Below are 40,691 nucleotides of genomic sequence, written 5' to 3'. Positions count from 1 at the left end.
TGAATCCAAACTCACTGCTACCGTCATGTCACGAATCGATCCCGGATACACGTGGCGCCAGAACACCATCACCTCTCCCTGCGGGCCGAAGTTGAGAGTGGGACGGCAACAGGGGCAGATTCCGGAGGCAACCCGCACGTTTTTGCCAAAATTGGCCCCTTTATCGGTCGAGCGTGCCAAATAAATCGAGTAGCTGTATCCGTCGCCCTGCTGATCGCGGCCGTCGATCCAGACGGCATACACGTCGCCGTTTGGCGCAACTCCCAGCGAAGGATATCCGGCAAAGGCGGTTTTTTCGTTCAGAGGGATCGGCTTCTCGAAGCTTCCACCCCACGTCATGGAGCGTGCGAAGCGAAGTTCCTGGCCCTCGCTCCAAGCCGCGTACATCGGGCCTGGTGTAACCACAAATGCAGGGCTGTTCTCACCTCCCGAGGTCACATCCCCTCCGGGTTCACTGGCCCAGACAGGTTGGCCGAAGGTATCGCCACCATCTTCGGAGTTGAGCAGTGCCACACGCGTCAGGTTGCCTTCGCCCAGCAGTGCGAGCATGTGCACTGATACTGATGAGACATTCGTGACCCCCACCTGTGCATTCCGGGAGGGAGAAATCCCAGATTGCGCAATCACCGGACGTGGCGCTGGTTCGAAGGCCAGCGCATCGTCCGCATTTTTTCGACATCCCACCGAGAGTACAAATGGCAATGTCAGTGCTACAACGCTGAGCGTCCATGTTCGATCCAACATTAGAACTCCCATCGGATGGAGCCCGTCACCGCGAACGGCTGGCCCGGCATGATACCCAGACGCGGATAAGCGTCATAGACATTGGTGTTAATGAAGTAGCGTTTATCAAGCAGGTTGCTGAAGTTCACCTGCGGCGTGACACGGTGCCGCTCCCGCCGGAAGGTGTATGCGAGATAGGCATCGACCGTCGCATAGCCTGGAAGCGTGAACGTGTTTTCGTTGTCGCCCTGGCGCGGTCCACGCAGGAAGGCGCCAGCGCCTACGGCCAGCCTGTCTCGTAAGAGGTCGGAACGCAGCCACACACTCCCGGAATGCCGGGGGACATTGGCAATCCGCAATCCTTGTAGCCCGCTGTTGTCTTTGCTGAACTCTGCATTGGTGTAGGCGTAGCTGCCAATCAAGCTCAATCGCTTCGTCAGCGCTCCGCTGATATCCACCTCGACGCCCGAGCTGTGCGCCTCGCCGATGGCGCGCAGGGCAGTGGGATCCGGAGACGACAGGTCGCGTGTGGCGATGTTGGTCTTTGTGAGATCAAAGATGGCCAGCGTCGAAGTCAGCTTTCCTCCCATAGCTTCCAACTTGATGCCGCCTTCGTACGAGTGGCTGCGCTGCGCTGGAAGCGGGTGGCCGTTGATATCGACGGCGATCACGTTCGACGTCCCCCATGTTCCCAGCGAGCTGACGTAGTTGGCATAGAACGAGACTCCATGCACAGGCTGGAAGATGAACCCCACCACTGGGCTGAATCGGTCCTCGCTGATCGGCGTTGTAACCACGTCGCTCAGTGTGCTGCCTGGGTTGGCGTACTCCAGCGTGATGCTTCCGGCGGTCACGTGCGTCCAGTCGTATCGCCCACCAACCAGCACGTGGAAGTACCTTCCCAGTCCGATCCGGTCCTGCACGTAGAGGCCGTGCCACGCCGTGGTGCCGATACTGGTCCAGTCCGGCGCCGTGGCTGCTAACTGGTCGTGAATTCCGAAGGCAGTGGGACGGCGGAACTCCGGATGGAAGACGTTCATCGTGTCTACCGGAGCCCAGCCATTCACAAATCCGCGATCACTGAAATCGAGGTAATAATAATCGGTACCCACCAGCAGGTTGTGGTTCATGCCCGGCGTGCGGAAGTGGCCCGTCAAGTCAAGCGCAGTATTCACACCCTTGGACCGCCGCTTGTCGAACCAGGGAATGTTGGTGAAATCGCCGAAGGTTGGCCCGGGGCTCTCGTCGAGACTTCCGCCGAAGAACTGTTCGAAATCGATATCGTCGAACGTGCCCGCGACCAGCCCGTGCAGTTTCCAGTTGGAACTGAGCTCGTAAGACCCGTTGAAGTCGAGCACCTTCCGCCGCACATTGGCACGATCGCCCACATCGCCGCCGAGATAGAGATTCGTGGGGATGTCCGCCGGTCGGTTTCCGATCGCGGGGATTCCATTGGCGATCAGCGGGTCGGCGTCGCGCCATTCAACATTCAAGTTGAGCGTGAGCTTCTTCGTAGGCCGCCAACTCAGGCTCGGCGCGACAAAAATCGTCTGGCCATGCGGTGCGTACGTAATGAAATCATCTGAGTTGAAATAGGTGAACACCGTGCGATAGAGCAGCGAACCATCGTGGAGAATTGGCCCTGTCGCATCGAACGTCGTGCGAAACATGTCAAACGAACCGAACTGTTGCTGCAGCGAGTAGTGCGGAGTCTCCAGCGGCTTCTTTGTCACCACATTGATCATGCCGCCCGGCTCCAGTCGCCCGTAGAGCATCGCGGCCGGTCCTTTCAGTACTTCGACGCTCTCCAGGTCGGCAACCTCGACCTCGCTGCGGCCAATTCCTCCCGAAACGCGCTCGCCGTTGCGGAGCGTGACATTTGTCTCGAAGCCGCGCAACGCAAACGCCTGGTACAAGTCCCCGTAGCCGAAGTTGGTCTGCACCCCGCTCACGTTGCGCGTGATGTCCTGCAGCCGGATCGCCTGTTGATCTTCGATGACCGAGTTGGGAACCACCTGCACCGCAAACGGTGTCTCGAGTAGCGGGGTATCCATCTTGGTCGCGGTCGTCGCGGTCGGAACCGAGTAATCGTCCTCCGTAACCACAGTCACAACTTCCTGCCGCTTCTCCACTTTAAGATCCAACACCAGGTTCACGGCAGTCCCATTACTCACCGTGACGTTCCGAATCAATTTCTGGAATCCCTTTGCCTCGACCGCAATTGCATAGTTGCCATCTGGCAGTTGTTCGAAAACATACGAGCCGTCACTGCCGGCCATGGTTTCTTTCGCTGCACCGGAATCAGAGTTGCGAAGGTTAACGCCGGCTCCGACAATCGCCGCGCCGCTCGGGTCTCTGACGATGCCGGAGACCCGCCCACCTGTCTGCCCTTGTGCAGACAAGCACGTGATCAGCGAAACGAGGCCGATCACCAATGCTGCGAAAATTTTGCTTGCAGAACGCATAAGCCATCCTCATTCGGGTAAAGCCCGGTAAGAAACCACGGCCGTGAAGTTGCCAATCAGCCGCAGATCAGATCCGAGCCAACCCAAGCAGTTGGGGGATTTGGGGCGTCTGTCTGGCGGTTTCTAGTGGCCTAGGCGAGTGTGGGCGGGCCGCGCTTGAGGTGGCTGCGAGCTTCGGAGACGCGCGCGTCCACCAGGACTTGAACAATTCGGTCCGACTGGCCGACGGTTTCGGTGAAAAAGGCAAACCGGATGGGTAGACCTGCGATGCCGCGCCCCATAGGTGTCCCTAAAACGCTGCGATACGGACACTGCGGCGAGGAAGCACGAAGCGAAGGAGCGTTCTCCTGCGGTTCCCCCATCGCCATCATCGCGCAATGATGTTTGCCGTCACGGCGGCAGCAGGATGGTAGTGCGGAGTGCGGGTCCGGCATGGCCAACCACACAAACGATGGCGCCAACAAAAATAACAGCACCGTGTTGGCAGTCAGCTTTTGCAAAATCCCCACACTTTGCCCCAAAGTCTAGCATTCCGCAGAGACCTGCACAAACGGACAATCCCATCAGTAACACAAAAGCCATTTAAGGTTCGGCAGGTCTGCGGAGAAGTCACCGAACATGTCAGTGGTCCGGCATCTGCTCTTCGACCCACCATCGCTTTGACCGCTTGCCGTCACATTTGGCCGGCCATTGCGGGTGCCCATGTGTAACAACTCTACCGATTGGTGTTTCCGTGCGAATTACGAGTGATAACGGCTGCTATCGACAGCTATCAAAAAAAGCCGCCCCGAAGAGCGGCTGGTAGCGAAGTATTTGTCGAGCCGAGTTGGGGAAGGGCCAGACAGCATGTCAGACGGCAGAGCTTCTACTGTATCGTCAGCACGTAGGTGAAATTCTGAATCGAACCTGCTGCCAACCCGCCTACCATGCTCACGTAGACATGGATCACATGCACGCCGGGGCTGAGCGGCTTCACCATCACCCAGTAGCCATCGGACACCGACCAGGCCTCAGTCGGGCCAACCGTGCCGGTAAAGTTGTTATCCGGTGGAACATTGAAGTAGTAGAACGGCGACTGGAAACGATAGCTGGTCAGGTCCTTTACCTTATGGTGATCAATCGTCATGCTGATGGTGCCAAGGCCATCTGCCCAGGCCTGCGCACAGGTATGTCCCTGTGACGCGTTGTCGATGTGGAAAGCTCCGGCCTCGATCGTCGAGCACTCAGCGTTGATTAATGGGATCAACAGTGCCTTGCCGGCTGGGACCGTGCAATAGCGGGTGGTCAACGTCGCGCCCGTCGGCGAGCCGACGAGGTAGAACACCGGCCCACCCTGGCCCTCGTTGCAAAGCGACCCTGTTGTATCGAAGTACGGATTGATGTCGTTCGTGTACTGCATCACGTACTGCCACCACGCTGCCGTCCAGTCGCCGTACGACAGGCCGTAGATGTTTTCGCCGGGCTGGAAGAGCATCGGGTTCGGCCCATTCTGAGCCGAGGCAATAACAGCGACGCACATCATCAACAGAAACAGGAACATCGTTCTTAGTTTCATACAATCCACCTCAATCTCGGTTGTCACGAAAATGAACGGCTGCGCACCCACTGCTCCTCTCTTGCAGTGGGGCTTAGGCTGTGAGCTAAAGAGACTTGGCCCTGAGAACCCGTGGCCGTAGGGGGCATCGCGCTGAGTGCTGCCGGAGGTAGGTACGAGCTAGAAGCACTAGACGCTCCTCGCAAGCTATCGTGAGACGAACTGATGCGCAGTGACCTTAGGCACCCAACCGCGTGACTTGGCGCTCATTCCCGATCTGGGACCGGCTACCATGGAGTGTTCCCGTTTCGGGAGCACACAATCGATAAGGGCTTATCGTCGGTTGACTGAATCACGTGGTGCCGTGGGGAACAATCGAGGGTTTGGTAGCGTCTAGGATACTGAGAACTCAAGGAACCCGAGATGCGTCCGCGTTTGGTAGTCCTAGTCGCCGCTTGCCTAGCGGTAGTGGTCGCAATCGCCGCATATTACCGTACCCGTGCTGCTCCAAGAACTCCGCCACCTCTGTCGGCTTTCGGCACGCCCGCTAACTATTCGCATTTGCAATTCCACAAGTCGCTGACCCAGCCAGAAAAGGAACACATCCTCGATGGTCGATTCGTGATCGTCACCAAGACAGAAGCGTTCCCAGCGACGGTCAAGCGCGCATTCGCAGTAATCACAGGCCAAAAGCAGTTCGCGTTGGCGAACCCAGGTGAGAAGTATCAGGTCACAGACGTTGTGGACGAACCCGGTCTGCCATTCAGGCGTCTAGTATTCGCAGGTGTAAGGGATGACGAATGGTTTATCCATTACGAGCACGGTGGAATCGGGCGTAGCTACGAAGTGGTCGTCTTTAGTATCGATTCGGAGAAGCAGCTTCATTTCATCTGGGGTGGCGCTGGTGCGAGCGGGGCCAAGGACTTTCAGGAGCTTCGTGGAATGGTGTCCGCAGGTTTGTTCCATGACGACGCTGCTTATTATTGGTGATGACTGTTGATAAGTCGCCATAGCACTTACTCGACCGCTGATGGCTGACGGCTGACCGCTGACGGCTGACGACTGATGGCTGACGGCTGACCGCTGACGGCTTTACACTGAAGCGTTGCCCTCCAAGTCTCCCAATCCGCCGAAGCCCGCCGTCTACCTGATCGACGCTATGTCGTTCATCTTCCGCGCCTACCACGCCATGGCGCGGCAGCGGCCGATGTCCACACGGACCGGGATCCCGACCGCGGCCACCTACGTGTTCGTCAACATGCTGCGCAAGCTGCGCGACGATTTCTCGCCCCAGTATCTGGCAGCAGTGTTCGATGTGGCCGCGCCCACCTTCCGCGACCAGCAGGCGGCGCAGATGGCCACCGTCCGCAAGTTCGACAGCAAGACCCAGACCTTCCAGGAGGTCGAGTACAAGGGCTACAAGGCGAACCGGGCGGAGATGCCGGGCGATCTGGCGCAGCAGTTGCCCTACATCCGGCGGGCGCTGGAGGCCTACCGCATCCCCATCCTGGAGATGCCGGGCTACGAGGCCGACGACGTGATCGGCACGCTGGCGCGCAAGCTGGCGGAGCGCTCGCATCCGGTGTTCGTGGTATCCAGCGACAAGGACATGCTGCAACTGGTCACCGACAAGGTCCACGTGCTGAACCCGCCCAAGGACAACCTCATCTGCGACCCCGCCAAGGTGGAGGAGATCCTGGGAGTGCGGCCGGAGCAGGTGGTGGACGTGATGGCGCTGCGCGGCGACGCCATCGACAACATCCCGGGCGCGCCGGGGATCGGCGACAAGGGCTCGGTCGAGCTCATCAAGCAGTTCGGCACGGTGGAGAAGGCGCTGGAGCGCGCCGCCGAGGTCGAGCGCCGCACCTACCGCGAGTCGTTGCAGAACAACCGCGAGGCCATCCTGCTCTCGAAGCAGCTGGCGCGGATCGACACCAACGTGGCCATCGACCTCGACCTCGAGTCGATGCGGGCGCAGGAGACCGACGCCGAGGCCGCTCGAGCGTTGTTCACCGAACTCGAATTCACCACCCTGGCCAAGGATTTCGAGCCCACGGTGAAGCTGGGGGAGACCGAGTACCGCGAGGCCAAGTCGGCGGCGGATGTGGAGAAAGCAGTCAAGTCGCTGAAGAAACGCGCGGCGCTGGCGGTCGCGGTGGAGCTGCCGCAGCCATCACCGAAGGAGGAGGATGACGAGGAAGAAGAAGGCGGAGCGGCCAAGCTACCTCTGAGCGCGGTTGCGCCTCAGCCCGACCGCCCGCTCGCGGTGGCAATCTCGGCGGCGGCTGCCAGCGCTTTGAGCGTGACGCTGGGTGCGAACGACACGAGCGGGGCGCTGAAGAAGGCCTTGGCTGACGCAACGGTCCCCAAGGCGCTTCACGACTGGAAGGCGGCGATCCATGCGCTGGAGGCGCACGACGCCGAGATCGCCGGCGTGCGCGACGAGCCCATGCTCTTCTCCTACCTGCTCGACCCCACCTATGCCTCGCACGACCTGGAAGACGTCGCCCTGCGGCGCTTCAACCTGAAGCTGTCGGGCTCGGTGGCGGAGGCAGCGGACGTGACCGGCCGGCTGGCCGCGATCCTGCGCAGAGAGGTGGAAGAAGCCGGCCTGCTGAAGGTGTACGACGAGATCGACCTGCCGCTGGTTCCGGTACTGGCCCGCATGGAAGCGGCGGGCGTGAACATCGACAGCGACGTCCTGGTAAGGATGTCGAAGCGGCTGGAAAAAGAGGTCGCAGCCAAGGCGAAGGAGATCTACGAACTGGCAGGCCTGGAGTTCAACATCAGTTCGCCCAAGAAGCTCGCCGAAGTCCTCTACGACAAACTCCAGCTACCGGCGCCGGTGAAGTACGGCAAGGGCAAGACCCGGACCACGGAGGCGGCAGTCCTGGAAGAGCTGGCGCTGACCCACGAGGTCCCGCGCAAGGTCATCGAGTACCGTCAGCTCTCCAAGCTGAAGTCCACTTACGTGGACGCGCTGCCGCAGCTCTGCCATCCGCACACCGGGCGCCTGCACACCACCTTCGGCCAGACCAACACCGCCACCGGGCGGCTGTCGTCCACCGACCCGAACCTGCAGAACATCCCCATCCGCAGCGAGCTGGGACGCGAGATCCGCGCCGCCTTCACCGCGGCCACGGGCTGCGTGCTGCTATCCGCGGATTATTCGCAGATCGAGCTGCGCCTGCTGGCGCATCTCAGCGAAGATCCGCTGCTGATCGAGGCCTACCGGCGCGGCGACGACATCCACACGCTCACCGCCTCAAAGGTCTTCGGCGTGCCGCCGCTGATGATCGACGCCGAGCACCGCCGCCGCGCCAAGGCGGTGAACTTCGGCATCGTGTACGGGCTCTCGCCGTTCGGCCTGTCGCAGCAGCTCGGGATCGAGACCGGCGAGGCGAAGAAGTTCATCTCCAACTATTTCGAGACGTATAAGGGCGTGCGGCGGTTCATCGACCGGACGCTGGAGGAGTGCCGCCGCGACAAGAAGGTACGCACGCTGTTCGGGCGGGTGCGGCCCATCGCCGACATCGACAGCAAGAACCCCAACCTGCGGGGCTTCGCCGAGCGCACCGCGGTCAACACCCCGCTGCAAGGCACCGCCGCCGACCTCATCAAGATCGCCATGATCCGCATCGATGAGGAGATCCGCCGGCGCAAACTCCGCTCGCGCATGACCCTCCAGGTCCACGACGAACTGGTCTTCGAGGTTCCCAAGGATGAAGTTGAGACCATGCGCGAACTGGTGAAAGACCGCATGGAGAACGCGCACCCGCTCAAGGTGCCGCTGGTGGTGGACATGGGGGTGGGGCCGAACTGGAGAGACCTGGAGTGATCGCTGGGGACCCCCGAGATCGTCCTTCCCGATCCGGGACGCAGCCAAGAATGGGAGCTCATGTCCTTGACGGTCATCCCGGTTGGGGACTAAAAGCGCAAGTATCAGGACTCATGCGAGCCCTGCTCGCTTCCCTGGCGCGTGGCGCGGGGACGAGTGGAAAGATGCGCCGCGGCCGCCTTGGTGCTGCGGCGCATCGCTATTTCCGGCCGTGAGTCTCGGGTCGTGGGTCGTGGGCAGCGGCTTCACGCATGAGCCGCACTTCTTCAATCCGCCTGATGTGCCACACGCGGTAGAGAGGCCTCAGAATCACTCGCCACACGAACCAGAGCAGAACACCGGCCACTCCCAGGAAGAGGAGAACTTCGAGGATCTGGGCAACTGAGCTAACCATGCTTCAGCCGGGAAACAGCCTGGGCAGCACCTCGCCCGAGGGTCCCAGGAAAGCCTGATCGAAGTAGGCGAGGTTGGCGGGCTCCTCGGGGCCCACGTAGTAGGAGCGGGCGGCGCGTGATTTGGCCGCCTGGGCGAAGGCGGCGGCGGGATAGACCACGCCCGAAGTGCCCACCGCCATGAAGACGGTCGCCCGCTCGAGTTCGTCGAAGATGCGGTCCATGTCGAAGGGAGTCTCGCCGAACCAGCAGATGTGGGGCCTGATGCGTCCGCCGCAGTCGCAGCGCGGGATCTCGCCGCCGGGTTCCAGCGTCCAGTCATCGTCGAAGGGCGGGCGTCCGCAGCCGTCCTCGCAGCGGCTCTGGAAGATCTTGCCATGCATGTGGACGACGCGTCGCGAGCCCGCCATCTCGTGCAACCGGTCCACGTTCTGGGTGCAGAGGAACAAGCGGTCCGCCAGAGATCGCTCCAGCGAGGCCAAAGCGCGGTGTCCGGGATTGGGCTGGACCTCGCGGTGCTTGCGGCGGCGCTCGGAATAGAACTCCCACACCAGCTTGGGGTCGCGCGCCCAGGCGAGCGGGGACGCGACCTCCTCGACGCGGTACTTGCGCCACACGCCGTTCATGCCGCGAAAGGTGGGCAGGCCGCTTTCGGCGCTGATGCCGGCGCCGGTGAGGATGAAGAGGCGGTCGGTCTCGGACACTTCAATCATTCGATCAAAGGCCTGGCGAGGGTAGGGGTCCTTCGACTCCGCTCGGCTGGCGCCTCGCTTCGCTCAGGATGACAAGAGTGCAGGCCACTGCTAGACCCCGAGAGCTTTCTGGATGGCGGCGGCGATGGCGTCGGCGTGTTTGTGCATGAGTTCGGCGGACTCGGCCTCGATCATCACCCGGGCCAGCGCCTCGGTCCCGGAGTAGCGCACCACCACGCGCCCGTTGCCATCGAGCTCCTGCTCGGCGGCGCGGATAGCGTCGGCCACCGGCGCGATGTCCGTCAGGGGTCTCTTCTCCCGCACCCGCACGTTCTTGATGGTCTGAGGAAAGACCTTCAGGTCGGCGACCAGTTCCGCCAGCGGCTTGCCGTTGCGGGCGACGATCTCGAGCACGCGCAGGGCGGTGAGCAGGCCATCGCCGGTGGTGGCCTCGCCATCCCGGAAAATGATGTGGCCGGACTGCTCACCGCCCAGCGACGCGCCGGTCTGCTGCATCTCCTCGAGTACGTACTTGTCGCCCACCGGGGCGCGCAGCATGCGGATGCCGGAGCGCTTGAGCGCCGCCTCCAGCCCCATGTTCGACATGGTGGTCGCGACCACCACGTCGCCTTGCAGCGTTCCGCGCTGCTTCATGTCGCGCGCGGCCAGCAGCAGGATGGCGTCGCCGTTGATGACTTTCCCCTTGGAACAGGCGAAGAGCGCCCGGTCGGCGTCCCCGTCGAAGGTGATCCCCAGGTCGGAGCGAGATGCGAGCGTCGCATTGGCCACCACCTCGGGATGGAGCGCCCCGCAGCCCTCGTTGATGTTGCGGCCGTCGGGCGCATCCTCGATGAAGTGGGCGTCCACGTCGGCGGCGCTGAAGACGTCGTGCGCCAATTCGCTGGCGGCCCCGTTGGCGCAGTCCACTTCCACGCTCAACCCGCGCATGTTCGAGCGATCCACGTTCGCCACCACCCATTGGATGTACGCATGGCGCAGCGCAGCTTCTCCGGGAAGCATGGCCTGGGCCGGATCGGAGGGTTCGATGTCGCTGCTGCGGTCGGTATCGGCGAGCAGCTTGAAGATCTCGTGCTCGACCGCCAGTTCGACCTCGTCGGCCAGCTTGTAACCGTCGCCCCCGAAGACCTTGATGCCGTTGTCGGTCCAGGGATTGTGGGAGGCGGAGATCACGATGCCGGCAGAGAATCTCTGCGCGCGCGCCAGGTAGGCAATGCCGGGAGTGGTGATGACGCCCGCGCTGCGCACCTGGGCCCCGGCGGAGAGGAGTCCGGCGGCGACCTCATCGGCGATCCAGCGGCTGGACTCGCGGGTGTCCTGGCCCATGATGACGCGGGCGTTCGCGCCCAGGTGGTGGCCCAAGGCGCGGCCGATGGCGAACACGGTCTCGGTGTCCAGAGGGAAGGCGCCGGCCACGCCGCGGATGCCATCGGTGCCGAAGAGCTTGCGTTCCTTGCCAGGCTGCATGCGGCTTCCTGTGCTCATCGCGTTCTCGCAGTCACCACGGTGACGCGGATAGGAATCGGGCGCACCTCGCGCACCAGCGGATCGGCCACGTAGGCGTTGGTGGTGAAGCTGGCGCTGCCCACCACTCCGGTGGCATCGATGGGGTCGGTGAGGGCGGCGTCCACCCCGGCCACCCGCCGTTCCGGGCCGATGATCGCGATTTCGGCCGGCTCGGCCTTGATGTTCACGACCCCGAAGCCGGTGGGGAAGCTGCCCGTGACCCGGGGATGCACCGGCACCATCCGGCTGCTGCGCCGGTCAAAAGTCAGGCGGATGTGAGCAGGGACGATCTGCATCACCTCCACCCCGAAGGGAACCCGGACTTGGGTGGCGGTGAGATCGAAAGTGCGCTCACCGGGGCGGATGCTGCCCAGGTCCACCACGACGTGCAGGTCAGCCGCGGTCAATTCGCGCAGCCGCCGTGAAGGGCCCCGCAAGCGCACCTGCGCCTGGGGCACGACTTCGGTGGTGATCTCCAGGTCCTCCGGCACCTGATGGAATTCGACAGGTACGTTGAAGCCGACCTCGATGACCGGCTCCCGCGACACCGCTGTCCAAAGCAGCACGGCGCTGAGCAGGGCGATCAGCTTGAGCGAGATGTTGTGCAGCACCCAGCGCTGGAACCAGCCGATCACCGTTCGCCCTCCGGGCGCGAGGGATGAGGCCGCGCCGTCCCGTTCGCCTCTGCCAACTCACTGGCGCTGACGATGGGCGTGGGCAGCGCGGCGGCGGGCACATAGGCCTGCAATAGCTCGCTGAGCCGCTCGCGCAGGTATTCGACCGTGATGTCGCGTTCGATGTGACCGGCCAACGCCAGGCTGATGGAGCCGGTTTCCTCGGAGACGACCACCGCCACCGCATCGGTCTCCTCGGTGATGCCGATGCCGGCCCGATGCCTTGTGCCCAGCTGGGTCGAGAGCACGGGGTTCATGGAGAGCGGCAGGAAACAGGCGGCGGCCGCGACCCGGTCTTTCTGGATGATGACGGCGCCGTCGTGCAGAGGCGCGCTGGGACGGAAGAGGGTGGCCAGCAGATCGTAGGTGAGCCGGGCGTCCAGCGGCACGCCGCTCTCGATGTAGCCACGCAGCCCGATGTCGCGCTCGATGACGATCAGCGCCCCGGTCTGGTTCTGGGCGAAGAGGCTGGCGGCCAGCACCACGTCCTCGTAGGAACTGCTGCCCCCGCGGGTGGTGCCGGTGGCGAAGGTGAGCTTGCGGCCCATCTTGGCCAGCGCCTGGCGGATCTCCGCCTGGAACACCACGATCAGGGCGAAGATGGCGTAGGGCAGGGTGTTGGAGATCAGCCAGTTCAGGGTGCGCAGCTCGCCGAACCGCGCCAGGTAGTAGGCGATGATCAGAACGCCGACCCCGACCAGCATCTGGGAAGCCCGGGTGCCCTTGATGAGCACCAGGAGTTCGTAGATCAGCAGCGCGACGATGACGATGTCGAGCACCGACAGCGCCGACACTTCTATCGTCCGCCCCCAGATGTGCGTGGTCAAGACTGAGTCCTTTCAGGCCATTCCTGCGAGAAACCGCGTCCGCTGAGAGGAATATTGTAGCCCAGCTTGCTCTACTTGACCTTGGCCGCGATCTCGCCGCGGGCCACGCGGGCGCGGATGTCGTCGCCCGGCTTCACCTGGGCGGCGTCCTTGATCAGGTTGCCGGCGGCGTCAAAGACCAGGGCGTAGCCGCGGTCGAGGATCTTCACCGGGGAGAGCTCGTCCAGCCGTGCCGTGGTCTTTTCCAGCCGCACGCGGTAGCGGAGCATGTGCTTCTGGGCGGCTGCCCCTAGTTCCGCCAGGCGGGCGGCAATATCGCGGCGCAGCGACGCCAGTTGCCGGCGCAGGTCGAAGTGGCGGACACGGGCGGCGGCCACGTCCAGCCGGGAGCGGAACCGCTGCAGCGACGCACGCTGCCGTTCGCTGAGGGCGAACACCAGCTCATCCACCCGCTGCTGCCGGCGCGCGATCAGCTCCTGCATGCGCGCCATCGCTCCGTGCTGCGCCAGCTCCGTCAGATTCTGGCGCGCCAGCAGCAGCCGGTAGCGCGCGGCATGCCCGAGCCGGCGATGCAGCGAGCCGACGGTTTCCTCGAGGTCGTGCTTGGCCTGGATGACCAGTTCGGCGGCCGCCGAGGGAGTGGGCGCGCGCAGGTCGGCGACGAAGTCGGCGATGGTGAAGTCGGTCTCGTGGCCCACGGCGGAGATGACCGGAAGCTTGGAGGCGGCGATGGCCCGGGCCAGCCCTTCGTCGTTGAAAGCGGCCAAGTCCTCCACCGAGCCGCCACCCCGGGCCACGATGATCACATCCACATTCCTGGCGCGGCTGAAGTACTCGATGCCGGCGGCGACCTCGGCGGGCGCGGCCTCGCCCTGCACCTGCGCCGGAAAGATGAGGATGTTCACCGACTCGTGGCGCCGGCGGAGGATGTTGAGGATGTCCTGGATGGCCGCACCGCGCGGCGAGGTCACCACGCCGATCCGCCGGGGCAGCGCCGGGATGGGACGCTTGCGCTCCTGGTCGAACAAACCTTCCGCTTGGAGCTTGGCCTTCAGTTGCTCGAAGGCCACCTGGAGGGCGCCGGCGCCCTTGGGCTCCAGGTATTCAGCCAGCAATTGCAGCTCGCCGCGCGCTTCGTACACCGTGATGCGCCCGCGCGCGATCACTTGCAGGCCGTTCTCCAACCGGAAGCGCAGCAGCCGCGCCGACGACTTGAACATCACCCCGCGGAGTTGCGAGTCGCCGTCCTTCAGCGTGAAGTAGAGATGCCCGGAGTCGGCAGGCTTGAAGTTCGAGATCTCGCCCTCGACCCAGACGTCGGTGTACTCGCGCTCCAGGGTGGTGCGCACCGCGGTGATCAGGTCGCGCACCGCCCAGATGCGCCTCGTCCTGGCGATCTCGAAGCTGAGCCCAAGTTGGTCCTCTGCGTCCACGAACGCAGTGTAGCAGGGAAGAGTTGGTGTAGAGACTCCTGTCAGGGCGTCTCTATCGCGGAAGGATGCTGACCATCTCGCCGGCAGCGAGGTGCTCGCGGTCGGGCGGCACTACAAGGTAACAGTTGGCGCGGGCGTTGGCCGCGATGTCCCCCGAGCCCTGCCAGTGTACCGCCTCCACCTCCGCGCCCTCGAACTCGCCAGTGAGCAGGGCGGGCAGGAAGCGGGTGAGGCCGGTCTTGGTCCTGACCTCGGACTTCAACCTCGCCTGCAGGAAGAACAGGGGAGCCGGGGGCGCCCCGGACAGCGCGTCAAGCAGCGGGCGGACGAACAGGTCGAAGGTCACCATGGTGGAGATCGGATTGCCCGGCAGCCCGAAGAAGTAGGTCTTGCCGGCGCGCCCGAAGACCACCGGCCGTCCGGGCTGGATCTCCGCGCCGGTAAAGATGAACTCGGCGCCGAACTCGGCCAGCACCTGCTCCACCAGGTCGTACTTGCCCATGGAGACGCCGCCGGTCATCAGCAGCAGGTCGGTGCGCAGGCCTTCGGCGATGAGTTCGCGCAGGCGGGCGGCCACATCGGGCGCGATCGGCAGCCGTTCCGGGATCGCCCCGGCTTCCTCCAGTTGTGCCGAGAGTGAGTAGGAATTGGAGTTGCGGATCTGTGCCGGTCCGGGGGCCCGGCCGATGGCCACGACCTCATCCCCGGTGGAAAGCACGGCGACCCGCGGTCGCTTGTACACGGTCAGCCAAGATTTCCCCACCGCCGACGCCACCGCAACCTGCGGATAGCGGATGCGGGTGCCCGCGGCAACCAACTCCGCTCCGGCCTTCGCTTCGCTGCCCGCGGGAACGATGTTCTGGCCCGGCTCGGCGCTCCGCTGGAGCTCCGCCATGTCGCCGGAACGGGACGTGTACTCCACCATGACCACCGCATCGGCGCCGGGCGGGGCTGGGGCGCCGGTCATGATCTCGGCGCACTCGCCGGCGGCGATGGCGTGGCCCGCACTGTCGCCGGCTTTGATCTCGGCCACGATCCGGAGCCGCGCCGGGACCTTGGCCACATCCTGCGAGCGGACGGCAAAGCCGTCGCGCGTGGCCCGGGGGAAGGGAGGCAGGTCACGATCGGCGGTGATGGCCTCGGCCAATACCCGGCCCGCCGCATTCACCAGCGGCAAAGCCTCGGTGTCGGATACTTGAAGGGCACGGGCGTGCCGTTCCACCGCATGACGGGCGTCGGCGAAGGGAAGCACCCGGCCGGGTTGGACGGGAGACGACATGGCGGGAAGGATAGCAGCCGTCCGTCGGCAGTCGCCAGTCGCCGGCAAAGCAAAGCGGGCGGCCGAGGCCGCCCGCAAGGCTCATGGGCAGGAGATCACTTCTTCTTAGTGCCCGTCTTCTTGTAGCTGGTTTCCACCGAAGCCCCAATGGACGTGAGCATGTCTTTCGCCGGCTGCGCCAGCTGGCCGTCCGGCGCCAGCTCCAGATACTTATTGAAGGCTTCGGCCGTTCCCGGAGGCGTCAACATCTTGTTGGTCTTGGGGTCGATGGTGGCCTTGGCCAGCAGATTGACGCCCTTCCAGTAATAGGCCGGGGCGTTGTTCGGGTCGGCAGCGATGGTCTTCTCGAACGCCGCAAGGGCCTCGTCCACCTTGCCCGCATTCGTGTACACCGCCCCGAGGTTGAAGTAGTACTGGCCGGCATTGAGGGGGTCGATTTGCGCCGCCTGCTGGTACTCCTTGATGGCGCTTTCAAGATCGCCCTGCAGGTTGTAGGCCTGAGCGAGATTGTTGTGGTAGGCGGCGTCGGAAGGCTTGATCTCGACTGCCTTCTTCAGCGCATCGGCGCCTTGCTGAGCGACTTGTTTCTTCTCGGCGCTGTCGGTGGTCTTCTTCGCCTTACCCATGTAGGCCCCGCCCAGGTTCGCCCAAAGCAGGTCGCGGGAGGGATCGGCCTTCACGGCGTCCTGATAGATCCCGATGGCGCCGTCGAAGTTGCCGGCATCCACCATCTCCTTGCCTTGCGCCAGCATGGCATTCAGGTTCTTGATCTTGGACCGCTCCGCCTCGACCTTCTTCCTCTTCTCCTCCTCCGCCTGCTGGATCTTCTTCTGCTCCTCCGGGCTCAGTTTGGACATCGCAGCGCCGGCGGCGAGGTCAATATTCATCTGGACGGTCTGTCCGGCCAGCACGTCACCTTCGCCCTGCCAGCGCAGCTCGCGAGCGACCACCAGCTCGACCTTGTATCTGCCCACGGGAAGCCCGGTCTTCACCCACTCGCCGTCCTTGACGTGGACTTCGATCTTCTTCCCATCGGGGCCGGTCATGCGGATCGTGCCGGAGGCGAGGGGTTTGCCCTTATCGTCTATCACTTTTCCCTTCACCTCTCCGGAGTTTGCCTGGGCCAGCGCCGAGACCGCGCTGAGCGAGACGGCGGCAGCGAGCAGCGCAATCAACATACGTTTTGTCATGGATGCAAGCCCTCCAGGGCTATGAATGCGTCGTAGAAGTGCGGCCGGGGGCGTACGCGATGGGATCCGGGACGCCCGCGGCCTCGAAAGCCCGCAAGCGCAACACGCAACTGTCACAGACCCCGCAAGCGGCGTCCTCGCGGCTATAGCAACTCCATGTTAAATCGAACGGAGCTTGCAGTTCCACACCGAGCCGCACGATCTGCGATTTGCGCATGCCGATCAGCGGGGCCACGATGTAGATCTTCCCCTCCCGGGTCCCGGCGCGCACCACTTCGTTGTACGCGCGGTAGAACTCCGGCCGGCAATCCGGGTATCCGGAGCTGTCCTGCTCCACGGCGCCGATGAACACCTTGTCGGCGGCCAACACTTCTGCCCAGCTCACCGCCACCGCCAGCAGGTGGGCGTTGCGGAACGGGACATAGGTGACCGGGATGTTGCGCCCGGCCTGGGTCCCGGCCTCGGGCACGGCGATCCTCGCGTCTGTCAGTGCCGATCCTCCGATGGCCCGCAGGGCTTCATTGCGCACCAGCAGCCGGTCGCGGATGCCGAGCCGGTCGCAGACGCCCTCGAACGCTTGCCGCTCCCGGGCTTCGGTCCGCTGGCCGTAGCTGACGTGCACCGCGGCGGCATCGTAATCGCGCGCGGCCAGGGCGCCACAGACGCAGGAGTCCATGCCTCCGCTCATCAAGACCACGGCCCGTCGCCGCTCGCCGATTGTCATCTCGGTCGCTACCTATTTAGATGTCGTTTCCGGCCTGAAGGACCGCCCACCCTAGACTCCGCGGGTTTCCGGCTGCCAGATGAACTTGTGCATCTGCAGTCCGAGCCGGACATCGAGGTCGTCCGCCAGGATCCAGCCCGCGAGCTCCCGGGGATCGAGCATGCATTGCGCGGCATCCCGCGCCCCGGCAGCATCCTTCTTGAACGCGGGAGAGAAGATGACGTTGCCGACCCGCCCGGTAAGCCCGTGCTTGTCCACGAAGTCGCGGGCGAACTCATAATCGCGCCGGTCGGCGATGACGAACTTCACCTCGTCGCGCGGCATGAGCGCGTCCAGGTTGTCCATGCGGAAGGAAGCGCCCTCCCCCGAGCCGGGGCACTTCACGTCCATGATCTTGACGACGCTGGCGGGGACCTCGGCCAGCGGCCGCTCGCCGCTGGTCTCCAGCAGCACCTTGTAGCCGAGATCGAGCAGGCGCTGCATGAACGGAACCACTTCCTTGTCCTGCAGCATGGGTTCGCCGCCGGTGATCTCGACCAGCCCGCCCGCGGGCGCGAGTCTCCGCACCTCGGCCTCGACCTCTTCCGCCGTCATCTTCTTGCCGCCGGTGAAGGTGAACTCGGAGTCGCACCAGGTGCAGCGCAGGTTGCAGATGGTGAGCCGGACGAACACGCACGGCATCCCCGCGAAGCTGGATTCGCCCTGGATCGACTTGTAGATCTCGGTGATCTGCATCAGGTCGTCGGCCGTCGGTCGTCGGTCGTCAGCAAGAACATGAGGCGCTGACTCCGGACTACCGGCTCCTGGCTACTCAAAATACGTTGCCGTGGTCGTGTCCGTCTCGAAGACGGTTACGTCGCGCACGCGCACCCGCCCGTTGGTGGTCACCTTCAGCCTGGCGTTGGTCTCGTCGTAGAAGTATTTCGCCAGGTTCTCGGCCGAGGGATTCAGGACGGTGAAGGGCTCGATGTCGTTGATCATCTGGTGGTCGAGCCGCTCGATGACGTGCTTCATCACGTCCTTCAGGTCCTTGAAGTCGAGCAACAGGCCGGCCTTGTCCAGGTCCTGGCCCTCCAGGGTGACGCGCACCTTGTAGTTGTGGCCGTGCGGGTTCTCGCACTTCCCCTTGTAATTGCGCAGGAAGTGGCCGGCGGCGAACGTGTCTTCGACGGTGACTTGGAACATGGCCTTCAGCCGTCAGCGCTCAGCCGTCAGGAGAGCACGGCGGGGCGGACGGAACGCACTATTGTAGCGCGAGGCAGGGAAAATGCCGGTTTCGTTAATGGGAACGGGCGAAGAAGATGAGGCCGAATATGAATGCACTGCCGAACACCACAAAAGGAGTTGCGACGATGATCTTCATCGCTACTTGCGGAGAAACCCCCGTCCAATTCGCGACCATTGACACCGGGTCCCATCCAACGGCACCTTCGCCGTGATATCGGCGGGTGCCGAGCCAACCCGCGATAACAACGAACCCGAGAACAGCCAGGAACAGGCACACGACCGCAGCAACCCCCAACGCGAGGCTTCTTGCCACCGTCGCAATCATCACCGAACCCCGAAGAAGCGCTCCACGTCGGCGACATCCGTCGTCTGCCGGTAGGGCGGCAGGCTCTCCAAGAATACCCGCCCGTACTGCTTCTTCAGGATGCGGTTGTCGAGCAGGCAGAGCAGGCCGCGGTCGTGCAGCGAGCGGATCAGCCGGCCAAAACCCTGCTTCAGGGTGATGACCGCGGACGGCACCTGGTACTGGAAGAAGGCGTTGCCGCCGTCCTCGTCGATGGCCCGCACCCGCGCCGCGACCACCGGGTCAGACGGCACGGCGAAGGGCAGGCGGTCGATGATGACGCAACTGAGCTGCTCGCCCTGCACGTCCACGCCCTGCCAGAACGACGCGGTCGCGAACAGCACCGCATTGGGCGTCAGGCGGAACTCCTCCAGCAGCGCGTTCTTGGGCGCGGTGCCTTGCAGCAGCATCGGGTACTCGAGCTCGCCCTCCAGCCGGTTGAAGATCTCGTGCATCTGGTTGTAGCTGGTGAACAGGCAAAAGGCGCGCCCCTGCGTGATCTCCAGCAGCCGCCGAATGGTCTCGGCGGCGCGGTAGGTGAACTCGGGCGTGCGCGGATCGGGGAGGTTGGGTGGTACGTACAGGATCGCCTGGTTGGCGTAGTCGAAGTGCGACGGCACCACCAGCTCGCGGGCGTGCTGCACTCCGAGCCGCTGGCGGATGTACTCGTAGCCGCCGGAGACCGCCAGCGTCGCCGAAGTCAGCACCGCGGTCTCGACATTCTCGAACAGCGTCTGCTTCAGGATCCCGGACACGTCGATCGGCGTGGCCTGCAGGAAGACATGCGAACGCCCGCGCCGCTTCTCGCCCCGGCGCTCGATCCAGAAGACGGTGTTGCGGTTCTCCTCCTCCATCACAAAGCCGAGCTGCATCTTCAATTCCTCGCAGCGACGGATGAAGGTGTGAACCTCTTCAGGTTTCTCCTTGATGGCTTGCAGTCCGGTTGCGAGCCGGGTGATGGCGTTCATCAGCCCGAGATACTCTTCGCCATTCTCTTCCAAGAATTCGCGGCGGTTCTCGAAGGCGAAGCGGCCCTCGCCCGCGGGGATCAGGGCGAAGAAGAACTGCGCCCGCTCCCGCAGGCTTGCTGCCGCGCCCTGCAAGGTGGTGCTGAGCACGCCCTTGGGGCGCAGCGTGCGCTCCAGGTCGCGCACCAGCTCGCCGAAGCGCAGGTCGGAGACGCTCACCCCGAAGTAGCTCGAGGCCACGTCCTCCAGCTCATGGGCTTCGTCGAAGATGACGGCGGCAAAATCCGGCAGCACGCCCCCATCGCCGCCCTCCGCGGCCTGTTTGATGGCGAGGTCGGCGAAGAAGAGGTGGTGGTTGATGATGACGATGTCCGACTCCCACGCCCGCCGCCGCATCTCAGTGATGAAGCAGCGCTCCCATTGCGGGCACTTCTGGCTGGTGCAGGCCTCGATGCGCGCGTCCAGTTTGTGCCAAAGCAGGCTCGACTCGGGGATCTGGCCGAGTTCGGCGCGGTCGCCGTTCTCGGTGGTCTTCTCCCACTCCTCGATAATGCGGAAGTGCTCCACCTCGTCGAGCCCGTTCAGGATGGGAGCGGTCTTGAGGTCATAGACCTTCTGCCGGCAGAGATAGTTGTTGCGCCCCTTCATGTAGCAGACGTTGAGCTTGCCCTCGCCGTTGGGGAACAGCGCGCGCTCGAGGAAAGGAACGTCCTTGTAGAAGAGCTGCTCTTGCAGGGTCTTGGTGCCGGTGGAGATGATGACGCGCTTGCCCGAGCGCAGCACCGGCAGCAGGTAAGCCAGGGTCTTACCGGTCCCGGTGCCGGCCTCGACGATCAAGTGACGCTTGTCGGCCAGCGCCTGCTCGACCGCTTCCGCCATCTGCAGCTGCCCGCGCCGGAACTCGTATGCCGGATGGGTGCGCGACAGCACCCCGCCCGGGCCGAAGAAGGCGTAGAGCGAGCTTTGGGTCGAAGTCGCGGGCTGCGGCGAGGCGGACACGGTGTGTCCTTATAATAGCTGCGGGACGAGTTTTCCGATGAAAAGGGTGGGCGAAATCGCCGGTCTTTTGCTGATTGCGGTGGCTGTAGCAGCGATTGTCACCACGGTGATCGCACATAGGCAAGTGGGCAGCGACACAGCTGCTCTCGTCGAGCCGGTCCTCATCGTATGGGACGACACTGATGCCGGGTGGGTAAAGTCGGAGCCCTTGCTCGAAAGAGCAATGAAAGACAACAGCGCAGCTGGCGATCAGGCGGTCGTAATTCTGCTGGACTATTACATCGGCGAACACAACCACGAGGAGCTCACAATCAATCTCACTCAGCGCGGTAAGCGGGTCCTGCCCTGGTTGCTTAGGTATCGAGACCATCGTCCGCTACCACTTCGGCCCGACTTCTGGCTTAGGCGTGCAGATAGAGAAACCCACGACCGCGATTTCGACTACGTCATAAGTCTTGTCAAGGAAGGCAAGGTTCTGCAGGAATAGTGCCAACACGCACACATTTCGGTGTGGAAACGAAGTCGAAGTTCCCTACCATCGCCATCGTCGGCCGGCCGAACGTGGGCAAGTCCACGCTTTTCAACCGGCTGATCGGGCGGCGGCGGGCCATCGTCGGCGACGAGCCCGGCATCACCCGCGACCGCCTCTACGGCCAGCTCGAATGGGGCGGACGCTACGCGCGCGTCATCGACACCGGCGGCATCATTCCCGAGGACAAGGAGCACATCCCCTCGGAGATCTTCCGCCAGGCACGAGTGGCGCTGGAAGAGGCGGACGCCATCGTGATGGTGGTGGACGCCCGCACCGAGCTGGCGGCGCCCGATTTCGAGCTCTCGCGCCTGCTGATGCGCCTGGGCAAGCCGCTCTTCCTCGCGGTCAACAAGGTCGATTCCGACAAGCAGGAGGCTGAGGCCGAGAATTTCCGCCAGATCGGCATCGAGAACGTCTTCCCGGTCGCGGCGGAGAGCGGGCGAGGGATCCCGGAGCTGCTGGACGCGGTCTTCGAGGTGCTGCCAAGAGAAGAGCCAACCACAGAGGACACGGAGGACACGCAGGAGGAGCAAAAGCAAGCAGAGATCAAGGTGGCGATCATCGGCCGGCCGAACGTGGGCAAGAGCACGCTGCTGAACCAGCTCACGGGAACGGTGCGCGCCATCGTCTCACCCATCGCCGGCACCACGCGCGATGCCGTGGACGAGATGGTTCGCCGCGACGGGCACGTTTATCGCTTCATTGACACTGCCGGCATCCGGCGCAAAGGCAAGACCAAGCTGATGGCGGAAAAGCTCTCGGTGGTGATGGCGCGCAAGCACCTGGAGGCCGCCGATGTCGCCATTTTGCTCATCGATGCCACCGAGGGCGTCACCGCGCTCGACGCCAACATCGCCGGCTACGCGCACGAGAGCGGGCGCTCGGTGGTCATCGTCATCAACAAGTGGGACCTGGTGATCGGCAAGCGCGAGGAGGGCAAGAAGCCGGTGGACCGCGCCAAGTTCGAACAGGATGCCCGCGACCAGCTCAAGTTCCTGGGCTACGCGCCCATGCTCTTCATCTCCGCCGTGTCAGGCAAGAACGTGGACAAGGTCTTCGAGAGCGTGGAACTCGTGGCGAAAGAGAGGCGCAAGCGCATCCCCACCGGCGAGATGAACCGCTTTCTCAAACACGTGGACTTCGAGCGGGCCTCGGTGCCGGTCTCGAAGCGGGTGAAGATCTACTACATGACCCAGGCAGCGGTGGCGCCGCCCACCTTCATCCTGTTCACCGACCGCCCGGTGAAGCTGCACTTCTCCTACGAACGGTTTCTGGAAAACCAGATCCGCCGCGCCTTCGGGTTTGTGGGAACTCCGATCTGGATCAAGAACCGGGCGAGGTAGTCGTCAGCCGCCAGCCAAATCATGGTGGCGTCATCCTGAGGGCCTTCAGGCCCGAAGGATCTCGCGTGCACCTGTAGTGGCTCTTGCTGCACGCGAGATCCTTCGCGGCTAAAGCCGCTCAGGATGACGCCGGTGTGGGTTGTGGCTCGTTAACGCGTTGCAGCCATGCCGCCAATGCAACCAGCGCTCGCTCGCACACCAGCTTGCGCCGCAACTTTTTGTCGCGGACACGGCGACGCGTTTCTTCGTCCACCGCCGGCAGCAAGTCGAAGGTGATGTTCGCGGGCTGAAAGTTGTCGGCGTCGGCGTGGGTGATGTAGTGCACCAGGGATCCCAGCGCGGTCTCCCGTGGTACGGGGACGGGCTCTGCACCTGACGCGATCGCCGCTGCGTACACGCCCGCCAGCATCCCGGTCGCGATCGACTCCACGTATCCCTCGACCCCCGATATCTGTCCGGCGAACAGCACCCGCGGATGCTGCTTCATCTGCAACGTCCCCGTCAGCAACCTGGGCGCGTTGATGTAGGTGTTGCGATGGATCTGCCCGTAGCGCAGGAACCTCGCGTTCTCCAGGCCGGGGATGAGCCGCAGCACGCGCGCCTGGTCGCCCCACTTCATGTGGTTCTGAAACCCGACCAGGTTGTAAGAATCATGGCGCAGGTTCTCCTGGCGCAACTGCACCACTGCATACGCCTGCGTCCCGGTGCGCGGATCGCGCAGGCCCACCGGCTTCATCGGGCCGAAGCGCAACGTATCGCGCCCGCGCCGCGCAAGCTCCTCGATGGGCAGGCAGCTCTCGAAGTAGTTCAGCTTCTCCCATTCCTTGGCTTCGACCGGCTCCGCCGACACCAGCGCATCGTAGAAGCGGTCGTATTCTGCCTTGGTGAACGGGCAATTGATGTAGTCGGCGGTCCCCTTGCCGTAGCGCGCCGCCAAGTAGACCTTCGAGCGGTCGATGGAATCGGCTTCGACGATCGGACTGATGGAGTCGTAGAAGAAGAGTTGCCCGGTGCCGGAGAGCCGCGCGATCTCCGCCGCCAGGGCATCCGAGGTGAGCGGGCCAGTGGCGATGATACTGAGGTCGTTCTCCTCATCCACGCAGCTGACCTCTTCGCGACGCACCGTGATCAGCGGCTGACGCTCGACGGCCTGCGTCACCCGCCGCGCGAATTCCGCCCGGTCCACCGCCAGCGCGTGACCGGCCGGGACCGCGGCCTGCCGCGCGATCTTCATCAACAACGACCCGGCGCGCCGCATCTCTTCCTTCAGGAGCCAGGGCGCGGTGTCCGCGCTGTCGGACTTGAGCGAGTTGGAGCAGACCAGCTCGGCGAAATCGGCGCTCTGGTGCGCCGGGGTGGTGCGGACCGGGCGCATCTCGTACAGCTCGACCGCGACGCCGCGACGCGCGAGCTCCCACGCCGCCTCCGTCCCCGCCAGCCCCGCGCCGATGATCTTGATCTTCAATGCGCAATCTTCTCGTTGGCGAGCTTTTCGAGCGCCACGCCCTCGACCCGGATGATCCGCCCCTAGAGGATGACGCGCTCATCCCCGACGCGCCGCGTCACCCGCTCACGATCCAGCCACTCCAGCAGCGGGACCGCGTACTTGCGGGTCAGGCCGATCATCTCCTTGAATTGTCCGACGTCGATCTTGGGCGACTTGGCCTTCCGCTGCGCCACCTCGCGCTTGAGCTGCTCCAGCGCGGTGTGATGGAAGACGAGGTCTTCGGAGATCTTCACCAGCACCTTGTCGCGCAGCAGCAGGGTGACGATCTTCTGCGCCCGCGCCGCATCGACCTTCACCGACTCTAGGACGTCCTTCAGCAAGGGGACGCGAAGGCCGGCGACTTTGAAGGCATCCTCTATAGTCCGTCTGGCCTGCTCCTCATCGGCTGTCATCGCGACGTCCCGACCCGCTAGCCGAACCGCATCTTCTACAGTCTCAACCCGCCCTGCCCGAACGTGGAACGCGAGTGCGTCTTCGAATATTTCTGGAGGGACATCGGAGAAATGCTGGCGCAGCTCTTCTCGATTCATGCCTGATGCGAGGCGGTTGCTCTTATGGAAGGAATCAAGCACCGTACAGATTTCCTTCCTGACCAAGTCGAGAGCCATCTGCAGAATGAGCACCTGACCGACGATCACGATTTCAGGGATTCTGCCGGCCACAGCCTTCACTGTCGATGGCAGCCATCCCGTCTGCGCGACCGCCTCTTGCAGCCGAAGTCCTTCGTGACCGCGGAGGGTGACTCTCGCCCGCAGTTGCCGCTCTTTGTCCGAGGCCGCGAGTAGCGCAATGGCGTCCCAGTAACCGGCATCGCTCGATCGCACCTTAGTCGGCGGCGAATTTGCGATTACCACCCCGCCCCCGATGGTCACCACCGGCGAGAACTGGCGCAGGATGAAGCGGTCTTCCGGCAACAGCAGCAGCGGTTCGCTGAGCCGCAGCTGCGCCAAGCCTTCCTTGCCGGGCGCGAGTAGTTTCTCGCCGTACAGCACGACTTCGGCGATGGTCTCAGCCGTGTAGGAATGAAAGTGGACGCGGGCCCGGTCTTTGAGTGGCTTGGCCGAGGGCAGCAACGAGAGCGAGACATCCACCCGCTTCGTCGTGCGGAACAGACCGGGCGCAGCCAGAATCATGCCGCGCGACAATTCCTCGGTCGAGACCCCGGCCAGATTCAAGGCGGTGCGCTGCCCGGCGACCGCCTTGTCCGCCGTCTGACCGTGCACTTGCACGCCGCGCACCCGGATGCGGCGTGCTGCCGGGAATACTTCCACGTCTTCTTCCTTCTTCACCGTGCCGGAGATCAGGGTGCCGGTGATCACCGTCCCGAAGCCTTTCATGGTGAAGACCCGGTCGATGGGCAGGCGGAACAGCGCGCTGGAATCCCTGGCCGGGACCTCGGCGGCGATCTTCGCCAGCTCGCGCTTCAGCTCGTCCAGCCCGTCGCCCTTGATCGAGCTGACGGGCACGATGGGCGCGCCTTCCAGGAACGAGCCGCGGACGAATTCCTCGACCTCGAGCCGCACCACTTCCAGCGTGTCGCGGTCCACCAGGTCGGACTTGTTGAGCACCGTCAGCCCGCGCCGCACCTGCAGCAGCCGGCAGATGTCGAAGTGCTCGCGGGTCTGCGGCTTCACTCCTTCGTCGGCGGCGATGACCAGGATCACGACATCGATGCCGCCCACGCCCGCCAGCATGTTGCGCACGAAGCGCTCGTGTCCGGGGACGTCCACGAATCCGATCTTCAGGGTCTCGCCGCCGGGCGCGGGCAGCTCCAGGTGGGCGAAGCCGATATCGATGGTGATGCCGCGCCGCTTCTCCTCTTCCAGGCGGTCGGCATCGATCCCGGTCAGGGCTTTGACCAGAGCGGTTTTCCCGTGGTCGATATGCCCCGCCGTGCCCACAATGACGGATTTCATCGCCGCTAGTGTAAAGGAGGGCGGATGCAGGATGCAGGACGCAGGGATCAGCCTGCCTCCTGCACCCTGCCTCCTGTGTCCTTGACTTCCAGACCCGCGCCCACTATCAATGCCTCGTGGGCGAGCATCTAGTCACGGTCGCCACCTACCGCGAGATGTCCGACGCGGTGGTGGCCAAGAGCAAGTTGGACGCTGCCGGCATCCATTGCGTGCTCTCCACGGCGCCCGATCCCCGCCCCGCGGGCCGTACTGCGGACTCCCCCGGTATGGACGGCTTCCGCGCCAGGGCCTCCGACGATGTCCACCTCCAGGTGCACGAGGAAGACGCCGAGACCGCGACCCAGATCCTGACCGGCGCCACGGACGACGAGGAGTTCGACGATCTCCTCGAGGAACCCGAGTGCCCCTCCTGCGGCTCCATGGACCTGCATTATCACGACGGCAAACACTGGCGCCCCTGGGTGGGCGTGTTCGTCGCCGGCGAGCAGACCGTGGCCTCCCATAAGCGCGAATGGCGCTGCGACGAATGCGGGGCTACCTGGACGGAGGATGAAGCCGGTGAGACGGTGAATTGAGGCGCCCACCGGCAAAATGCTCGCGCATCTGTGCGAAAATAGGATTTCCCTCATGGACAACCAAGCTGCTGCTATCACTCCTGAAGTCGTTCAAGAACACGGCATCACCCCGGACGAATACCAGAAGATCCTGAAATGGCTGGGCCGCGAGCCCAGGCTCACAGAGCTCGGCATCTTCAGCGTGATGTGGAGCGAGCACTGCTCCTACAAGTCGTCGCGCGTCCACCTGAAGCGCCTGCCCACCCGCTCACGCCGCGTGGTGCAGGGGCCAGGGGAGAATGCCGGCATCATCGACATCGGCGATGGCTGGGCCTGTGCCTTCAAGATCGAGAGCCACAACCATCCCTCGTTCATTGAGCCCTTCCAGGGCGCGGCCACCGGTGTCGGCGGCATCCTGCGCGACATCTTCACCATGGGCGCGCGGCCCATCGCGGTGATGGATTCGCTGCGCTTCGGACCGATCACGCAAAGAAATGGGGAACCCGACCAGGCGGCCATCCACCGCAATCACTCTATCCTCGAAGGCGTGGTCAGCGGCATCGCCAGCTACGGGAATTGTTTCGGCGTGCCCAACCTGGGCGGCGAGACCAAGTTCGAGCCCTGCTACTCGCAGAATCCGCTGGTGAATGCCTTCGCCCTCGGCATCGTCCGCCGCGACCAGATCTTCTATGCCCGGGCAGCCGGGGAGGGGAACCCGGTGATCTACGTCGGCGCCAAGACCGGGCGCGACGGCATCCACGGCGCCACCATGGCCAGCGAGGAGTTCAGCGAGGAGTCCGAGGCCAAGCGCCCCAACGTGCAGGTCGGCGACCCCTTTCTTGAGAAGCTCCTGCTCGAAGCCTGCCTGGAAGCCATGCAGACCGGGGCGGTGGTCGGCATCCAGGACATGGGCGCGGCCGGGCTGACCTGTTCCACCTGCGAGATGGGCGGTCGCGGCGGCGTCGGCCTGGAGATCGAGCTTGACAACGTGCCCCAGCGCGAGACCGGCATGACTCCTTACGAGATCATGCTCAGCGAATCGCAGGAGCGCATGCTGCTGGTCGCTGACCGTGGGCGCGAAGGCGAGGTCCTGCGCGTCTTCGCCAAGTGGGGCCTCGACGCCGTGGTCATCGGCAGGGTCATCAACGAAGGCAAGATGCGGGTGCTGCAGCACGGCAAGGTGGTCGCCGAGATCCCCAACCAGGCGCTCACCGACGATGCCCCGCTCTACAAACGCCCCATGAAGCGCTTCGAGCCCAAGGTCGCCCGCGAGAAGCCGGAGCACATCCGACTGGGCGTCAGGCAGGACCTCACCGCCGAGTTCAAGCGCCTGCTGGCTTCGCCCAACATCTGCGACAAGCGCTGGATCTTCGAGCAGTACGACTCCATGGTCCAGACCAACACCGTCGAAGGCCCGGGGCGCGAGGCCGGCGTGGTGCGAGTGAAGGGCACGGCGCGCGGGCTGGCCATGGCGCTCGACGGCAACGGCCGCTGGTGCTGGCTCGATCCCAGGCTCGGGGCTGAGCACGCGGTCGCCGAGGCCGCGCGCAACGTCGCCTGCACCGGCGCCACTCCGGTCGCCGCCACCAATTGCCTCAACTTCGGCAATCCCGAGAAGCCGGAGATCATGTGGCAGTTCTCCCAGGTGGTGGACGGCATGACCCGCGCCTGCGAGGAGTTGGAAACCCCCATCACCGGCGGCAACGTCAGCTTCTACAACGAGACCCTGGGAGAAGGCATCTACCCGACACCCACCGTCGGCGTCGTGGGAGTGATTGAGGACCTCGACAAGGTGGCCAGTTACGAGTTCCGTGCCCCCGGCGACGCCCTCATCCTGTTGCGCGGCTCCGAGCCCGGCGACGTCACTGACGCTGAGGCCGAGTTCGGCTCCTCTGAGTACGCCAAGGAAGTGCTGGGCGCGGTGTGGGGCTTCCCGCCGTCGCTTGAGCTCGAGAAGGAGGCGGCGCTGCAGAAGTGCATCCTCGAGCTGATTGCGCAGGAACTGGTGGCGTCGGCCCACGATTGCTCCGAGGGCGGTCTGGCGGTCGCCCTGGCCGAGTCGGCTTTTCCCCGGAACGTCGGGGTCCAGGTCGAGGTAAGGTCCGACGAGCTGCCCACCGAGTGCACCATTTTCGGTGAAGATGCCAGCCGTATCCTGATTTCATGCGACCCGAATAATGTGGGGCGAATCCAAGAAGTAGCGCTAAAATACGGCGTAGCAGCGGATCTACTGGGTCAAACCGTACCTGAAAATTTTGTGGTGAGCGTCAACGGCCAGCCAGTCGTGTCGGCGGCCGTGTCGGAGTTGAAGGACGTTTGGGAGCACGCCCTGGAGCGGGCCCTGCACGTCGAGACGGCGGAAGAGTTAGTGCCATCGGTGCTGGAACGGAGCTGACCGTTGAAGGTCCGCGACGTTATTCGCCGTTTGGAAGAGGACGGTTGGTATCACGAGAGAACCAGAGGGAGCCATCGGCAATTTCGTCACAGCGTGAAGCCGGGTACTGTGACGGTTGCGGGTCATCCCGGAGATGAGGTGCCCAAGGGCACGCTCAACAGCATCTTCAAACAGGCGGGGCTCAAGAAATGAAGTACACGGTGATTTTCGAGAAGGGCAACACTGGGTACGGTGCCTATGTGCCCGATCTGCCTGGGTGCGTGGCAGTAGGGAAGACCTTGCCTAGGGTGAAGAAGCTGATTCGGGAGGCTATTGAGCTCCATATCGAAAGTTTGCGCGCCCACGGAGAGGCAGTTCCGGAACCGACGACTGAGGCGGAGAAAGTGAGTGTTTCCGCATAGGAAGACACGATGATCGTGCCCTTCGACAAGTTGCGTGAGGAGTGCGGGGTGGTGGCGGTGTATGCCAACCCCGAGGCGTCCACGCTCGCTTATCTCGGCTTGCACGCGTTGCAACATCGCGGGCAGGAGTCGGCCGGCATCGTGTCCTCGGACGGCGTCACCATGTACCAGCACAAGGCCATGGGCCTGGTGGCCGACATCTTCATCGAGCCCGTGCTGGAGAAGCTGAAGGGCAGCAGCGCCATCGGCCACACCCGCTACTCCACCACTGGCGACTCCGCCCTGCAGAACGCCCAGCCCATCATGGTGGACTGCAACAAGGGGCTGATCGCCCTGGCCCACAACGGCAACCTGGTCAACGCCCACGAGATCCGCTCCAAGCTGGAGAAAGCCGGTTCCATCTTCCAGACCACCAGCGACACCGAGGTCATCGTCCACCTGATCGCGCAATCCAAGGAAGAGACGCTGCCCGAGGCCATCGCCGACTCGCTGCGCCGCATCGAGGGCGCCTTCTCTCTGGTCATCATGACCCGCGACCGGGTCTTCGCCGTACGCGACCCCCGCGGCTTCCGCCCGCTCTCCATGGGACGCATCCGCAACCCCGGCGGCCAGCGCGACGACACCATCGTCTTCGCCTCCGAGACCAACGCCTTCGACCTCATCGGCGCCAGCTTCGAGCGCGACGTCAAGCCTGGCGAGATGCTGGTGGTCGGCCCTGAGGGCATGTACTCCCGCTTCTACTCGCCGCAGATGCCGCAGTCCTCCTGCATCTTCGAGCACGTGTACTTTTCCCGCCCCGACTCCGTCATCTTCGAGCGCCCGGTGCAGGAGAGCCGGGAGGCCCTGGGCCGCGAACTGGCCCGCGAAGCCCCCGCCGACGCCGACATCGTCGTCCCCGTGCCCGATTCCGGCGTCACCGCCGCCATGGGCTACTCGGCCGAGAGCGGCATTCCCTTCCGCTTCGGACTGATCCGCAACCACTACGTCGGGCGCACCTTCATCGAGCCGGAGCAGCGAGTGCGCGACTTCGGCGTCCGCCTCAAGCTGAACCCGGTGCGCGCCATCCTGAACGGCAAGCGGGTGGTGTTGATCGACGATTCCATCGTCCGCGGCACCACCAGTCGCAAGCTGGTGCGCATGCTGCGCAACGCCGGCGCCAGCGAGGTGCACATGCGCATCTCCTGCCCGCCCACCATCTCACCCTGCTTCTATGGCGTGGATACGCCCAACAAGAAGCAGCTCATCGCCGCCAACAAGAGCATCGAGGAGATCCGCGACTACATCGGCGCCGACTCCCTCGCCTACCTCTCCCTCGACGGCCTCAAGAAAGCCTGCGGCGACGGCGAGAAGACCACCTACTGCACCGCCTGCTATACCGGGAAGTACCCCACCAACTGGGTGGACGTCGAAGAGATCCAGCCGCTCAAGACCCAGAGCTGACGAAGCGCCGGTCTGTGACCTGCGCTTCGGCCACGAATTTCGGCCGAAAGCGTGTTCCACCCCGAATGAGATTCAGTTGTATCCGACTGAAAATACAGATGTTGTAGGTTTACCCCACCCCCATCCACGTTTGACTCGCCGTGCATTGTCGTGCCCGTTCGCCTGGGTCACAGTCAGCGGCGAGGTGACGCGATGCCCGCGCGAAATCTACACTTCGAGTACACCGACCTGGGCGGCGGAGCGGCCGCGCAGTTCAGCGACTCGGACCGCAAGCAGCTCGGCTTCAAGGCCGCTGACCGGCTGCAGCAGGCGATCACGGCCAGGCTGGAGAAGCGCGCCCTGGTGTGGATGGCCGAGCGCATGCCGGCCTGCATCAACTCCGACCACTTGACCGCGCTCGGCGCCGCGGCCCAGTTGCTGGCAGGCGTGACCTATGCGCTGGCCGGCTTCAGCCCGCGCTGGCTGATCGCCACCAACGTCTTCATCGCACTCAACTGGCTCGGCGACAGCCTGGACGGCACGCTCGCCCGCGTCCGCAACCAGCAGCGCCCGCGCTATGGCTTCTACATCGACCACGTGATCGACACCTTCGGCGCCGCGTTCCTCATGGGCGGCCTCGCTATCTCCGGGTACCTGCACTGGGCGGTAGCTATTGCCATGCTGGTCGCGTTCCTGATGCTCTCCATCGAGGTGTACCTCGCTACGTATACCTTGGGGAAGTTCCAGCTCTCGTACGGCAGGTTCGGGCCGACCGAGATCCGCATCGCGTTGTGCATCGGCAACATCGCCCTCATGTACCGGCCGTGGGTGCACCTGTTCGGACGCCAGCTTCGTCTCTTTGACGTCGGGGGAGGGATTGCGGCGGGGGGAATGCTCGGCATCATGGTCGTGTCCGCCATCCGTCATGCGCGGCAGCTCTATCGCGAGGAGCGCTTGGGATGAGCGAGGTCTCCACAGGGCGGCGCGCGTTCCGCTTCTACGCCGTAGGCGGGCTGGGCATCGCAGTGCAACTCGCGTCGCTGGCGGTGCTCACGCACGGAGGATTGAACTACGTGATCGCTACCGCCCTCGCGGTCGAGGCCGCGGTGGTGCATAACTTTGTCTGGCATCAGCACTACACCTGGGGCGAACGGCGGACTCGCGGCATCGGCGCCTTTCTCTGGCGCCTGCTGAAGTTCAATGCGACCACGGGACTGGTCTCCATCGGCGGCAACGTGATCCTGATGCGCCTGCTGGTGGGCGAAGCCGGCTTCCGGCCGCTGGTAGCGAACATCGTCACCATCGCTTCGTGCTCGCTCTTGAACTTTCTGGTCAGCGACCGCGCGGTGTTCCGTCCGCCGCCGCTGCTGGGCTTCAACGGAAGTCAATGAGAACGGCTCACGCCGGGAGAGGAGGTCAGGCCGCAGAAAGTGTCCCACACGTAGCCCGCGCACCCTAGCGCGGGCTTCTTATTTCTTCAATGCGCCCGTCCAGTTGAAGACGACTTCCTGCGGATGGGACTGGCCCCCGCTTACCGCCTTCAGGGCGGGGAAGCGTCCGCCGGGCGCGGGCGGACCAAGTTCGGCAAATTCGTTGGCGTGGAGCGGAAGCGCGGCCGGCTTCCCGAATTCGAAAGTCTGCAGGTTCTGGATGGGGACAGCCATCACCTTATCGCCAGCCGCGTAATAGAGTTGCTTCCCGTCCGCACCCCATGCGGCGAATGCTCCGCCGCCATTGGAAACCTGCCACTTGCCTCCTGGACCCGGGAACGCGGTCACGTAGATCTCGAACCTGCCGGACTCATCCGAGGCGTATGCCAACCACTTGCCGTTGGGCGACAGAACGGCAAACGTTTCGTTGGCCGGCGATTGGACAAAGGGCCTCAGTTTCTTATCTCCGTTCAGATCGAGGTAGTACACGTCGGTGCGGGTGGCATTATTCTGCACGATATAGAAGAGGTAGCGACCATCCGGAGACCAACTGCTGACAAAGCCCCAAGTCGAGGGTGATTCCAGCGTCTCCTTGGTCCCGGAACCGCTGGTCGGCTGGATCCACGTTCCCCCGGCGACGGATCCGGCGATCGTACTGACCACGATCCTCTTGGAATCCGGAGAGAAGTCGAAGGAGATGTTGCCGGCATCGGCAAACGTGCTGCGCGACATGGTGTTCCGCTTGACGTCGATGATCCACACGTCCCCGCGACCGGTGTCGGCATCCATGCGCGCCAGGCCCAGGAGCGAGCCGTCGTGCGAGGTGCGCAGCGCCGCATAGAGCCCGGGATCGGCCAGCCTAGCCAACTCCCTGCCATCACCATCCACCAGCATGGGCTGGCTCTTCTGCAAGGCCCCGTGGCGGTACACCAGGGCTCCGTGGGCGGCGGTGAACGCCACCAGATCGCGGGCGTTCCAGGTGTCCAGCTTCTCGGCCACGGGGATGGCATCGCCCGAGAACTTCAGCGACTTGGGATCGAAACGCTGCGCCACCAGCACGGTGTCGCGCAGATAGAGCAGGTATCCCTCGGTGTACTGCACGTTGGACCCACGTTCCAGGATCTGCCGCGGCTTGTCTCCGGAGAGCGAGCCACCCCACAGGGCGCCTGCCGGTCCGGTCGCCGCGGCCGCCTCGCGGGAGATGAAGAGATAGTGATCACCGTCGGGCAGGAAGTACGGATTGCGGTGGGTCCAGCCCGGCTTGGCCTCGGTGATCTTCTCCGGCGTGCCACCTCCCTCCGCGACCTTGTAGAGAGACTCGCGGATGTTGGGGGTGAAGATGATGACCCCCTTCTGGCTCCAGGCCGCGCCCCGTCCTTCGGGGGCCTCGCACAGTAGTTGTACCGGGCCGCCGGCCAGCGCCACCTTCTTCAGCTTCCCCGCCGAGAAGAACCCGATGTACTTGCCATCGGGCGACCAGAAGGGAAACGTAGGCTGCTCGACTCCTTCGATCGCTCGCACCGTTCCGCTGGTCACGTCGCGGATCCACAGTTTGGGCTCGGCTAGGGTGCCGGTCATGAAGGCAAGCTTCGAGCCATCCGGGGAGAGCGCCGGGGCTCCGACCACGACCGAGGCGAATTCCGTGCCGGTCGGAGCCGTCCACGAGGCCGTTACCGGCCGCCGCGCTTCTTCCAACTGACTCCGGCTGGACAGGAAAAAGGCCAAGGCCGCGGCCGCTAGCAGCCAGCCCACGGCGGCGGCGATCATCAGCGTGCGCTTCTGCAACGCGCGGCGGGCCCGCACCTGCGCCGGGGCCGCCAGCTGGCTGGTCGAGGCGTCCGCGATCCACTTCAGTTGCAGCTTCAGATCGTGCGCCGTCTGGAAGCGCTCTTCCGGGTCCTTGGCCAGGCAGATCTTCACCACCTGCTCCAGCGCCGGCGGCGTCATCGGCTGGATGGAACTGACGGCCGCCGGCTCTTTCTCCAGGATGGCGGAAGCGACGCTCAACTGCGACTTGCCTTCGAAGGCGCGCTGCCCGGTGAGCATCTCGTACAGCACCGCTCCGAGCGCGAAGATATCGCTACGCGGGCTCGCTTCTCCCCCCTGCAGCACCTCGGGTGCGATGTACTGGAACGTGCCCACGACCAGCCCGCGGCCGGTGATGGGAGAGGTGGGCGCGGCCAGCGCCGCGATAGTGGGGCTGGTCGGCGTCGTCGGCGTGACCGCGGAGCCCGTGGCGGACGCCACTGCCGCCATCGCCGACGCCGGCTTGGCCAAGCCGAAATCCATCAGCTTGGTGCCCGACTTGCTCACCATCACGTTGCCCGGCTTCAGGTCGCGATGGACAATGCCCTGGCGGTGCGCCTTCTCCAGCGCGTCCGCGACCTCGATGGCGATCCGGACCGCCTGCTCGACCGGCAGCGGGCCCCGCTTCAGCCGGTCGGCGAGGGTTTCGCCTTCCAGCAGCTCCATGACCAGGAAGTCGACGCCGTCCTGGTGCCCGACGTCGAACAGGGTGCAGATGTTGGGGTGCTGTAGCGAGGAGATGGCGCGTGCCTCGCGGTCGAAGCGTTGCCGCAGCTCCGGGTCGGCCGAAAGATGTGTGGCCAGGACCTTGACCGCGACCGCGCGGTCCAGGCGGGAGTCGAGCGCACGGTACACCTCGCCCATGCCTCCGGCGCCCAGCGGTTCAGCGATCTCGTACGGTCCGAACTTGGTTCCCGGAGCCAGCCCCATCCATTGTCCCCGTGTGAGGGCGCATTATATCCCGCGTGCCCGCGGCGGCTATCGAATTGTGGACAACCGAGAGCCAAGCTGTCCCACAGCGGGCATCGCCAAGGGTGGGACCAGGCAGATCACGAAGTCGCAGCCGCTGTCTTTTCCTCCACGAACACCACGGTCGCTTTCTTTGCGTTCTTCGAGGTAGTCGCGTACACCGCGTTCAGGTTGACGCCCTTCTTGGCGACGCCGTCCAGGTACTTGGCCAGGGCGCCGGGCTTGTTGGGTAACTCGACCTGGTTCACCGGTGCCTGGGTGTAGTGGCAGCGTGCCGCGTCCAGCGCGGTCTTGGCCCGCCTCGCATTGTCGACGATGACGTGCACCGTCCCGCCTGCGCCGTGCGCCAGACCCGACAGCGCCAGGATGTTGACCTTGGCATCGCCGAGCGCGTGCGCGATCTCGGCGACCGTCCCCGGACGGTTCTCCACCGCGATGATGAACTGTGTGCTCTTGGCCATGGGGGCACCTCCGTAGGCCGTCTATGGTGTCGAGAATTGTACGCCCAGGGCCTATTCACCGGGGCTAAAGTCACATCGTTCCACGACAGCGACGGACCTCGGCCTGAAGGCCGAGACTCCCACTGAGGCTCCCCAAGGTCTGTTCCGATTTCGGAACAAAATCCAAGTCCGGATGGGCCGCGGCGCGCTTGCGATCTACATTGGTGACCAGGCCTCGTGCCCCAGGCTATGGCAACCACCAAATACTCTCCAACCCGACGCGAACTGCGCGCTCCCGCCAGCGGAGAACTCCTCATCGAGATCGCCTCCGGCGGGGAGCTCGTACGCGGCCAGCTGCTCGACGTGAGCCCACATGGCTTCGCCATCCGGCATCAGCATCCGAGCCTCTCTGAGGGCCAAGAGGTCAGCGTGGTGTATCACTGGGGCAGGGTCCGGGCGCGGGTGGTGTGGGTCGGGGAGCGCGAGGGCGCGATGGCCGCCGGCTTCCGGACGGATTGAAGAGGCCCTTCGCTTCTCTGGCGACAGACCACCTTGCCCAGTAAGATTCAGGATTCGCATCCTGCAACCCGAGGGTGAACTTATGATGGTTCGACGTTCGCAAGGTTGGGGCCGCCTCTGCTGGGGATTGATCGTCGCATTGGCGGTGATCCTGCCGGCGGCGGCGCAGAAGCCGGCCGATGACCTGGCCCCGGGAAGCCCGCACCTGGTCCAGCCCGAACAACTGGCCAAAGAACTGAAGTCGGCAGGCAAGCCGCTGGTCCTCTACCTGGGTCCGAGGTTCCTTTATCGCCAGGCCCATATTCCCGGAGCTGAATTCATCGGCATGCCCTCCGAAGCCATCGAGAAGCTGCGTGCCCGTGTCGCTTTCCTGCCCAAGGACAGCCCGGTGGTCATCTATTGCGGCTGTTGTCCGTGGGAACATTGCCCCAATGTCCGTCCGGGGTTCGCGGAGTTGAAGAAAGCGGGGCTTACCAAGGTGCGCGTCCTCTACCTGCCGGCCAGCTTCAGCGCCGACTGGAAGAACAAGGGATTCCCCGTCGCCAGCGGGGATCAGCCCGGGCAGAGCACCCGCTAAGGCCTAAGACGCAGCCTGTCTTTTGTCCTGGCTGACCAGCCAGTCCAGTGCCTCCTCGCGGCTCTTGAAGCAGGGGAAGTCGCGCGCGGAGAACGAGACCATCGCCCGGTAGTACACCTCGGGAAGGTCGTCGGTGCCCACGAAGGCAGAGCACCGCACATAGGGTCGGTCCTTGGTGGCGACCACTTTCATGCGGTCGGCGCTTTGCTTGTCAATGTCCGCGCCGGTGAAATCGCAGAGCGTCAAGACCGATGCCTCTGGCTGGGTCTTCACCAGGTCCTCGACTTCGGCCAGGGTCTTCAGGATCTCGGCTGGCGTGCTGTGGCTGTGGTCGATCAGCAGCACCTGCTGCCCTTGGTGGGTAATGAAACGGACGCGCTCCATGCGACACCCCCAGTCTTGGCTGCGGGACGGAGCGGAGATCGGGTATCCCGCCCAGTGTGGGAGGACGTATACACCCGGGAGCGGGTCGGAGTCTAGCGCGGAGACCCGGAGCTTTCCGTGGTTGCCCCGACGGGCGCCGGCGGGATTGCGGCTCTTCATGTCTGCTTGATAGCGCCCGCCCGCGCGGCGCGTGGTAGTCTGCTGCGCGATGAGGGCATTCTCCTATTCCTGGGACCGGGTCCCGCGGACCTCCCTCGCCTTGTTCCTGGCGGGCGTGTTCTGCCTGTTCAGCACGGTCGGCTTCGTGGGCGACATCGCGGTCCTGGGATTGCAGCCGAAGATCCGCCTGGTGCTGAGCGTGCTGGTGTCGGGCGGATTCGCCATGGTCTATGCGGTCTCTGGTTTTCGCCTGCGGGAGCGCTGGTGGATGGGTGTGGTGCCACTGTTCATCGTGCACTTTACCGTTCAGAACCAGATCGCGAGGCACTGGCCGAGCTGGCCACGTCCCCGGCAGATGGACGCCGACGCTCTGGCGCGCATGACCGATCGCCTCGGGTCCGACGGTCTGGCTATCGTGTTTGCCACCGTCGCCGGATACATCTGCTTCCTCATCTTCTCCATCACCGAAGGCCGCCGCTATTTCCGCGTGCACGCGGAGATGGAGTTGGCGGCCGAGATCCACCGCGTGCTGGTGCCACCCATCACCACCCGCCTCGGCGGCTATGAGTTCTATGGCCGCTCCCAGCCCAGCGGCGAGGTGGGCGGCGACCTGATCGACCTGGTGGGAGACGACCGCGGCTGGATGGCCTACATCGCCGACGTCTCCGGGCACGGCGTGGCCCCGGGCGTGGTCATGGCCATGGTCAAGAGCACGGCGCGCGCCGAGCTGACTTCGGGCCGGCAGAGCGGCCAGCTGCTCGCCCGCCTCAATGCCGTCCTCTATCCGCTCAAGAAGCCCAACATGTTCGTGACCATGGCCTACCTGGCGGAGAACGGGCAGGGCCTGGAGTTCGCCCTCGCCGGGCATCCGCCCATCCTGCATTATCACGCCGGCAGCGGAGAGGTCTCGGAGCTGCAGTGCTCCAACCTGCCGGTCGGGATCGTGGAGCAGACTCCGTTCGCAGCCTCGTCCTTCACCGCCGGACCGGGCGACACCTTCGTGCTCATCACCGACGGCCTGCTGGAGATCGAGGACAAGGCGGGCGCGGAGTTCGGCATGGCCGGCGTGAAGGCCGCGCTGACCCAACACGCCGGACAGCCCCTGGAGCGACTCTGGGAGTCGATCGTGGGCGCCGCCCAGCAGCACGGGAAGGCCGGCGACGACCAGTCCCTGCTGCTGGTGCGGCGACGTTCAGCGAGCACGGACGTGGCGTCGGCCGCGGCGCAGGGAGCGCAGTAACTGCATCCCCCCCGGCCAGGCGCCGTATCCCGACTCGCTGTTGATGTGCCCGGCGTCGCCGATGCACACGTACCGGCTGCCCCATGCCTTGGCGAACCGCTTTGCGCGGGCTTGCGAGACGTATGGGTCGTTGGAGCTGGCCACCACGATGCTGGGGAAGGGCAGCGGGCGGAGCGGCATCGGCTTGAAGCCGCGCGCGCCCTTGGGATACGACTTCCGTCCGGTGTCGCTGGGGGCCACCAGCAATGCTCCGCGGACCGCGCGCTTGTGCTTGCGCGCCCACAGTGCGATGGTGCAGCAACCCAGGCTGTGACCCACCAGGACCACGTCCGGCCCCGCCGCCACCACCGCCCGGTCCAGCTCCGCGATCCAGTCCTTCGCGTTCGGCTTCTCCCACTCCCTCTGTCGCACATGCCGGACATGCTTCGGGTCGTCCCTCTCCCAGCAGTTCTGCCAGTGCTTCGGCCCGGAATCGTAGCGCCCGGGTACGGTCAGGACCATGGTTTCGCTCAAGCGAAATCTCCCAGCAATCCGCGATCTGAAATCTGAGGGCTGCAATCTTCCATCAAGTCAGATCTCGGATTGCAGATTTCAGATTGTACGCGGGCGTGACGATCTGCAATCACTTTCGTGCCGCGATGACCCGCGGGATCCCTTGCAGGTCGGCCGCCACTCGCACCTCGCTCCAGCCCGACAACATCCGCCGCATCTCCTCCTCCTGCGAGAATCCCATTTCCATCACCAGCCAGCCGCCCGATCTCAAGGCCGCTTTCGCCTGCGGGATCAGCCGCCGATAGATGTCGAAGCCGTGCTCCCCGCCGAACAGCGCCACCCGTGGCTCGAACTTCCGCACTTCGCGCTGCACTTTGTCGCGCTCTTCCTCCGACACGTAAGGCGGATTCGAAACCACCAAGTCCACTCCGGTAGAGACGCCCGTCAGGGCGTCTCCCTTCGGCAGCAGATCGGCCTCTACGAACCTGATCCTTTTCTCCAACTGGTGGCGCGCCGCATTGGCCTTCGCCACGTCCAGTGCTTCGGGGGAGATGTCAGTCGCGGTGATCTCGGCTTGCGGCAATTCCTTGGCCAGGGCCAGCGCGATACACCCCGAGCCGGTGCCGACGTCCACGATGGTCCGCGCCGGAAACTCGCGCGCCAGCGCCAGCACCGTCTCGACGACGTGCTCGGTCTCCGGGCGCGGGATGAGGACGGCAGGCGTGACGATCAGGTCCATCCCCCAGAATTCCTGGTGCCCGGTGATGTACTGCGCGGGCTTGCCGGTGGCGCGCTCGCGCAGCGCCTCGTCGTAGCGCGCCCGCTCATCCGCTGTCAACTCGCGCTCCGGATGGGCGTAGAGGTAGGCTCGGTCCACGCCTAGCACGAACATCAACAACACCTCGGCATTCATCCGTGGCGAGGGAACCTGCTCGTCGGTCAGGAATCTGATGGCGGATTGCAGGCTGTCGCCGAGACGCATCGGGTAATTGGGTAGTCGGGTAATTTGCAAACCAATTACCCGACTACCCGATTTCCCAATTACGCAATTGCGGTCGCGTCCTGTTTCAGCTTCTCCGCGTTGTAGTGTGTCACCAGGGCGTCGATGAAGGGCTGCAGCTTGCCGTCCATGATGTCCGCGAGCTGATGGATGGTCAGCCCGATACGGTGGTCGGTCACCCGGTTCTGGGGGAAGTTGTAGGTGCGGATCTTCTCGCTGCGGTCCCCCGAGCCCACCTGCGACTTACGCTCCTTGGCCAGCGCCGCCTGCTGCTTCTCCAGCTCCATCTCGTAGAGCCGCGTCCGCAGCACCCGCATCGCTTTCTCGCGATTCTTGATCTGCGATTTCTCGTCTTGGCACGACACCACCGTGTTGGTCGGCAGGTGCGTGATGCGCACCGCCGAGTAGGTCGTGTTCACCGACTGCCCGCCCGGCCCCGACGAGCAGAACGTGTCGATGCGGATGTCCTTGGCTTCGATCTTGATGTCCACGTCCTCGGCCTCGGGCAGCACCGCCACCGTCACCGCCGAGGTGTGCACCCGTCCCTGCTGCTCGGTCTGCGGCACGCGCTGCACCCGGTGCACCCCCGACTCGTACTTGAGCCGCGAATACACCTGCTTGCCTTCGATGGAGGCGATGATCTCCTTCAGCCCGCCCACGCCGGACTCCGACCTGTTCAACACGTCCACCTTCCAGCGCTGGGTCTCGGCGTAGCGCGAGTACATGCGGAACATCTCCGCCGCGAACAGCGTGGCCTCGTCGCCGCCGGTGCCGGC

Annotated in this window: 36 protein-coding genes; 13 read left to right on the top strand and 23 right to left on the bottom strand. The window is 64.3% G+C overall.

Annotation, left to right across the window (positions count from 1 at the left end):
* The 3 genes from VMS96_06105 to VMS96_06095 all read right to left on the bottom strand — a co-directional run.
* Positions 1-744 (bottom strand): sialidase family protein (locus VMS96_06105; protein ID HVP42985.1); only part of this gene is annotated, 744 nt, incomplete at its 3' end.
* Positions 744-3,188 (bottom strand): TonB-dependent receptor, encoded by a 2,445-nt coding sequence (locus tag VMS96_06100; protein HVP42984.1) that lies wholly within the window; start codon positions 3,186-3,188, stop codon positions 744-746. The genes VMS96_06105 and VMS96_06100, both read right to left, overlap by 1 nt.
* A gap of 865 nt (positions 3,189-4,053) precedes the next feature.
* A complete protein-coding gene (locus VMS96_06095) occupies positions 4,054-4,728 on the bottom strand; it encodes a hypothetical protein (GenBank protein ID HVP42983.1) in 675 nt (224 codons plus the stop codon).
* Between the two features lie 555 nt (positions 4,729-5,283).
* Here VMS96_06095 and VMS96_06090 point away from each other — a divergent pair.
* Positions 5,284-5,712 carry a hypothetical protein gene (locus tag VMS96_06090; GenBank protein HVP42982.1) on the top strand — a complete coding sequence of 143 codons (429 nt, stop codon included), beginning with the start codon at positions 5,284-5,286 and terminating at the stop codon, positions 5,710-5,712.
* 115 nt (positions 5,713-5,827) lie between these two features.
* A complete protein-coding gene (gene polA / locus VMS96_06085) occupies positions 5,828-8,560 on the top strand; it encodes a DNA polymerase I (GenBank protein HVP42981.1) in 2,733 nt (910 codons plus the stop codon).
* Positions 8,561-8,957: 397 nt separating this feature from the next.
* Here polA and VMS96_06080 read toward each other — a convergent pair whose 3' ends face one another.
* From VMS96_06080 to VMS96_06025, 12 genes are all read right to left on the bottom strand, one after another.
* The gene (locus tag VMS96_06080; protein HVP42980.1) at positions 8,958-9,665 is read right to left on the bottom strand and encodes an NAD-dependent deacylase; all 708 of its coding nucleotides are present in this window, start codon (positions 9,663-9,665) and stop codon (positions 8,958-8,960) included.
* A 90-nt stretch (positions 9,666-9,755) separates the two neighbouring features.
* Positions 9,756-11,147: a phosphoglucosamine mutase gene (glmM, locus tag VMS96_06075; GenBank protein HVP42979.1), complete on the bottom strand. Its 1,392-nt coding sequence runs from the start codon at positions 11,145-11,147 to the stop codon at positions 9,756-9,758.
* Positions 11,144-11,803 (bottom strand): CdaR family protein, encoded by a 660-nt coding sequence (locus VMS96_06070; protein HVP42978.1) that lies wholly within the window; start codon positions 11,801-11,803, stop codon positions 11,144-11,146. The genes glmM and VMS96_06070 overlap by 4 nt, the downstream gene beginning before the upstream one ends.
* On the bottom strand, positions 11,800-12,669 hold the full coding sequence (gene cdaA, locus VMS96_06065) for a diadenylate cyclase CdaA (protein ID HVP42977.1): 870 nt from the start codon (positions 12,667-12,669) through the stop codon (positions 11,800-11,802). Before cdaA ends, VMS96_06070 begins: the two co-directional genes overlap by 4 nt.
* Before the next feature lie 71 nt (positions 12,670-12,740).
* Positions 12,741-14,102, bottom strand: coding sequence for an exodeoxyribonuclease VII large subunit (xseA, locus tag VMS96_06060; GenBank protein HVP42976.1), 1,362 nt, complete (start codon positions 14,100-14,102; stop codon positions 12,741-12,743).
* Between the two features lie 52 nt (positions 14,103-14,154).
* Positions 14,155-15,381, bottom strand: a complete 1,227-nt coding sequence (glp, locus tag VMS96_06055) for a gephyrin-like molybdotransferase Glp (protein ID HVP42975.1) — start codon at positions 15,379-15,381, stop codon at positions 14,155-14,157.
* 95 nt (positions 15,382-15,476) lie between these two features.
* The gene (locus tag VMS96_06050; GenBank protein ID HVP42974.1) at positions 15,477-16,571 is read right to left on the bottom strand and encodes a tetratricopeptide repeat protein; all 1,095 of its coding nucleotides are present in this window, start codon (positions 16,569-16,571) and stop codon (positions 15,477-15,479) included.
* Positions 16,572-16,590: 19 nt separating this feature from the next.
* Positions 16,591-17,295 carry a 7-cyano-7-deazaguanine synthase QueC gene (gene queC, locus VMS96_06045; GenBank protein HVP42973.1) on the bottom strand — a complete coding sequence of 235 codons (705 nt, stop codon included), beginning with the start codon at positions 17,293-17,295 and terminating at the stop codon, positions 16,591-16,593.
* A gap of 51 nt (positions 17,296-17,346) precedes the next feature.
* On the bottom strand, positions 17,347-18,030 hold the full coding sequence (locus tag VMS96_06040) for a radical SAM protein (GenBank protein ID HVP42972.1): 684 nt from the start codon (positions 18,028-18,030) through the stop codon (positions 17,347-17,349).
* Positions 18,031-18,102: 72 nt separating this feature from the next.
* A complete protein-coding gene (gene queD, locus VMS96_06035) occupies positions 18,103-18,480 on the bottom strand; it encodes a 6-carboxytetrahydropterin synthase QueD (GenBank protein HVP42971.1) in 378 nt (125 codons plus the stop codon).
* 94 nt (positions 18,481-18,574) lie between these two features.
* A complete protein-coding gene (locus tag VMS96_06030) occupies positions 18,575-18,847 on the bottom strand; it encodes a hypothetical protein (GenBank protein ID HVP42970.1) in 273 nt (90 codons plus the stop codon).
* Positions 18,847-20,832 (bottom strand): ATP-dependent DNA helicase, encoded by a 1,986-nt coding sequence (locus VMS96_06025; GenBank protein ID HVP42969.1) that lies wholly within the window; start codon positions 20,830-20,832, stop codon positions 18,847-18,849. Before VMS96_06025 ends, VMS96_06030 begins: the two co-directional genes overlap by 1 nt.
* Positions 20,833-20,869: 37 nt before the next feature.
* Between VMS96_06025 and VMS96_06020 the strand changes: the two genes are divergently transcribed.
* Both VMS96_06020 and der read left to right on the top strand, forming a co-directional pair.
* Complete coding sequence (locus tag VMS96_06020) at positions 20,870-21,319, top strand: hypothetical protein (protein HVP42968.1); 450 nt, start codon at positions 20,870-20,872, stop codon at positions 21,317-21,319.
* Positions 21,319-22,707 carry a ribosome biogenesis GTPase Der gene (gene der / locus VMS96_06015; GenBank protein HVP42967.1) on the top strand — a complete coding sequence of 463 codons (1,389 nt, stop codon included), beginning with the start codon at positions 21,319-21,321 and terminating at the stop codon, positions 22,705-22,707. The genes VMS96_06020 and der overlap by 1 nt, the downstream gene beginning before the upstream one ends.
* Positions 22,708-22,825: 118 nt before the next feature.
* On the opposite strand, the gene trmFO is transcribed toward der, so the two are convergent.
* Both trmFO and selB read right to left on the bottom strand, forming a co-directional pair.
* Positions 22,826-24,172: a methylenetetrahydrofolate--tRNA-(uracil(54)-C(5))-methyltransferase (FADH(2)-oxidizing) TrmFO gene (gene trmFO / locus VMS96_06010; protein HVP42966.1), complete on the bottom strand. Its 1,347-nt coding sequence runs from the start codon at positions 24,170-24,172 to the stop codon at positions 22,826-22,828.
* 62 nt (positions 24,173-24,234) lie between these two features.
* Positions 24,235-26,130, bottom strand: a complete 1,896-nt coding sequence (gene selB / locus VMS96_06005; GenBank protein HVP42965.1) for a selenocysteine-specific translation elongation factor — start codon at positions 26,128-26,130, stop codon at positions 24,235-24,237.
* Positions 26,131-26,246: 116 nt separating this feature from the next.
* On the opposite strand from selB, the gene VMS96_06000 reads away from it, so the two are divergent.
* The 6 genes from VMS96_06000 (at position 26,247) to VMS96_05975 (ending at position 32,290) form a co-directional block, all read left to right on the top strand.
* Positions 26,247-26,705 (top strand): hypothetical protein, encoded by a 459-nt coding sequence (locus tag VMS96_06000; GenBank protein HVP42964.1) that lies wholly within the window; start codon positions 26,247-26,249, stop codon positions 26,703-26,705.
* A 52-nt stretch (positions 26,706-26,757) separates the two neighbouring features.
* Positions 26,758-29,079, top strand: a complete 2,322-nt coding sequence (gene purL / locus VMS96_05995) for a phosphoribosylformylglycinamidine synthase subunit PurL (GenBank protein ID HVP42963.1) — start codon at positions 26,758-26,760, stop codon at positions 29,077-29,079.
* A gap of 3 nt (positions 29,080-29,082) precedes the next feature.
* Positions 29,083-29,271, top strand: a complete 189-nt coding sequence (locus tag VMS96_05990; protein ID HVP42962.1) for a type II toxin-antitoxin system HicA family toxin — start codon at positions 29,083-29,085, stop codon at positions 29,269-29,271.
* A gap of 218 nt (positions 29,272-29,489) precedes the next feature.
* On the top strand, positions 29,490-30,920 hold the full coding sequence (gene purF / locus VMS96_05985; protein ID HVP42961.1) for an amidophosphoribosyltransferase: 1,431 nt from the start codon (positions 29,490-29,492) through the stop codon (positions 30,918-30,920).
* A gap of 192 nt (positions 30,921-31,112) precedes the next feature.
* Entirely contained in the window at positions 31,113-31,862 is a 750-nt protein-coding gene (locus VMS96_05980) for a CDP-alcohol phosphatidyltransferase family protein (GenBank protein HVP42960.1), read from the top strand.
* Positions 31,859-32,290 (top strand): GtrA family protein, encoded by a 432-nt coding sequence (locus VMS96_05975; protein ID HVP42959.1) that lies wholly within the window; start codon positions 31,859-31,861, stop codon positions 32,288-32,290. The genes VMS96_05980 and VMS96_05975 overlap by 4 nt, the downstream gene beginning before the upstream one ends.
* A gap of 78 nt (positions 32,291-32,368) precedes the next feature.
* Here VMS96_05975 and VMS96_05970 read toward each other — a convergent pair whose 3' ends face one another.
* Positions 32,369-35,065 (bottom strand): protein kinase, encoded by a 2,697-nt coding sequence (locus VMS96_05970; GenBank protein HVP42958.1) that lies wholly within the window; start codon positions 35,063-35,065, stop codon positions 32,369-32,371.
* 119 nt (positions 35,066-35,184) lie between these two features.
* On the bottom strand, positions 35,185-35,565 hold the full coding sequence (locus VMS96_05965) for an ACT domain-containing protein (GenBank protein HVP42957.1): 381 nt from the start codon (positions 35,563-35,565) through the stop codon (positions 35,185-35,187).
* Between the two features lie 228 nt (positions 35,566-35,793).
* Here VMS96_05965 and VMS96_05960 point away from each other — a divergent pair, with 228 nt between their 5' ends.
* Both VMS96_05960 and VMS96_05955 read left to right on the top strand, forming a co-directional pair.
* Positions 35,794-36,063 carry a PilZ domain-containing protein gene (locus tag VMS96_05960; GenBank protein ID HVP42956.1) on the top strand — a complete coding sequence of 90 codons (270 nt, stop codon included), beginning with the start codon at positions 35,794-35,796 and terminating at the stop codon, positions 36,061-36,063.
* Between the two features lie 82 nt (positions 36,064-36,145).
* Positions 36,146-36,640, top strand: a complete 495-nt coding sequence (locus VMS96_05955; protein HVP42955.1) for a rhodanese-like domain-containing protein — start codon at positions 36,146-36,148, stop codon at positions 36,638-36,640.
* A 3-nt stretch (positions 36,641-36,643) separates the two neighbouring features.
* On the opposite strand, the gene VMS96_05950 is transcribed toward VMS96_05955, so the two are convergent.
* On the bottom strand, positions 36,644-37,024 hold the full coding sequence (locus tag VMS96_05950) for a hypothetical protein (GenBank protein ID HVP42954.1): 381 nt from the start codon (positions 37,022-37,024) through the stop codon (positions 36,644-36,646).
* A 208-nt stretch (positions 37,025-37,232) separates the two neighbouring features.
* On the opposite strand from VMS96_05950, the gene VMS96_05945 reads away from it, so the two are divergent.
* Positions 37,233-38,423 carry a PP2C family protein-serine/threonine phosphatase gene (locus tag VMS96_05945; GenBank protein ID HVP42953.1) on the top strand — a complete coding sequence of 397 codons (1,191 nt, stop codon included), beginning with the start codon at positions 37,233-37,235 and terminating at the stop codon, positions 38,421-38,423.
* Here VMS96_05945 and VMS96_05940 read toward each other — a convergent pair.
* The 3 genes from VMS96_05940 to prfA form a co-directional block, all read right to left on the bottom strand.
* Complete coding sequence (locus VMS96_05940; GenBank protein HVP42952.1) at positions 38,376-38,936, bottom strand: alpha/beta hydrolase; 561 nt, start codon at positions 38,934-38,936, stop codon at positions 38,376-38,378. The genes VMS96_05945 and VMS96_05940 overlap by 48 nt on opposite strands.
* Before the next feature lie 109 nt (positions 38,937-39,045).
* A complete protein-coding gene (prmC, locus tag VMS96_05935) occupies positions 39,046-39,897 on the bottom strand; it encodes a peptide chain release factor N(5)-glutamine methyltransferase (protein HVP42951.1) in 852 nt (283 codons plus the stop codon).
* Between the two features lie 59 nt (positions 39,898-39,956).
* The coding region (prfA, locus tag VMS96_05930; protein HVP42950.1) for a peptide chain release factor 1 at positions 39,957-40,691 on the bottom strand (735 nt) is incomplete at its 5' end.

The organism is Terriglobales bacterium (assembly GCA_035543055.1).
GTDB lineage: Bacteria > Acidobacteriota > Terriglobia > Terriglobales > Acidobacteriaceae > JAIQFD01.
The sequence above is the reverse complement of the archived record's forward strand: the minus strand, read 5'-3'. Positions and strand labels throughout refer to the sequence as shown.

What these genes read in the sequence shown, in the direction of transcription:
- queC (HVP42973.1), bottom strand. Translation starts at nt 17,295, where the DNA reads ATGACAATCGGCGAGCGGCGACGGGCCGTGGTCTTGATGAGCGGAGGC.
- VMS96_06040 (HVP42972.1), bottom strand. Translation starts at nt 18,030, where the DNA reads ATGCAGATCACCGAGATCTACAAGTCGATCCAGGGCGAATCCAGCTTC.
- VMS96_05955 (HVP42955.1), top strand. Translation starts at nt 36,146, where the DNA reads ATGATGGTTCGACGTTCGCAAGGTTGGGGCCGCCTCTGCTGGGGATTG.
- VMS96_05970 (HVP42958.1), bottom strand. Translation starts at nt 35,065, where the DNA reads ATGGGGCTGGCTCCGGGAACCAAGTTCGGACCGTACGAGATCGCTGAA.
- selB (HVP42965.1), bottom strand. Translation starts at nt 26,130, where the DNA reads ATGAAATCCGTCATTGTGGGCACGGCGGGGCATATCGACCACGGGAAA.
- glp (HVP42975.1), bottom strand. Translation starts at nt 15,381, where the DNA reads ATGTCGTCTCCCGTCCAACCCGGCCGGGTGCTTCCCTTCGCCGACGCC.
- purL (HVP42963.1), top strand. Translation starts at nt 26,758, where the DNA reads ATGGACAACCAAGCTGCTGCTATCACTCCTGAAGTCGTTCAAGAACAC.
- VMS96_05975 (HVP42959.1), top strand. Translation starts at nt 31,859, where the DNA reads ATGAGCGAGGTCTCCACAGGGCGGCGCGCGTTCCGCTTCTACGCCGTA.
- glmM (HVP42979.1), bottom strand. Translation starts at nt 11,147, where the DNA reads ATGAGCACAGGAAGCCGCATGCAGCCTGGCAAGGAACGCAAGCTCTTC.
- VMS96_05960 (HVP42956.1), top strand. Translation starts at nt 35,794, where the DNA reads ATGGCAACCACCAAATACTCTCCAACCCGACGCGAACTGCGCGCTCCC.
- VMS96_05965 (HVP42957.1), bottom strand. Translation starts at nt 35,565, where the DNA reads ATGGCCAAGAGCACACAGTTCATCATCGCGGTGGAGAACCGTCCGGGG.
- VMS96_05980 (HVP42960.1), top strand. Translation starts at nt 31,113, where the DNA reads ATGCCCGCGCGAAATCTACACTTCGAGTACACCGACCTGGGCGGCGGA.
- VMS96_05950 (HVP42954.1), bottom strand. Translation starts at nt 37,024, where the DNA reads ATGGAGCGCGTCCGTTTCATTACCCACCAAGGGCAGCAGGTGCTGCTG.
- VMS96_06080 (HVP42980.1), bottom strand. Translation starts at nt 9,665, where the DNA reads ATGATTGAAGTGTCCGAGACCGACCGCCTCTTCATCCTCACCGGCGCC.
- VMS96_06050 (HVP42974.1), bottom strand. Translation starts at nt 16,571, where the DNA reads ATGACAAAACGTATGTTGATTGCGCTGCTCGCTGCCGCCGTCTCGCTC.
- VMS96_06100 (HVP42984.1), bottom strand. Translation starts at nt 3,188, where the DNA reads ATGCGTTCTGCAAGCAAAATTTTCGCAGCATTGGTGATCGGCCTCGTT.
- VMS96_06020 (HVP42968.1), top strand. Translation starts at nt 20,870, where the DNA reads ATGAAAAGGGTGGGCGAAATCGCCGGTCTTTTGCTGATTGCGGTGGCT.
- VMS96_06095 (HVP42983.1), bottom strand. Translation starts at nt 4,728, where the DNA reads ATGTTCCTGTTTCTGTTGATGATGTGCGTCGCTGTTATTGCCTCGGCT.
- purF (HVP42961.1), top strand. Translation starts at nt 29,490, where the DNA reads ATGATCGTGCCCTTCGACAAGTTGCGTGAGGAGTGCGGGGTGGTGGCG.
- queD (HVP42971.1), bottom strand. Translation starts at nt 18,480, where the DNA reads ATGTTCCAAGTCACCGTCGAAGACACGTTCGCCGCCGGCCACTTCCTG.
- VMS96_05945 (HVP42953.1), top strand. Translation starts at nt 37,233, where the DNA reads ATGAGGGCATTCTCCTATTCCTGGGACCGGGTCCCGCGGACCTCCCTC.
- VMS96_06030 (HVP42970.1), bottom strand. Translation starts at nt 18,847, where the DNA reads ATGATTGCGACGGTGGCAAGAAGCCTCGCGTTGGGGGTTGCTGCGGTC.
- prmC (HVP42951.1), bottom strand. Translation starts at nt 39,897, where the DNA reads ATGCGTCTCGGCGACAGCCTGCAATCCGCCATCAGATTCCTGACCGAC.